The 55,653-nt window shown below is 62.7% G+C and carries 54 protein-coding genes and 2 pseudogenes (1 of these 56 only partly in view); 42 read left to right on the top strand and 14 right to left on the bottom strand.

What is annotated here, in order from left to right; genetic code table 11:
* Window positions 1–1,825, bottom strand: partial view of a catalase/peroxidase HPI gene (gene katG, locus AC5ZG5_RS22035; protein WP_456642700.1) — the 5' portion only. The gene continues 350 nt to the left of window position 1, outside the view; 1,825 of the gene's 2,175 nt are visible here — the first part of the coding sequence; the start codon lies at window positions 1,823–1,825; its stop codon lies beyond the left edge, outside the window.
* Window positions 1,826–1,951: 126 nt separating this feature from the next.
* Here katG and AC5ZG5_RS22030 point away from each other — a divergent pair, with 126 nt between their 5' ends.
* Window positions 1,952–2,899, top strand: a complete 948-nt coding sequence (locus AC5ZG5_RS22030) for a hydrogen peroxide-inducible genes activator (RefSeq protein ID WP_456642699.1) — start codon at window positions 1,952–1,954, stop codon at window positions 2,897–2,899.
* Here the strand turns inward: AC5ZG5_RS22030 and AC5ZG5_RS22025 are convergent.
* On the bottom strand, window positions 2,896–3,906 hold the full coding sequence (locus tag AC5ZG5_RS22025) for a LacI family DNA-binding transcriptional regulator (protein ID WP_456642698.1): 1,011 nt from the start codon (window positions 3,904–3,906) through the stop codon (window positions 2,896–2,898). The two genes, AC5ZG5_RS22030 and AC5ZG5_RS22025, sit on opposite strands and share 4 nt — an antisense overlap.
* A gap of 121 nt (window positions 3,907–4,027) precedes the next feature.
* On the opposite strand from AC5ZG5_RS22025, the gene AC5ZG5_RS22020 reads away from it, so the two are divergent.
* Window positions 4,028–4,900, top strand: coding sequence for a phytanoyl-CoA dioxygenase family protein (locus tag AC5ZG5_RS22020; RefSeq protein ID WP_456642697.1), 873 nt, complete (start codon window positions 4,028–4,030; stop codon window positions 4,898–4,900).
* An 88-nt stretch (window positions 4,901–4,988) separates the two neighbouring features.
* A complete protein-coding gene (locus tag AC5ZG5_RS22015) occupies window positions 4,989–6,338 on the top strand; it encodes an MFS transporter (protein ID WP_456642696.1) in 1,350 nt (449 codons plus the stop codon).
* A gap of 85 nt (window positions 6,339–6,423) precedes the next feature.
* Here AC5ZG5_RS22015 and AC5ZG5_RS22010 read toward each other — a convergent pair whose 3' ends face one another.
* Together AC5ZG5_RS22010 and AC5ZG5_RS22005 are read right to left on the bottom strand one after the other, a co-directional pair.
* Window positions 6,424–7,089 carry a VOC family protein gene (locus tag AC5ZG5_RS22010; RefSeq protein ID WP_456642695.1) on the bottom strand — a complete coding sequence of 222 codons (666 nt, stop codon included), beginning with the start codon at window positions 7,087–7,089 and terminating at the stop codon, window positions 6,424–6,426.
* Window positions 7,090–7,134: 45 nt separating this feature from the next.
* Window positions 7,135–8,559 (bottom strand): annotated as a pseudogene (locus AC5ZG5_RS22005) (epoxide hydrolase family protein).
* Window positions 8,560–8,731: 172 nt separating this feature from the next.
* Between AC5ZG5_RS22005 and AC5ZG5_RS22000 the strand changes: the two are divergent.
* From AC5ZG5_RS22000 to AC5ZG5_RS21975, 6 genes and pseudogenes are all read left to right on the top strand, one after another.
* On the top strand, window positions 8,732–8,878 hold the full coding sequence (locus AC5ZG5_RS22000) for a hypothetical protein (protein ID WP_165435076.1): 147 nt from the start codon (window positions 8,732–8,734) through the stop codon (window positions 8,876–8,878).
* Between the two features lie 368 nt (window positions 8,879–9,246).
* Complete coding sequence (locus tag AC5ZG5_RS21995; RefSeq protein WP_456642694.1) at window positions 9,247–9,684, top strand: hypothetical protein; 438 nt, start codon at window positions 9,247–9,249, stop codon at window positions 9,682–9,684.
* The gene (locus AC5ZG5_RS21990; protein ID WP_456642693.1) at window positions 9,681–10,538 is read left to right on the top strand and encodes an alpha/beta fold hydrolase; all 858 of its coding nucleotides are present in this window, start codon (window positions 9,681–9,683) and stop codon (window positions 10,536–10,538) included. Before AC5ZG5_RS21995 ends, AC5ZG5_RS21990 begins: the two co-directional genes overlap by 4 nt.
* 20 nt (window positions 10,539–10,558) lie before the next feature.
* The gene (locus AC5ZG5_RS21985) at window positions 10,559–11,755 is read left to right on the top strand and encodes an ABC transporter substrate-binding protein (protein WP_456642692.1); all 1,197 of its coding nucleotides are present in this window, start codon (window positions 10,559–10,561) and stop codon (window positions 11,753–11,755) included.
* 45 nt (window positions 11,756–11,800) lie between these two features.
* Window positions 11,801–12,691: pseudogene (locus AC5ZG5_RS21980) on the top strand (NAD(P)-dependent oxidoreductase); the annotation flags it as partial.
* 8 nt (window positions 12,692–12,699) lie between these two features.
* Complete coding sequence (locus AC5ZG5_RS21975) at window positions 12,700–13,455, top strand: IclR family transcriptional regulator (protein ID WP_456642690.1); 756 nt, start codon at window positions 12,700–12,702, stop codon at window positions 13,453–13,455.
* Between the two features lie 13 nt (window positions 13,456–13,468).
* Here AC5ZG5_RS21975 and AC5ZG5_RS21970 read toward each other — a convergent pair whose 3' ends face one another.
* Window positions 13,469–14,149: a GntR family transcriptional regulator gene (locus AC5ZG5_RS21970; RefSeq protein ID WP_456642689.1), complete on the bottom strand. Its 681-nt coding sequence runs from the start codon at window positions 14,147–14,149 to the stop codon at window positions 13,469–13,471.
* 141 nt (window positions 14,150–14,290) lie between these two features.
* On the opposite strand from AC5ZG5_RS21970, the gene tcuA reads away from it, so the two are divergent.
* From tcuA to AC5ZG5_RS21955, 3 genes are all read left to right on the top strand, one after another.
* The gene (gene tcuA / locus AC5ZG5_RS21965) at window positions 14,291–15,682 is read left to right on the top strand and encodes an FAD-dependent tricarballylate dehydrogenase TcuA (protein ID WP_456642688.1); all 1,392 of its coding nucleotides are present in this window, start codon (window positions 14,291–14,293) and stop codon (window positions 15,680–15,682) included.
* Complete coding sequence (gene tcuB / locus AC5ZG5_RS21960) at window positions 15,669–16,775, top strand: tricarballylate utilization 4Fe-4S protein TcuB (RefSeq protein WP_456642687.1); 1,107 nt, start codon at window positions 15,669–15,671, stop codon at window positions 16,773–16,775. Before tcuA ends, tcuB begins: the two co-directional genes overlap by 14 nt.
* Before the next feature lie 82 nt (window positions 16,776–16,857).
* A complete protein-coding gene (locus AC5ZG5_RS21955) occupies window positions 16,858–17,160 on the top strand; it encodes a putative quinol monooxygenase (protein ID WP_130224099.1) in 303 nt (100 codons plus the stop codon).
* 12 nt (window positions 17,161–17,172) lie between these two features.
* On the opposite strand, the gene AC5ZG5_RS21950 is transcribed toward AC5ZG5_RS21955, so the two are convergent.
* The gene (locus tag AC5ZG5_RS21950; protein ID WP_028162218.1) at window positions 17,173–17,760 is read right to left on the bottom strand and encodes an ANTAR domain-containing response regulator; all 588 of its coding nucleotides are present in this window, start codon (window positions 17,758–17,760) and stop codon (window positions 17,173–17,175) included.
* Window positions 17,757–18,932, bottom strand: coding sequence for a transporter substrate-binding domain-containing protein (locus AC5ZG5_RS21945; RefSeq protein WP_456642686.1), 1,176 nt, complete (start codon window positions 18,930–18,932; stop codon window positions 17,757–17,759). Before AC5ZG5_RS21945 ends, AC5ZG5_RS21950 begins: the two co-directional genes overlap by 4 nt.
* Before the next feature lie 422 nt (window positions 18,933–19,354).
* Here AC5ZG5_RS21945 and AC5ZG5_RS21940 point away from each other — a divergent pair, with 422 nt between their 5' ends.
* The 9 genes from AC5ZG5_RS21940 (at window position 19,355) to AC5ZG5_RS21900 (ending at window position 28,832) form a co-directional block, all read left to right on the top strand.
* Complete coding sequence (locus AC5ZG5_RS21940) at window positions 19,355–20,755, top strand: amidase (protein ID WP_456642685.1); 1,401 nt, start codon at window positions 19,355–19,357, stop codon at window positions 20,753–20,755.
* Between the two features lie 17 nt (window positions 20,756–20,772).
* A complete protein-coding gene (locus tag AC5ZG5_RS21935) occupies window positions 20,773–21,771 on the top strand; it encodes an acetamidase/formamidase family protein (RefSeq protein WP_130223970.1) in 999 nt (332 codons plus the stop codon).
* A gap of 33 nt (window positions 21,772–21,804) precedes the next feature.
* A complete protein-coding gene (locus AC5ZG5_RS21930; RefSeq protein WP_456642684.1) occupies window positions 21,805–23,043 on the top strand; it encodes an urea ABC transporter substrate-binding protein in 1,239 nt (412 codons plus the stop codon).
* An 82-nt stretch (window positions 23,044–23,125) separates the two neighbouring features.
* A complete protein-coding gene (locus AC5ZG5_RS21925) occupies window positions 23,126–23,992 on the top strand; it encodes an ABC transporter permease subunit (protein WP_028162223.1) in 867 nt (288 codons plus the stop codon).
* Between the two features lie 11 nt (window positions 23,993–24,003).
* On the top strand, window positions 24,004–25,077 hold the full coding sequence (locus AC5ZG5_RS21920) for a branched-chain amino acid ABC transporter permease (RefSeq protein WP_456642683.1): 1,074 nt from the start codon (window positions 24,004–24,006) through the stop codon (window positions 25,075–25,077).
* A 1-nt stretch (window position 25,078) separates the two neighbouring features.
* Window positions 25,079–25,798 (top strand): ATP-binding cassette domain-containing protein, encoded by a 720-nt coding sequence (locus AC5ZG5_RS21915; protein WP_456642682.1) that lies wholly within the window; start codon window positions 25,079–25,081, stop codon window positions 25,796–25,798.
* On the top strand, window positions 25,788–26,498 hold the full coding sequence (locus AC5ZG5_RS21910) for an ABC transporter ATP-binding protein (RefSeq protein ID WP_130223980.1): 711 nt from the start codon (window positions 25,788–25,790) through the stop codon (window positions 26,496–26,498). The genes AC5ZG5_RS21915 and AC5ZG5_RS21910 overlap by 11 nt, the downstream gene beginning before the upstream one ends.
* A 76-nt stretch (window positions 26,499–26,574) precedes the next feature.
* Window positions 26,575–27,336 carry an SDR family NAD(P)-dependent oxidoreductase gene (locus AC5ZG5_RS21905; RefSeq protein ID WP_456642681.1) on the top strand — a complete coding sequence of 254 codons (762 nt, stop codon included), beginning with the start codon at window positions 26,575–26,577 and terminating at the stop codon, window positions 27,334–27,336.
* Between the two features lie 92 nt (window positions 27,337–27,428).
* Window positions 27,429–28,832, top strand: coding sequence for an amidase (locus AC5ZG5_RS21900; RefSeq protein ID WP_456642680.1), 1,404 nt, complete (start codon window positions 27,429–27,431; stop codon window positions 28,830–28,832).
* Between the two features lie 15 nt (window positions 28,833–28,847).
* Here the strand turns inward: AC5ZG5_RS21900 and AC5ZG5_RS21895 are convergent, their stop codons facing one another.
* Window positions 28,848–29,003 (bottom strand): hypothetical protein, encoded by a 156-nt coding sequence (locus tag AC5ZG5_RS21895; protein ID WP_456642679.1) that lies wholly within the window; start codon window positions 29,001–29,003, stop codon window positions 28,848–28,850.
* Between the two features lie 219 nt (window positions 29,004–29,222).
* Here AC5ZG5_RS21895 and AC5ZG5_RS21890 point away from each other — a divergent pair, with 219 nt between their 5' ends.
* From AC5ZG5_RS21890 to AC5ZG5_RS21865, 6 genes are all read left to right on the top strand, one after another.
* Window positions 29,223–29,792 (top strand): cytochrome c oxidase subunit 3, encoded by a 570-nt coding sequence (locus AC5ZG5_RS21890; protein WP_456642678.1) that lies wholly within the window; start codon window positions 29,223–29,225, stop codon window positions 29,790–29,792.
* Complete coding sequence (locus AC5ZG5_RS21885) at window positions 29,793–30,059, top strand: cytochrome C oxidase subunit IV family protein (RefSeq protein WP_456642677.1); 267 nt, start codon at window positions 29,793–29,795, stop codon at window positions 30,057–30,059.
* 105 nt (window positions 30,060–30,164) lie between these two features.
* Window positions 30,165–30,617 (top strand): c-type cytochrome, encoded by a 453-nt coding sequence (locus AC5ZG5_RS21880; RefSeq protein WP_028162230.1) that lies wholly within the window; start codon window positions 30,165–30,167, stop codon window positions 30,615–30,617.
* A gap of 40 nt (window positions 30,618–30,657) precedes the next feature.
* On the top strand, window positions 30,658–32,004 hold the full coding sequence (locus tag AC5ZG5_RS21875; RefSeq protein WP_456642676.1) for a cbb3-type cytochrome c oxidase subunit I: 1,347 nt from the start codon (window positions 30,658–30,660) through the stop codon (window positions 32,002–32,004).
* A 60-nt stretch (window positions 32,005–32,064) separates the two neighbouring features.
* On the top strand, window positions 32,065–32,877 hold the full coding sequence (locus AC5ZG5_RS21870) for a CbbQ/NirQ/NorQ/GpvN family protein (RefSeq protein ID WP_456642675.1): 813 nt from the start codon (window positions 32,065–32,067) through the stop codon (window positions 32,875–32,877).
* A gap of 10 nt (window positions 32,878–32,887) precedes the next feature.
* Window positions 32,888–34,801, top strand: coding sequence for a nitric oxide reductase activation protein NorD (locus tag AC5ZG5_RS21865; RefSeq protein WP_456671152.1), 1,914 nt, complete (start codon window positions 32,888–32,890; stop codon window positions 34,799–34,801).
* Window positions 34,802–35,046: 245 nt separating this feature from the next.
* Here AC5ZG5_RS21865 and hemN read toward each other — a convergent pair whose 3' ends face one another.
* The 3 genes from hemN to nirK form a co-directional block, all read right to left on the bottom strand.
* The gene (hemN, locus tag AC5ZG5_RS21860; protein WP_456642673.1) at window positions 35,047–36,399 is read right to left on the bottom strand and encodes an oxygen-independent coproporphyrinogen III oxidase; all 1,353 of its coding nucleotides are present in this window, start codon (window positions 36,397–36,399) and stop codon (window positions 35,047–35,049) included.
* A gap of 146 nt (window positions 36,400–36,545) precedes the next feature.
* Entirely contained in the window at window positions 36,546–37,409 is an 864-nt protein-coding gene (locus AC5ZG5_RS21855; protein ID WP_456642672.1) for an SUMF1/EgtB/PvdO family nonheme iron enzyme, read from the bottom strand.
* Window positions 37,410–37,474: 65 nt separating this feature from the next.
* Window positions 37,475–38,596 (bottom strand): copper-containing nitrite reductase, encoded by a 1,122-nt coding sequence (gene nirK / locus AC5ZG5_RS21850; protein ID WP_456642671.1) that lies wholly within the window; start codon window positions 38,594–38,596, stop codon window positions 37,475–37,477.
* A 172-nt stretch (window positions 38,597–38,768) separates the two neighbouring features.
* Here nirK and AC5ZG5_RS21845 point away from each other — a divergent pair, with 172 nt between their 5' ends.
* On the top strand, window positions 38,769–38,981 hold the full coding sequence (locus AC5ZG5_RS21845) for a DUF1858 domain-containing protein (protein ID WP_130224002.1): 213 nt from the start codon (window positions 38,769–38,771) through the stop codon (window positions 38,979–38,981).
* Here the strand turns inward: AC5ZG5_RS21845 and AC5ZG5_RS21840 are convergent.
* Window positions 38,978–39,700, bottom strand: coding sequence for a Crp/Fnr family transcriptional regulator (locus tag AC5ZG5_RS21840; RefSeq protein WP_456642670.1), 723 nt, complete (start codon window positions 39,698–39,700; stop codon window positions 38,978–38,980). The genes AC5ZG5_RS21845 and AC5ZG5_RS21840 overlap by 4 nt on opposite strands.
* A 188-nt stretch (window positions 39,701–39,888) precedes the next feature.
* Between AC5ZG5_RS21840 and AC5ZG5_RS21835 the strand changes: the two genes are divergently transcribed.
* Entirely contained in the window at window positions 39,889–40,344 is a 456-nt protein-coding gene (locus AC5ZG5_RS21835) for a pseudoazurin (protein WP_130224006.1), read from the top strand.
* 198 nt (window positions 40,345–40,542) lie between these two features.
* On the opposite strand, the gene AC5ZG5_RS21830 is transcribed toward AC5ZG5_RS21835, so the two are convergent.
* Window positions 40,543–40,674, bottom strand: coding sequence for a hypothetical protein (locus AC5ZG5_RS21830; RefSeq protein WP_283806988.1), 132 nt, complete (start codon window positions 40,672–40,674; stop codon window positions 40,543–40,545).
* A gap of 253 nt (window positions 40,675–40,927) precedes the next feature.
* Here AC5ZG5_RS21830 and AC5ZG5_RS21825 point away from each other — a divergent pair, with 253 nt between their 5' ends.
* The 6 genes from AC5ZG5_RS21825 (at window position 40,928) to AC5ZG5_RS21800 (ending at window position 48,680) form a co-directional block, all read left to right on the top strand.
* Window positions 40,928–42,235: a hypothetical protein gene (locus tag AC5ZG5_RS21825; protein WP_456642669.1), complete on the top strand. Its 1,308-nt coding sequence runs from the start codon at window positions 40,928–40,930 to the stop codon at window positions 42,233–42,235.
* Between the two features lie 21 nt (window positions 42,236–42,256).
* On the top strand, window positions 42,257–42,763 hold the full coding sequence (locus AC5ZG5_RS21820) for a DUF2249 domain-containing protein (protein WP_456642668.1): 507 nt from the start codon (window positions 42,257–42,259) through the stop codon (window positions 42,761–42,763).
* Window positions 42,760–43,074, top strand: a complete 315-nt coding sequence (locus AC5ZG5_RS21815) for a metal-sulfur cluster assembly factor (protein WP_456642667.1) — start codon at window positions 42,760–42,762, stop codon at window positions 43,072–43,074. Before AC5ZG5_RS21820 ends, AC5ZG5_RS21815 begins: the two co-directional genes overlap by 4 nt.
* Window positions 43,075–43,308: 234 nt before the next feature.
* Window positions 43,309–45,168, top strand: coding sequence for a flagellar hook-basal body complex protein (locus AC5ZG5_RS21810; protein WP_130224012.1), 1,860 nt, complete (start codon window positions 43,309–43,311; stop codon window positions 45,166–45,168).
* Between the two features lie 43 nt (window positions 45,169–45,211).
* Window positions 45,212–47,104, top strand: a complete 1,893-nt coding sequence (gene flgK / locus AC5ZG5_RS21805; RefSeq protein ID WP_456642666.1) for a flagellar hook-associated protein FlgK — start codon at window positions 45,212–45,214, stop codon at window positions 47,102–47,104.
* Between the two features lie 7 nt (window positions 47,105–47,111).
* Window positions 47,112–48,680 carry a flagellar biosynthesis protein FlgL gene (locus AC5ZG5_RS21800; protein WP_456642665.1) on the top strand — a complete coding sequence of 523 codons (1,569 nt, stop codon included), beginning with the start codon at window positions 47,112–47,114 and terminating at the stop codon, window positions 48,678–48,680.
* On the opposite strand, the gene AC5ZG5_RS21795 is transcribed toward AC5ZG5_RS21800, so the two are convergent.
* On the bottom strand, window positions 48,677–49,450 hold the full coding sequence (locus AC5ZG5_RS21795; RefSeq protein WP_456642664.1) for an IclR family transcriptional regulator: 774 nt from the start codon (window positions 49,448–49,450) through the stop codon (window positions 48,677–48,679). The two genes, AC5ZG5_RS21800 and AC5ZG5_RS21795, sit on opposite strands and share 4 nt — an antisense overlap.
* A gap of 174 nt (window positions 49,451–49,624) precedes the next feature.
* Between AC5ZG5_RS21795 and AC5ZG5_RS21790 the strand changes: the two genes are divergently transcribed.
* From AC5ZG5_RS21790 to AC5ZG5_RS21760, 7 genes are read left to right on the top strand one after another with little or no spacing between them, the layout of a single operon-like run.
* Entirely contained in the window at window positions 49,625–50,590 is a 966-nt protein-coding gene (locus tag AC5ZG5_RS21790; protein WP_456642663.1) for a Bug family tripartite tricarboxylate transporter substrate binding protein, read from the top strand.
* A gap of 37 nt (window positions 50,591–50,627) precedes the next feature.
* Window positions 50,628–51,245, top strand: a complete 618-nt coding sequence (locus tag AC5ZG5_RS21785; protein ID WP_456642662.1) for a flavin reductase family protein — start codon at window positions 50,628–50,630, stop codon at window positions 51,243–51,245.
* A gap of 23 nt (window positions 51,246–51,268) precedes the next feature.
* The gene (locus tag AC5ZG5_RS21780) at window positions 51,269–52,591 is read left to right on the top strand and encodes an MFS transporter (protein ID WP_456642661.1); all 1,323 of its coding nucleotides are present in this window, start codon (window positions 51,269–51,271) and stop codon (window positions 52,589–52,591) included.
* A 25-nt stretch (window positions 52,592–52,616) separates the two neighbouring features.
* Complete coding sequence (locus AC5ZG5_RS21775) at window positions 52,617–53,477, top strand: fumarylacetoacetate hydrolase family protein (RefSeq protein ID WP_456642660.1); 861 nt, start codon at window positions 52,617–52,619, stop codon at window positions 53,475–53,477.
* Window positions 53,478–53,481: 4 nt separating this feature from the next.
* A complete protein-coding gene (gene hpaH / locus AC5ZG5_RS21770; RefSeq protein WP_456642659.1) occupies window positions 53,482–54,285 on the top strand; it encodes a 2-oxo-hept-4-ene-1,7-dioate hydratase in 804 nt (267 codons plus the stop codon).
* A gap of 23 nt (window positions 54,286–54,308) precedes the next feature.
* Window positions 54,309–54,701, top strand: coding sequence for a RidA family protein (locus AC5ZG5_RS21765; RefSeq protein WP_130224030.1), 393 nt, complete (start codon window positions 54,309–54,311; stop codon window positions 54,699–54,701).
* Between the two features lie 10 nt (window positions 54,702–54,711).
* On the top strand, window positions 54,712–55,581 hold the full coding sequence (locus AC5ZG5_RS21760; protein WP_456642658.1) for an amidohydrolase family protein: 870 nt from the start codon (window positions 54,712–54,714) through the stop codon (window positions 55,579–55,581).
* The last annotated feature ends 72 nt before the right edge of the window (window positions 55,582–55,653 follow it).

Here is a 55,653-nt window from a genome sequence, read left to right as displayed (position 1 = left end):
GGACCGTCATCTCCGGCGCGGTGAGCCGCAGCAGTTGCGCGCGGTCCACCAGGGCTTCCTCGGGCTGCATGAACTGATGCTTTTTGCCGATGTAGTTGCGGAAGCCATCGGCCCGCGGCTCGAGCGGGGCGAAGGAGGCGACATCGGTCTGCTCCTGCGAGGCGTCCATGCGTCCGGGCGCGAAGGGGACCTTCACGTCGGTGCCGCCGTCCTTGGCGGCCTTCTCCACCGCGGCGCTGCCGGCGAGCACGATCAGGTCGGCGAGCGAGACCTTCTTGCCGCCCTTCTGCGATCCGTTGAACTCGCTCTGGATGGCTTCGAGCTTCTGCAGCACGCTCTTGAGCTGCGCCGGCTCGTTCGCCTCCCAGTCCTTCTGCGGGCTCAAGCGCATGCGCGCGCCGTTGGCGCCGCCGCGCTTGTCCGAGCCGCGGAAAGTGGACGCCGAGGCCCATGCGGTCGAGACCAGCTGCTGCACCGACAGGCCGGAGGCGAGGATCTTCGCCTTCAGCGCTTCGACATCCTTGTCGTCGATCAGCGGATGATCCACGGCCGGGATCGGGTCCTGCCAGATCAACGTTTCCTTCGGCACCAGCGGGCCGAGATAGCGCACGATCGGACCCATGTCGCGGTGGGTGAGCTTGAACCAGGCGCGGGCGAAGGCGTCCGCGAACTGGTCGGGGTTCTCATAGAAGCGGCGTGAGATCTTCTCGTAGGCCGGATCCATGCGCAGCGACAGGTCGGTGGTCAGCATAGTCGGCAGACGCTTCTTCGACTTGTCGAAGGGATCTGGAATGATAGCTTCGGCTCCCTTTGCCTGCCACTGCCAGGCACCGGCCGGGCTTTTCACCAACTCCCATTCGTACTTGAACAGGTTCTCGAAGAAGTAGTTGCTCCACTGCACCGGGGTCTGGGACCAGATCACCTCGGGGCCGCCGGTGATCGCATCAGCGCCGATACCGGTGCCGAATTTGCTCTTCCAGCCGAGGCCTTGATCCTCCAGCGCACCAGCTTCCGGCTCCGAACCGACGAGCGACGGATCGCCGGCGCCGTGGGTCTTTCCGAAGGTGTGGCCACCGGCGATCAGCGCAACGGTTTCCTCGTCGTTCATCGCCATCCGGAAGAAGGTCTCGCGGATGTCGTGCGCCGCGGCGACCGGGTCCGGCTTGCCGTTCGGGCCTTCCGGATTGACGTAGATGAGGCCCATCTGCACCGCGCCGAGCGGCTCGGCCAGCTGGCGCTCGCCGCTGTAGCGTTCGTCGCCGAGCCAGGTACCTTCCGGACCCCAGTACAGTTCTTCCGGCTCCCAGACGTCGACGCGGCCACCCGCGAAGCCAAACGTCTTGAAGCCCATCGATTCCAGCGCGACGTTGCCGGCAAGAACCATCAGGTCGGCCCAGGAGATCTTGCGGCCGTATTTCTGCTTGATCGGCCAGAGCAGGCGGCGGGCCTTGTCGAGGTTGGCGTTATCCGGCCAGCTGTTGAGCGGGGCGAAACGCTGCTGACCGGCGCCGGCGCCGCCGCGGCCGTCTGTAATGCGGTAAGTGCCCGCGCTGTGCCAGGCCATGCGGATCATCAGGCCGCCGTAGTGGCCGAAGTCGGCGGGCCACCACTCCTGGGAGTCCGTCATCAGGGCGGTCAGGTCCTTAATGACCGCGTTCAGGTCGAGCGTCTTGAATTCCTTGGCATAGTCGAACTCCGCGTCCATCGGATCGGACAGGTCGGAATTCCGGTGCAGGACCTGGACGTCCAAGTGGCCTGGCCACCAGTCACGGTTGGTAAATCTGTGTTTTCCGCCCGCGACCGGGCATTTTGTCTTGTCATCCATCATCGCCTCCTTCGGCAGTTTCTGGTCGGGTCTGGTTGGCAGTTTCTGGTCGGTCTTGAACGACTCTAAACGACCGTTATCATCAGGTGAAATTGACTTTCGTGATTGTACCGATAAGATATCCTGATGATCCAGTTTACCCTGCGACAGCTTCGTTATTTTGACGCGCTGGCGCGTCACGGCCATTTCGGGCGTGCGGCGGAGGCATGCGCCATCACGCAGCCGGCGCTCTCGATGCAGATCAAGGAATTGGAAGAGGCGCTCGGCGGCGTGCTGCTCGAGCGCAGCGCCCGGCAGGTCGTGCTGACGAAGTTCGGCGAAGAACTCGCCCAGCGCGTCCGCGAAATCCTGCGTTCGGTCGATGAACTCGGGGACTTCGCGCGGGCGTCGCGGGACCAGCTCGTCGGGCGTTTGCGCATCGGCATGATTCCTACGATTGCTCCCTATCTGCTGCCCAAGGTGATCGGCAATCTCACGCAGATGCATCCTGAACTCGACATTCACGTCCGCGAAACGGTGACGCCGAAGCTGATCAAGGAGCTGGCGGAAGGCCGGCTCGACACGGCCATTGTCGCCCTGCCGGTGTCGGAACCTTCGTTGACCGAGGTCGCGCTGTTCACGGAAAATTTCCTGCTGGTGCGGCCGGACGAGGATGAGGGAACGCCGGTGCCGAGCAGCGAAGCGCTGCGCGAAATGAAGCTTCTCCTGCTGGAAGAAGGACATTGCTTTCGCGAACAGGCGCTGTCGTTCTGCAACATGAAATCATCGCCGCCACGCGAGGTGCTGGAAGCAAGCTCGCTGTCCACGCTCGTTCAAATGGTCGGCGCCGGCATCGGCGTCACCTTGATTCCGGAAATGGCCGTGGGGGTGGAGACGCGCTCGGCATCGGTATCGGTCGCCCGCTTCAAGGACCCGCAGCCGTCGCGAACCATCGGCATGGTCTGGCGCAAGACCAGTCCTTTGTCCAGGCAGCTCATGCAGATTTCCGAAGTGGTTTGTCTGTCAGCCGATGCGTTGCGCGAGCAGCGCATTCCAAAGTCTTCAGCGCGATCACGATCGCCGATCGCGCGCTAGCCGCTGTCGCGCAGCACGAGTTCGAAGCCGAGATCGATCCGGCGCTCGCCGCCGCGCTCGAGCGTCAGTGTCGCGGCGGTGCGGCCGATCGCATCGCCATGGACGCTGATGGTGCTCAGACTCGGCGAGATCAGCCGTCCCATCTCGAGATCGCCGAGGCCGACGACCGCGACCGGCTGCGCCGCGGCCGGGCCGTCGCGCAGCAGCCCGGCCTTGCGCAGGCCGGCCATGAAGCCGATGGCATGAGCGTCATTGGCTGCGAACACGGCATCGACACCAGGCAAGTTCGCATGCGCGGCGACACTGCCGGACGCGTTGCGTTCGAGGATCAGCCGGCGCGGCGGTTGTAACCCGTGCGCCAGTGCGTGGTCCTCGAAGCCGAGCCATCGCCGCGTGCCGCGCGGGTCGTCGCCGCCGATGAAGGCAAGATGCTGACGGCCCTGCGCGATGAAGTGCCGCGCGACCGCGACGCCGGCCTCGTAATTGTCGAAACCGGCAACGGCATCGATCGGATCGATCGGCAGCTCCCAGGTTTCGACGATCGGAATCCGCGCGTGACGCAGCAGGCGCTTGCCGTCCTCGGTCGCGGGCGAGCCGACCATGATGATCGCTTCCGGCCGCCGCGACAGCAGCGCCGCGAGCATGCGGTCCTCGCGCGCGGCGTCGTAGCGCGACTGCGCGAGGATCACGGAATAGCCGAGCGGTTCGAGCTTGTCGGAGAGGCCCTGCACGGTGTCGGCAAAGATCGAGTTGGCGATCGTCGGCACCAGGACGCCGACCGAATTGGTCTTCGCACTCGCAAGCGCTCCGGCGACCAGGTTGGGCACGTAGCCGAGTTCCCGCATCGCCTTCTCGACCCGGGCGCGGGTTTCCGGCGCGACCAGATCCGGCAATCGGACCACCCGGCTCACGGTGATCGATGAGACGCCGGCGCGTTTCGCCACCGCCGACAGCGTCGGGGCCGCCTCGTCGGAAATGATTTCGGTCTCGGTCAGGTTGGAACCCATGGTGGCGGTGAATCTGCACGATTCCGGATTGCGCATCTATAGTGACAGCGCTAGCATTGCATATGATAGCGCTAACATTCGGCCATGGTAGCGCTAGCATAACAAAAGGAGGAACCGCCGTATGATTTCAGACGAAGTGGTCCAGACCTACCGGCGCGATGGGGTGATCGTCGTCCCCGAGGTGCTCGATAAGGATACTCTGGCGCGGGTCCGCACCGTGCTGGCTGAACTGGTCGCCGGTGCCGCTGATGTCACCGAGCACACCGACGTCTATGACCTCGAACCCGGCCACACCCAAGAGAACCCGAGGGTCCGCCGCATCAAGGCGCCGCACAAGGTGCACCCGATCTTCGATCAGATCGTGCGCAGCGAGCCGGTCATCTCCATCCTTACCAAGCTGATCGGCCCTGGCCTGCGCCTGCATGGCTCCAAGCTCAACATGAAATCCGCGCAGTACGGCTCGCCGGTCGAGTGGCATCAGGACTGGGCGTTCTATCCCCACACCAATGACGACATCCTTGCGATCGGCGTGCTGCTCGACGACTGCGATCTGGAGAACGGTCCCATGCTGGTGACGCCCGGGTCGCATGTCGGCGACACCATGTGGGATCACCACGGCGAGGATGGCTGCTTCGCCGGCCTGATCGATCCGGACGCGATTCAGGGCGAGATCAAGCGTGCGGTGCCATGCATCGGCAAGGCCGGCAGCATGTCGTTCCATCACGTGCGCGCGCTGCACGGCTCGGCGACGAACACCTCAAACCGCCCGCGCAACCTTCTGCTCTATGAGGTCGCGGCAAGCGATGCCTGGCCGCTGGCCGGCGTGAAGGACTTTGCCGAGTTCGACAGCCGTCTGCTCGCCGGCGGCTCGGTGGTCGCGCCGCGCATGACCAGCGTTCCCGTGCGCGTGCCGCTGCCGCCGCCGAAGCGCCAAGGCTCGATCTACGAAACGCAGTCCGCGTCGAAAAAGAGCTACTTCACGCGCGCTGCCTGAAAGACGTCTGACGAAGCCCGCGGGGAGCAACTCCCGTGGGCTTCGCGCTTGCGAGGACCAAAAAACAAATCAACAGGGATGGAAACCAATGACCGAGCTCAAGGCCGGCGGCGCCGGCCAATCGCGTTTACGTGTGATCCTTGCTGCGAGCGTCGGCTCCGCGCTCGAATGGTATGACTTCTTCCTCTATGGCACGGCGGCTGCGCTGGTGTTCGGCGAGCTGTTCTTTCCCAAGAGCGATCCCGTCGTCGGAACGCTGCTGGCGTTCCTGACCTTCGGTGTCGGCTTCGTGGTGCGCCCGTTGGGCGGCATCATTTTCGGCATCATGGGTGATCGCTATGGCCGCAAGCCGGTGCTGGTCGCGACGCTGCTGATGATCGGCGTCGGCACTACCGCGATCGGGCTGCTGCCGACCTACAATCAGATCGGGATCTGGGCGCCATTGCTGCTGGTCGCAATGCGCGTGGTGCAGGGCCTCGGCGCCGGCGCTGAATATGGCGGGGCGGTGATCTATCTGGTGGAGAATGCGCCGGCGAGGCATCGCGGCTTCTGGGGCGGCTTCGCGCCGCTTGGCGTATCCGTCGGCAATCTGCTTGCCGCCGGCGCCTTTGCGCTGGTGACCATGCTGCCGCGCGAGGCGATGCTGAGCTGGGGCTGGCGCCTGCCGTTCCTGGCGAGCTTCCTGTTGATCCTGGTCGGCATCTTCGTGCGCCTGCGCGTGACGGAAACGCCTGTCTATACCGAGGCCGTCGTCGCGCGCGGCAAGATCGAGCGCAACCCGGCCATGGAGGCGCTGCGCCAGCATCCGCGCAACTTCCTGGTCGTGCTGGGCGCGCGGATGGCCGAGAACGGGCTCGGCTATTTCTTCCCGGTGTTCGGCCTCAGCTACGTCATCACCACGGTGGGCGTCCCGAAATCGGAGGCGCTGAGCGCGCTGATGCTCGCGTTCACCGTTGAACTGTTTGCGATCCTCGGCTTTGCGGCGCTGTCCGATCGCATCGGACGGCGGCCGGTCTACATGTTTGGCGCGCTCGCCGGCGTGGCGCTGGCGTTCCCGTTCTTCTGGATGGTCGGTACCAAGGAGTGGATCTGGATCGCGGTGGCCTTCATCCTGGCGAGGGCCGTGGTGACGGCCGCGATGTTCGGACCGCAAGCCGCTTACTTCGCCGAGCTATTCCCGCCGCAGCGGCGTTTTGCGGGATTCGCGTTTGCGCGCGAGCTCGGCTCGTTGCTTGCGGGCGGTCCGGCGCCGTTCGTCGCAACGGCGCTGGTCGCGGCCTATGGCAGTTGGTGGCCGGTCGCCTGCTACGCGATGTTCCTGTCGCTGTGTACGGTGATCGCGGTGTGGATCGGGCCCGAGACCTATCGGGAGGATATCGCCGCCGACGAGCCCGTGGTGCAGCACGACTTGCCCGTGGCGATGCCGCAGCGGGCCTGAGGGCAACGCAGCCGCTCCGCGTCCAGTCGCCGCTCTGCTTCATGGAGCGGCGACTGGCCGCCGCGCTGCCTCGGGTAAGCCGCCACTATGACGGCAGCGGTTTGCCGACCTGTTCATTGACGATGTACTCGGCGTACCAGTCAGGCCAGTTCTCATCGCGCTGGCCGCCATTCCGCTTCTCGTGCTCGCCATGTGCGGCCGCCGCACGCCGGAGCGCGCTCGCGAGATCGGTACGCGAGGCGAATGTCGTGCCGTCCGTGTCCACGCGTCCCGGCAAACGCGCGGTGATTTCCTGGACCAGCCAGCCGTTGCCATCAGGATCGCTGAAGGAGACAAACGACTGGTAGCTCCCACGCTCGGGATCGGGGCCGCTGACCCGCAGCCGGCCAAATAGATAGGGTTCGTCAGTGCCAGTGTGCACGTCGCCGCCGCCGTGGAAGGCCTCGCTGACCTTGACGCCGCGACTGAGCAGATCGTTGCGGGCGGCTTCGATGTCGGAGACGACCAGATAGAGGCCTTGCGCGGAGCCGGGCGCCGCCGCGGTGACGTTCTTGCCGAAGATGACTGAACAGGGCGAGCCAGGCGGCGTGAACTGGATCACGCGCCAGTCACCCGCGGCGAAGTCGGCATCGAGCCTCCAGCCAAGGTTCGCGTAGAACTGCTTCGCGCGGTCGACATCCGAAACGGGAATGACGAGGATCTCCAGCTTCATGTCGACCCGTACTCTCACGCCTTCGGTTGCACCGGTCATGGATATCTCCCTGATGTTGGTCGTCGGTTGGCGTGCCTGTTCATCTCACATCGATTGCCGCAGCGGCCTGAACGCGGCTCGGATCTCCGCGCTGAAGAGCTCCGGCTGCTCCCAGGCCGCGAAGTGGCCGCCCTTCTCGACCTCGTGGAAATAGACGAGGTTGCGATAGGCGCGTCGGGCCCAGGTCTCCGGGGCTTGATAGCTTTCCCCCGGAAATACCGTGATGGCAACCGGCAGCGAGATCTCGGAAGTCTTTTCTCCGGCCGCCAGCACAGGGCTGCGCCCACCGCCGTATTCCCAATAGATCCGCGCCGCCGACGTTGCGCTGTTCGTCAGCCAGTAAAGCGTGATGTCGTCGAGCACCTCGTCAGGCGACTTTTCTGGATCGCTGTTGTCGTAGGTCCAATTCGTGAAGCCGGGATGGCCGAGCATCCATGCTGCGAGACCTGTCGGAGAGTCCGCCAAGGCGTAGCCGATGGTCTGGGGCCGCGCGCCCATGATCACCGCGTACGACCTGTTGCCTTTTTTGGCTGCCGCGCTGAGCGCGTCGAACGCCGCGCGTTCCTTCTCGGACAGTCCCTCCGGCGCCGGCCCACCGGCGGCGATCACAGCGGCAATCTCCGATGGCACGACCGCCGGCAGGTTGATGTGGATGCCGAGCAGGCCTGCCGGCGCCAGGCGCGCCATCGCGCTCGACACGGGCGAGCCCCAGTCGCCGCCCTGCGCGACGTATTTCGTGTAGCCAAGGCGCTGCATCAGCTCCGCCCAGCTTCGCGCGATGCGGTCGGGACCCCACCCGGTGTCGGTCGGCTTGCCGGAGAAGCCGAAGCCCGGCATCGAAGGGATGACCACGTCGAAGGCGTCCTGCGCGCGTCCGCCGTGGGCAGTCGGATCCGTGAGCGGACCGATGACCTTGAGGTTCTCGAACACCGAGCCCGGCCAGCCATGGGTGATGATGACCGGTAGCGCATTGGGATGCTTGGAGCGGACGTGAATAAAATAAATATCGAGGCCGTCGATCTCGGTCATGAACTGGGGCAGAGAGTTCAGCTTCGCTTCCGCCTTTCGCCAGTCGTAGCCTTTGCCCCAATATTCGACGAGCGGCTTGAGCTTGCCGAGTTGGATGCCCTGCGACTGGTCATTGACCGTCTCGCGGTCGGGCCAGCGCGTCGCTACGATCCGCCGGCGAAGCTCAACGAGGTCTTCTTCGGGGGACGTTGACGCGGAACGGCCGGATCGCATCGCTTGTGTCAGCCGGCGCCGGATAGGCGGGAAACAGGCTGGCCGCGCTTGCGACAGCGATTCCCATCGCGGTGGCAGTCAGCAACTTGCGCCTGTCCTGGTTGACGATCTCGGGATTTGTTTGCTCCGCCGCGACTGCGACGGGTGTCTCGATGCGAGCGGTCATTGAACTGTCTCCTTTGAATCAGAAGTCGTCGACAAAGCAGCGACCAGTTCGGCGGTCGTCACCGTTTCGAGGAAATGGTCGGGGACCTTCGGTTCCTTCTCTCACGCGATTTCACGATCATTTTATGCCCGCATCGGGACAGATGGGATGCGGATCCACACAGGATTTACGATCTATTTGAAATGATAGTTGTCATCCAACGGGGAACTGCCCCAATCTGGCTTGGAGCCGCATATGGGTGAAGTCGTTCGATTTGTTCCAAAGTCTGAGCTCGAGCGGGCCCGGCTTATCCGGGAAGCGCGTGCGATCTACGACGCCATATTCCCGGCGGCGGATGAAGCCAGCTCACAGCAGGACGACGAAACGCCGCAACGCCGGTGATTTTACCGTAAGACGGCTGCCTTGGCGCGCATTGAGCGCTCCGGCCTCGATCGAAATATATCATTGGCGCCAGCAGCGGCGGTCGACGCGCTTGCATTCGACGTCTTCCCGCGATCAACCGCGCTGACATCCCCGCCTCATTACAGAGAATCTCCCCGGCGCGTTAGCCGGGCACGGATCATCCCGCCGCCATTGTGGTGATGCCCGCGCTCCCTCGGATCGCGCGGAGAAAATACCTTTAGCGCTGGCTCGACCGCCAACCGCGGCCGAACCCCCCTTGAGTTCAGCCAGGAAGTGCGTGTAAACGGGTGACAGAAAAATAGAACATCATTCTGCTCTGCAGAACGGGCGGCCCGGAGGAATCGAGCGTGAACCCTGATGCGGCATCGACCGACCGGCCATCTGTTGCGTTCGACAATCAGGTGGTCGATGCGTTCAAGACCATTCCAGAGTTGCTGTCGCGCGACGAGAAGCTGATCGGCCGCGGCCGGCTGCTTGACGTGGAGTGTCTGCTCGGACCCACGGTGCAGCCCTTTCATGTGACCATTTGCGGCGGGCGCATCCTCGATATGACTCCCGCGCCGGTGCTGATGCGGTCCTGGCGCTTCGCCTATCGCGCGACGCCGGCCGCGTATCGCGCCTATTGGCAGGCGGTGCCGCCGCCGGGCTGGCACGATCTGCTCGCGCTTACCAAGCGCGGGGAGGCGACACTGGAAGGCGATCTGCATCCCTTCATGTCGCACCTGCAGTACTTCAAGGATCTCCTGGCGCTGCCGCGTCGCAGCGGATTGCTGAGCGCGCCATGAGCGGCTTTGTCGAACCGATCGTCGGACGCTACGTCCATGTCGAGATCGATGGCGAGATCAACCGCATCTATTTCGAGGAGAATGGCACCGGTATTCCCCTGGTCTGCCTGCACACCGCCGGCTCCGATGCGCGGCAATGGCGCCATTTGCTGGTCGACGAAGAGTTCACGAAGCAGTTCCGCATCATCGCGTTCGACATGCCCTGGCACGGCAAATCGAACCCGCCGGACAGCCAGTATGGCAACGAGTACAGGCTGACGACCGCGACCTACACGGCCATCATCCGCGCCTTTTGCAGCGCGCTGAATCTCGATCGGCCGGTGGTGATGGGCTGCTCGATCGGCGGGCGTATCGTCCTCAATCTTGCGATATCGCATGCCAGCGAGTTTCGCGCGTTGATCGGCCTTGAGGCCGCCGATTTCCAGCAGCCCTGGTACGACACGGCATGGCTGAACCGGTCCGATGTGCATGGCGGCGAAGTTTGCGCGGCGCTGGTCTCGGGCCTGATCGCGCCGAACGGTCCAGTGGTCGCGCGCGACGAGACCCTTTGGGGCTACAAGCAGGGCGGTCCCGGCATCTTCAAGGGCGATCTCTATTTCTACCGAGTCGACGGCGATTTGCGCGGCCGCGTCGGCCAGATCGATGTGCGCCAGTGCCCGCTCTATCTCTTGACCGGCGAATACGATTTTTCCTGCACGCCGGAGGACACGCTGCGTACCGCCGCGAGCATTCCCGGCGCCAAGGCCACGATCATGGAGCGGCTCGGCCATTTCCCGATGAGCGAGAATCCAGCGCAATTCCGCGCCTACATCGCTCCAGTGCTGCAGGACATCCTGAACGGACAGAATACTTGAGTTAGGTAGGGAGCGTATTGATGAAGTTGCGTTTGATAATCGCGGCCGTGCTGGCCGCGCAGGTGAGTGTCGCGTCGGCAGCCGATAACGTCATTCGAATCGGCGTGCTCAACGACCAATCCGGTGTGTTCGCCGACAATGGCGGTCGCGGCTCGGTGGCCGCGGCGAAGCTCGCGGCGGAGGATTTCGGCAACGAAATCCTCGGCAAGAAGATCGAGATCATCACCGCCGATCACCAGAACAAGCCGGACATTGCCTCTGCGACCGCGCGCAAATGGTTCGACAACGAAGGCGTCGACATGATTGCCGATGGCGCCGCATCGTCCGCCGGATTTGCCATCCTCGAAATCGCGCGGCAGAAGAACAAGATTTTCGTGATCAGCGGCCCAGGCTCGTCCGACTTCACCGGAAAGTCCTGCTCGCCGATCAGCTTTCACTTCAACTACGATACCTATGCGCTGTCGAAGCTGACCAGCGATGCGATCACGCGCGCCGGCGGCAAGACCTGGTATTTCGTCACGGCAGACTATGCGTTCGGCCATGCTTTGCAGCGCGACGCCACCAAGTTCATCGAGGCCGCCGGCGGCAAGGTGATCGGTTCGGCCGCGCACCCGCTCGGCACGGCGGACTTCGCCTCGTTCCTGCTGCAGGCGCAAGGCTCGAAGGCCGATGTCGTCGGGCTTGCGACCTCGGGCGCGGACGTGCAGACCGCGATCAAGCAGGCCGGCGAGTTCGGCATCGTCGAAGGCGGGCAGAAGCTGGCGGGTCTCCTTGTCTTCATTACCGACGTCAACTCGCTCGGGCTGAAGGCGACGCAAGGCCTGCAGGTGACGACCTCCTTCTACTGGGACCTCAACGATGACACCCGTGCCTGGTCGAAGCGCTATGCGGCGTTGATGGATGGCAAGGTCGCCAGCATGGTCCAGGCCGGCGTCTATAGCGGCGTCCACCACTATCTCGCCGCGGTGACGGCGGCCGGAACGACGGATGCGACCGCCGTTGCCGCCAAGATGCACGAGATGAAGGTCAACGACATGTACAACAAGGATGTCGTGATTCGTCCTGATGGACGGGTGCTGCACACCATGTATCTCGTGCAGGTGAAGAAGCCGGAAGAATCGAAGTACAAGTACGACTACTACCGAATCGTCAGCTCGAGGCCTGGCGAAGAGGTGTTCCGGCCCATGAGCGAAGGCGGCTGTCCGCTGGTCAAGTGAAGTTATCGAGACGGGCGGGGTGCCGCCCCAAAGTGTGAGGAGAATGCCTGCATGACAGGGACAATCGGGTTCATCGGTCTTGGCGTCATGGGCGAGCCGATCTGCCGCAATCTGGTGCGCAAGAGCGGACAGAAGGTGCTGGCGTTCGACCTTTCGGCGGAGCCGCTGGCCCGGATCGTCGCCGATGGCGGTGTGGCCGCCGGGTCGACTGCCGATGTTGTCAGTGGCAGCGACGTCATCTTCATCTGCCTGCCGAGCGCGAAGCTTGTGTCCTCGGTCTTCGAGAGCGGCATTGCGCAGTCGATCCGAAACGGTCAGACCGTGATCGACCTCGGCACCTCCGAGGTCGGCATGACCCGCGAGTTTGCGCGGCGCCTGGCGGAAAAGCGCGCGCTGTGGATCGACGCGCCGATCGCCCGCACCCGCCAAGCGGCGCAGGATGGCACGCTCAGCGTGATGGTTGGCGCCACAGTCGATGCGTTTGCCAAGGTCGAGCCGCTGATCCGGCATTTCGCCACCGACGTCACGCTCTGCGGCGGCACCGGCGCCGGCCAGGTGACGAAGATCCTGAACAACATGGTGCTGTTCGAGACGGTCAATGCGCTGGCGGAAGCTGTTGCTGTTGCAAGCCACAGCGGCGTCGAACCGAAACTGCTGCTGGAAACCCTGTCCAAGGGGTCGGCGGACAGTTTTGCGCTCCGCAATCACGGCATGAAGGCGATCGTGGCGAAGGAATTCCCGCTGCGGGCATTCTCGACCGAATATGCACTGAAGGATCTGACCTATGCGCTTGAGCTGGGCGGCCACGCCGGCCTGAACCTGCGGGGCGCAGCGCTCCTGCGCAGCATTTTCGAGGAGACGATCGACAAGGGGATGGGGGATGCGTATTTTCCAGTCATCGCAAAGCTGATCGATCCCGCCGGCTTCTCCAAATAGGAAGCACCATGCGTTCGCCCGGCGTTGCCGCCGTCGACCGTGCGCTCACCATCCTAGGGGCGTTCGAGGAAAAGCCGGAGCCGATGAGTCTCGCCGAGCTGTCGCGGCACACCGGGATGTACAAGAGCACGCTGCTGCGGCTGATGAGCTCGCTGCAGGAATTCGGCTATCTCGTGCAGCTCACCGACGGCCGCTACCATCTCGGGCCGACGCCGTTCCGATTGGGCGCGATCTATCAGCGCGCCAATAATCTGCATGATCAGGTGATGCCGGTCCTGCGGCAACTGGTGGCCGCGGGCACGGAAAGTCCGTCGTTCCACGTCCGACATGACGGCAAGCGCCGCTTGTGCGTGTTTCGCATCGATTCCCAGCACTCGACGCTCGACCGCGTCGAGGCCGGCATGCTGCTGCCGCTCGACCGCGGCGCCGCAGGACGAGTCATCCTGGCGTTCGATGGCGAGAGCGGCGAGGCCTACGATCCCATCAGGAAGGGCGGCATTGCGGTTTCGTTCGGCGAGCGCGACCCGGACTGTGCCGGCATTGCCTGTCCCGTGTTCGGGCCGAACGGCAAGCTCGTCGGCGCGCTGTCGCTGTCCGGCCCCAAGCCGCGCTTCACCAAGGACAGTATCAAGACGATGTCATCGCTGCTGTCGCAAGCGGCGGCGCGGCTGACGCGCTCGCTCGGCGGTCCGACCGAGCTCCTGGACCGCGCCACCCCACCGCTCGAGGGGACGGCGCGTACGCAGCGGCGGGCAAGGAAATAGCGCGCAGCATGCGCTATTGCTTCTGCAGAAGTTTCAGGCGGCAGCGCAGCGCTTCCCGGATATGGGTGCGCGCCAGCTTCTCCGCCTTGTCGCTGTCGCGGGCCGCGATAGCGCTGATGATGGCGCGATGTTCCCTGCGGCTGGTCGACGGGCGGCCGGCCACGGCGAATGTGGTGGGGCCGAGCAGCGCAATCCAATCCTGCAGCTCCCTGGAAGCATTATCGAGATAGCGATTGCGGGCAGCGCGGCAGATCGCTTCATGGAAGGCGCGGTTGAGCTCTGCCATCTCGACTGGATCGTCCGGGTGTTCCGCAAAGGCCTGCTCGATGTCGGTCAGGGCATCGATCTCGGGCTGCGAGGCGTGTTCGGCGGCGAGCCGGGCGGCCGAGCCTTCCAGGATCTCGCGCATGGTATAAAGCTCGAGCACCTCGCCGATATCGAGGCTGCGGACGATCAGCCCCCGTCCGCCCGCCGGCGCCACGAAACCGCGCGCCGCAAGCCGACCCAGCGCTTCGCGTACCGGCGTGCGGCTGACCTTCAGCCGCTGTGCCACCTCTTCTTCCCGCAGCCGGTCTCCGGCCCGATAGGCTCCCGCCTTCAGCGCCTCGCACAATGAGCGGAACACGGCTTCCCCGAGCTGAACGCCGGAACCGCGCGAAATCGATCCGATCGCCTTGTTTGGCCGCTTTGCCATCCTGTCTCCGGTCGCAAAGCGCATCAATCCCATGCAAAGACGGCGCTTGCGGTGCTTATGTATATCTTTGTATACAGAAATGGACAATGGTGCAGGCATCCCGGAAAGCGCCGAAAATGGCCTTTCGGTCGGGCAGAGGGAATGAGCAGCAAATACGACGTGCTGGTGATCGGTGGCGGCAACGCGGCGCTGTGCGCGGCGATCAGCGCGCGGCGTGCGGGCGCTTCCGTGCTGGTGCTGGAGGGGGCGCCAAAGTTCTACCGCGGCGGCAATACGCGCCATACGCGCAACATGCGCTGCGCCCACGATGCCGCGACCGAGATCCTCACCGGCCCCTATACCGAGGAGGAATTCTGGGAGGATCTGTTGCGGGTGACCGGCGGGGAGACCGACGAGGACCTCGCCAGATTCATGATCCACGAGTCCAAGGATATCCTGAACTGGATCGTGGAACAGGGGGTGCGCTGGCAGCCCTCGCTCGGCGGCACGCTCAGCCTTGGCCGCACCAATTCATTCTTCCTCGGCGGCGGACGCGCGATGCTGAACGCGCTCTATCTCACCGCGGAACGGCTTGGCGTCGACATCCGCTATGATGCCGAAGTCGTCGATATCAAGGTCGAGGACGGCATGTTCCTCTCGGCCGAGCTGAGGCGGCCGATCAACAGCACGACCGAGGTGCACGCTGCGGCGCTGGTGGCCGCCGCCGGCGGTTTCGAGGCCAACATCGAATGGCTCAGGGAATATTGGGGCGAGGCCGCCGACAACTTCCTGATCCGCGGCACGCCCTACAATCGCGGCTCGATCCTGAAGATGCTACTGGCCAAGGGCGTGCAGGAGGTCGGCGATCCCACGCAGTGCCACGCGGTGGCGATCGACGCCCGCGCGCCGAAATTCGACGGCGGCATCATCACACGCCATGACTCCGTCGTGTTCGGCATCGTCGTCAACAAACACGCCGAGCGCTTCTACGACGAAGGCGAGGATATCTGGCCGAAGCGCTATGCGATCTGGGGCCGGCTGGTCGCCGCACAGCCCGACCAGATCGCCAACATCATTTTCGATTCGACCGTCGTGACCAGCTTCATGCCGACGCTGTTCCCGCCGATCGCGGGCGGTACGATCGCCGAGCTTGCCGGCAAGCTCGAGCTTGATCCGGCGGCGCTGGAAAAGACCATCATCGAGTTCAACGCCGCGGTGCGGCCCGGCACCTTCGATCACACCATCCTGGATGATTGCCGCACCGAAGGCATCGTGCCGCCGAAGACGCATTGGGCGCGCCGGATCGAGACGCCGCCTTATCTCGCCTATCCGGTGCGGCCCGGCATCACCTTCACCTATCTCGGCACGCGCGTGAACAAGCAGGCGCGGATGCTGATGAAGGATGGCAAACCTTCCGCCAACATGTTCGCCGCCGGCGAGATCATGGCCGGCAATGTGCTGGGACGCGGCTATGCCGCCGGCATCGGCATGACCATCGGTAGCGTGTTCGGCCGGATCGCAGGACGGGAAGCGGCAAAGAATGCACGGAACTAGGATCTTGCAGGAAGCCGATCGTCTGATGACGGTCTGCAATTCGTGTCGCTATTGCGAGGGGCTGTGCGCGGTTTTCCCCGCGATGGAGATGCGCCGGTCGTTCTCCGACGGCGACCTCAACTATCTCGCCAATCTCTGCCACGCCTGCGGCGCCTGCTATGTCGACTGCCAGTTCTCGCCGCCGCATGAATTCAACGTCAATGTGCCGAAGACGCTGGCGGTGGCGCGCGCCGAATCCTATGCCGCCTATGCCTGGCCGCGCGCGCTGTCCGGCGTGTTCGCACGCAATGGGCTCGTCATCAGCCTGATTGCCGCCTTCAGCATGGCCGCCTTCATCTTCGGCTTTGCCGCCTTCAACGGGCCGACGCTGCTCTTCGGCGTCCACACCGGCCCCGGCGCCTTCTACAAGCTGATGCCGCACAATGCGATGGCGGCGCTGTTCAGCGCGGCTTTTCTCTATGCGATCCTGGCCCTCGTCATGAGCGTGCGCGCATTCTGGCGCGATATTGGCGAGCCGATCGGTGCGCGCGCCGATGGCGGCTCGATCTTCCAGGCGATTCGCGATGCCGGTGAGCTGCGCTATCTCCATGGCGGCGGGGTCGGCTGCTACAATGAGGACGATCGGCCCACTGATCGGCGTAAGCTCTATCACCATCTCACCTTCTACGGCTTCCTGCTGTGCTTTGCTGCGACGTCGGTCGCCACGCTCTATCACTATCTTCTGGGACGCGAGGCGCCGTATGCGTGGTGGGACCTGCCGGTCGTGCTTGGCTCGCTCGGCGGCATCGGCCTGATCGTCGGGCCGATCGGGCTGCTCCTGGCGAAAGGACAGCGTGATCCCGCGCTGCTCGATGATACCAGCTATGGCATGGATGTCGGGTTCATCGCCATGCTGTTCCTGACGGGCATCACCGGAATGGCGCTGCTGCTGTTGCGCGAGACGCCGGCGATGGGACCGCTGCTCGCGCTGCATCTCGGCGCCGTGTTCGCGCTGTTCATCACCATGCCCTATGGCAAGTTCGTCCACGGCATCTACCGCTTCGCCGCGTTGGTGCGCTATGCACAGGAGCGGCGTCACGGCTTGAGCGATTAGGCGAACAGATGGCATGTTCGCGCTGCGCGAGCCGGACGATGATCTGGCGCCGCCGATCATCCGTGAGCCGGGGGAGGGCGACATGTTGACCATCACCGCGATTATCCGGGCCAAGAAGGGCCATGAGGCCGTCATGCGTCAGGCGCTGCTCGAAGTCGCAGCGAGCGTTCGCGCGAACGAAACGACGACTGTCGGCTATTACATATCGCAGGACACGATCGACCCGTGTGTGTTCACGACCTACGAGCGCTACGTCGATCGCGCAGCGATGGATATGCACAACAATTCCGACGCCGTCCTCCGCTTCTTCGGCGTCGCCAAGCCCATCATCGATGGCGAGGTGACGCTGGTGACCGGCACCGAAATTTCCAGGAAGAACGATTAGATCATCGCGAATCTATCCGGTCGCGCGGGGCAGGCTGCCGTTCGCGGCGATTTCGGCCGACATCTGCTCGATGGTTTTGCGCTGCTCCATGGCAGCTCGCCGGATCAGCGCAAAAGCGGCAGGTTCGGCAACGGAGTGCGTGTGCATCACCTGGAGGACGGCGGCCAATACGACGCGGCGCGAGCGCAGGCGTTCTTCCAGCTTGAGGACTTGTTGCTTCAATTCGTTGGTGCGCTCGGCCCGCTCGAACGCCATCACCAGTGCGGCGTAGATGCCGGCTGAGCGCAGCGGCTTGACCAGAAACGACGCCGGGTCGAGCTCGAGCACCAGCTTCAGCCGGCTTGGAGTCTCCGTGCCGAGCAGGGCGATGACAGGACATTGTCCAAGCAAGGCCCGCTGCGTCGGCGAGGTCAGCGGCAGGAATTCATCGTCGATCAGCGTCACATCCGACTGACACGCGAGAGCGCTTCCTTGCTCCCATGTCAGGACGTCGATTCCCAGACGTTCGAACTGGCGCCTGACGATCGACAGGTCGCGCTCGTCCTTGATGGCGACGAGGGCCTTGCGGCCGCGGAGGGAAAATGAAGACGGTTTGCTCATTTCACAACCCGCAAATGAAGCGCACTCGGCGACGTTCCGTCCCTTGACTTCTCACGCACGGGTCCGGCGGCGATGTCGAGCTGCGTCAAATAGGGATCCGGCTTAACCGGTGCGTCGGACTCCCAGAAGATGTCGAACTGTCCCTGCGCATTCGAGACGGCCAGACGCGGCGTAAGGACGCAATGGTTATTGGCACCATCGATCCAGACCGGTCCCTGCGGCGAATTGTAGCGATAGCCGGCGGCCGCGCGCCGCACCTCACCAATGTTAGACGTCCCGGCCCGATGCAGCGCGCGCGCCAAGAGATACACCGCGACATAGGTGGATTGTCCATCGACGGAGGGGCTGCTGGCTTCGCCATGACGCGCCTTCCAGCGCTGCACGAAGGCGAGGTTCTCGGGCAGGCGGATGCTCTCGAAATAGGCTGACGACGTGATGCATCCGGCGGATGCGGGTCCGACTATCTTGAGCTCCGGCTCGCAGAGGCTGCAACTCAGCATCGGAATGTCGAGACCGGCCGCCGTGGTAGCGGCATGAAAGGCGCGGATGAAATCGTAGCTCGAACTGCCGACGAGCGTATTGAAGACGACTGGCGGCTTGCGGCGGACGATTTCGTCGACGATGTGCCCGACTGCGCTTTCGCCCAGCTCGAGCAGCCGTTCGGCAAGGATGCTTCCCTGCGCCGCTGTTACCAGTTCGCGGGTGACGCGATTGGTCTCCCAGGTCCAGACATAGTTGGATCCGACGCAGAAGATGTGTCGTGATAAATTGTCGAGCACGTAGCGCACGAGCGGCAGGACATTGTGGTTTGGCGACGCGCCGACATAGATGACATTATCGGAACATTCGAACCCTTCGTAACGTGCGGGATACCAGAGCAGGCGATCGGTGCGCTCGACGATCGGCAGAACTTGCTTGCGCGAGGCCGAGGTGTAGCAGCCGATAATATGCTCGACGCCCACGTTGCGAATGAGGTCATCGCAAACCGTGTGGTATTCCGAAATGACGCCGCGGGGATCGCGGACATGCGCGGTGAACGTGAAATCAAAGTCAGGGTGATCGTTGATCTCGTCGACCGCCATCAGAGCGCTCTTCAATATCTCGCGCCCCATGGCCTGATAGGGCCCGGACTGCGAACATATGATGCCAACTGGAACCGACGGCTTTGTCATTGATGGCTTTCGACGAGACAGAGCCCTGAGGAAATCATCATCGCCGATATCGGTGCAAGAGGTCTTGCCGATTTACTGCGCATGACGCTTGCGAAATTTGTGCAACCTCCGTCGTTGACAATGCGCTAGGCACGAACCTAGAATTTTTGACTGCCGGGCTTACTGTCGAACCTTAATTTGCTTCGGTCAGGCCGATGACGTCCTGATCCCAGCGGCGACTGCTTCGTTCGATCTTGAGCCCATGCGATAGACCATAGCAGCGGCATTTGAGCCATTCGTCACCTCATTCCGGAGGGGCGGGTGGCTTTTTTCTTTTGCCGTACAAGAAACTGGCGAAACATGCGTGTCGCCAGGCCGATGGCGCGTGCGCGACGATCGGCCTGATACGCCTGGGAAGCGACGAGCGAGGAACAAAAAAGGCGATGCCGACGACAGATATTTGCTATCTCGGGTTGGTCGAGGTTGGGCAGCAGATACAGGCGAAGAAGCTGTCGCCTGTCGAAGTGACAAAGGCGATGCTTGAACGGATTGATCGGCTCGATCCCAAGCTCAAGAGTTACGCCTGTGTCATGGCTGATTCCGCGCTTGCGGAAGCGACGGCAGCAGAAAAGGAAATCTCCTCTGGCAAGGTCAAGGGGCCGCTGCACGGCGTGCCGGTTGCGATCAAGGATCTTTGCTGGGTCAAGGGCGCACCGGCCGCGCATGGAATGACCATCCATCGCGACTTCCGTCCGAGCGAGGATGCCACGGTCGTTGCGCGCCTGAAAGAGGCGGGCGCGATCATCCTTGGCAAGCTGCAGCAGACCGAAGGTGCCTACGCCGATCATCATCCGAAGATCGACCCACCGAAAAATCCATGGAACGTGGATTTGTGGTCGGGCGCGTCGTCGAGCGGTTCGGGTTCCGCCACCGCAGCCGGTCTCTGCTTCGGCTCGCTCGGCACCGACACCGGCGGCTCGATCCGCTTTCCGTCCGCAGCCAACGGCATCACCGGGCTGAAGCCGACCTGGGGGCGGGTCAGTCGCTATGGCGCGTTCGAACTCGCGGCGACGCTGGATCATATCGGGCCAATGACGCGCAGCGCGGTCGATTGCGGTGCCATGCTCGGCGCGATCGCGGGCGAGGACGCCAAGGACACCACCGCCGTGCCGCTGGCCGTGCCGGACTATCTTGCCGGCCTGTCCGGCAGTCTGCGGGGCGTTGCGATCGGTGTCGATCGGCGCTGGACCAGCGAAGGCACCGATGAGGCCGCAAGCAAGGTCCTCAGTGAAGCTTTGCGGGTCGCGGTGGACCTCGGCGCAGAAATCAGCGAGATCGCCTTTCCGGATACCAAGGCCATTGTCGACGACTGGTTTCCGCTTTGCGGCATCGAGGCAGCGGTTGCGCACGAGGCGACCTACCCGTCGCGCAAGGGCGAATACGGTCCCGCGCTTGCGGGGCTGCTCGATCTCGGCCTGCAGCAGTCCGCCACCGACTATCAGAAGATCGTGCTGCGGCGCGAAGCGTTTCGCGGCGCGGTGCGACGGTTGTTTGAGACGGTCGATCTCATCGCTGTGCCGGCCCAAGCCTTTGCCGCACCCACGCTCGCGACGATGGCAACGCTCGGCGAAGACGCTTCCCTGATCGCCGGATTGCTGCGCTTCACCTGTCCGTTCGACATGACCGGAAGCCCGACCATTACGCTTCCGGGCGGTTTCGCCCCGAACGGCGGCCCGGTCGCCTTTCAGTTTGTCGGCCGCCATTTCGATGAAGCGGGTCTTGTCCATGCGGGTGACGCGTTCCAGCGCGTCACCGATTGGCACAAGCATCATCCCGCTCTCTGATCCAAGGAGCCGTTCGCATGACAGCAGAAGACTGGTTGCAGAGTTCCATCATGTCGAAGCGCGGCCTCGCCAAGGGGGTGGCCGGCACGAAACGTAGTTTGACGATCGAGCAGCAGGGGGGCTTTCACTATGTCTACGGACCCTATGCGAAGCCGACGCTGTCGATCGATCCGGGAGAGGTCGTTGTCGTCGAGACCGAGGACGCGTTCGGCGGCGTGCTTACGAGCGAGAGCGACAGTCCGACGGCGAAACTGAACTTTCCCTACCTCAACCCGCAATGCGGGCCGATCGCGGTGAAGGGCGCCAAGAAGGGCGATTGCCTTGCCGTCTATATCCACGACGTTGAGACTCGCGGCGAGCAGCCGGCCGGAACGACCTGCATCATCCCTGAGTTCGGCGGGCTTGTTGGGACGAGCTCGACAGCGATGCTCAATCCACCGCTGCCTGAGCGCGTCCGCAAGCTGCATGTCGACAGGAACGGCGTGCGCTGGAACGACAAGATCACGCTGCCCTATGAGCCGTTCATCGGCACGATTGGTGTCTCGCCCGAGATCGAGGCAATCTCCTCGTTGCAGCCGGACTATCATGGCGGCAACATGGACCTGCCCGATGTCGCACCCGGGGCCGTTCTTTATTTGCCCGTGCATGCCGAGGGCGGGCTTCTTTACGTCGGCGACTGCCATGCAACACAGGGAGATGGCGAACTCTCCGGCGTTGCGCTCGAACAGCGTGCGACGGTCACGCTCCAGATCGATCTGATCAAGAACTGGAGCTTTGCCTGGCCCCGTCTGGAGACGCGCGATTTCATCATGACCATCGGCAGCGCACGCCCGCTCGAGGATGCGGCCCGCATCGCCTACCGCGAACTCACGCGATGGATGAGCGCCGACTACGGCTTCGACGAGATCGACGCGTACATGCTGCTCAGCCAGACCGGACGCATGCGGCTCGGCAACATGGTCGACCCGAAATACACGATGGGTGCATCGATCCTGAAAACCTACCTCAAGGCGTAAATTTCAGCCGCTTTTCAACAAGGGGACATTTCAATGAAATCAGGACATCTGCTCCGGACCGCTCTTCTTGGCGTCGTGCTGGGGACGGCGGCGTTCGGTGCCACGCAGGCAGCCGAGCCGCCGCTGAAGGTCGGTCTGCTCGAGGACGTCTCCGGCGATCTGGCATTCATGGGCATGCCGAAACTTCACGGCTCGCAGCTTGCGGTCGAGGAGATCAACAAGAGCGGCGGCATCCTCGGGCGGCAGATCGAGCTCATCCATCTCGATCCACAGGGCGACAATGCCCGCTATCAAGAGTTTGCGCGACGTCTGCTCAGTCGCGACAAGGTCGATGTGCTGATCGGAGGCATCACGTCCGCTTCGCGCGAGGCCGTCCGGCCGATCATCGATCGGACGACCACGCCGTATTTCTACACCAACCAGTACGAAGGCGGCGTCTGCGACGCGAGCATGATCAGCATGGGGGCGGTCCCCGAGCAGCAGTTCTCGACGCTGATCCCCTGGATGGTCGAGAAGTTCGGAAAGAAGGTCTACGTCATCGCTGCCGACTACAATTTCGGACAGATCTCGGCGGAGTGGAACCGCAAGATCATGAAGGATCTCGGCGGCGAGGTCGTCGGCGAGGAATTCATCCCGCTCGGCGTTTCGCAGTTCGCGCAGACGATCCAGAATATCCAGAAGGCGAAGCCGGATTGGCTCCTGACCATCAATGTCGGCGCCGCCCAGGACTCGTTCTTCGAGCAGGCCGCCGCGGCAAAGCTCAATTTGCCGATGGGCTCGTCGATCAAGGTCATGCTCGGCTTCGAGCACAAGCGGTTCAAGCCGCCGGCGCTCAACAACATGCATGCGACCGCGAACTGGTTCGAGGAGATCGATACGCCCGAAGCCAACGACTTCAAGAAGCGCTGGCACGCGAAGTTCCCCGATGAACTCTACATCAACGACATGGGCTACAACGCCTATAACGCGCTCTACATGTACAAGGCGCTGGTCGAGAAGGCGAAATCGACCAAGCTCGAGGACATGCGCAAGGTGATCGCAACTGGTGAGGCCTGCATCGATGCACCCGAAGGCAAGGTCTGCATCGACCCCAAGAGCCAGCACACTTCTCACCGCATGCGTCTGATCTCCGTCGGTCCTCAACATGAGGTGACCGTCGTGAAGGACTACGGAACGATCAAGCCGTACTGGCTTGGCGACATCGGCTGCGACCTCACCAAGAAGAATGACAAGGACCAGTACACGCCGAGTCATTTGCCCAACAAGTCGTGACGCCACTAATCGGATCATGACTTTGAATTGCGCGGACGGCGCATCGCTGCGGCGTCCATGACGAAGGAGCGGGAGACCGACGATGTCGGCTGAACTATTCTCGGTATTTTACCAATTCGCCGACGTCTTCGCGTTTCTGATCCTCTCGGCCGCAGGTCTTGCGATCGTGTTCGGCATGATGGGCGTCATCAACATGGCGCATGGCGAGTTCATCATGTGCGGGGCCTATGTGACGGTCGGACTTGTGAAGCTCGGCGTGCCGCTTGCCATTGCGCAGGGGCTTGCCGCGGTGACGGCTGGATTGATCGGGGTTGCCGTCGAATACCTCATTGTTCGTCGGCTATATAAGAGACCGCTGGATTCCTTGCTCGCCACCTGGGGACTCAGCCTGATCGTCACGCAATCGATGCTGCTGATCGTGGGATCGTCGGTCACGGGGATCGGCACGCCGGAGGGCAGCTTTGCGATCGGCGGCTACACATTCTCGACCTATCGACTCGTGCTGTTCGCGTGTGCGGTCGCTGTGCTGATCGGTCTCTACGTGATCTTCATGAAGACACGGTTCGGCGTAATGGCGCGCGCGACGATGCAGAATGCCGCGATGGCAAAGGCGTTGGGTGCGCGCACCGGGCGGATCTACGCAATCAGTTTCGGCATCGGCGCCGGGCTCGCCGGCCTTTGCGGTGCGCTTTACGCGCCGACGATGACGCTGATTCCGACGATGGGTGCTACGTTCGTGGTGGAGAGTTTCGTCACCGTCGTGGTCGGCGGGGCCAATGTCCTGCTTGGTACCGCGCCGGCCGCCGTGTTCCTGGCGATGATTCGAATGGCCCTGAATGCAAGCTATGGGCAGATCATCGGCCAGATCGGCATGTTGTTTGCAGTGATCCTGATCATCCGTGTCTTGCCCGAAGGCCTTTCCAGCGTGCTGGTCCGTCGCGGACGCTGAGCGGGGGTGTGATGTTCAAACTGCTTGATGGTCCGCAGACCTTGGGACGTGGATGGACGTTCTGGTCCTGCTTTCTCGCCGTGCTGGCAGCCGCGTTGATCTATCCGGTCTTCGCGGACTCCTACGATGTCGGCAACTTCTCCTACTTCCTGATCTGGGTTTTCATGGCGCTCGGCCTCTGCCTGATGTGGGGCTATGGCGGCATGCTGTCGTTCGGCCAGACATTCTTCTTCGGCATCTCCGGTTATGCCTATGGCGTATTGGCCATCAACATGGGCGGAGGTTCGACGACGATCGCAGCGCTGGTGCTGTCGGTGATCATCGCGATGATCGCGGCAGGAATCCTCGGTTATTTCATGATCTGGGGCGGCATCAGCGGCATCTTCTTCGGCATTGTGACGCTGTCGGCGACGCTGGTGCTGGCGTTCTTCCTTGGACAGACCGCCGGACCGGAATGGCACATCGGCACTGCGCGGCTGAACGGCTTCAACGGCATGAAGGGCATGGATCCGCTCACCGTCGGCGATTTCTACATCGAGGGATCCGCGCTGTACTACGTCATGGTCGCGCTGATCGTGATCGTCTACATCGCGCTGCGCATGCTGGTGAACTCGCGCATCGGCAACGTGATCGTTGCGACGCGCGAGAACCCGCAGCGCGCCGAGATGCTCGGCTACGACGTCCGCAAGTATCAATTGCTTACATTCGTCATCGGGAGCGGGCTCGCCGGCCTCAGCGGCGCCCTTTATACGTCCTGGGGGCAGTTCATCACCCCATCGAGCATCGGGTTGCCGGCCGCCGCCATGCCGATCGTGTGGGTCGCATTCTCCGGACGAAGCGATCTGACGGCGACGCTGGTTGGCTCGTTCCTGCTGCTGTTCGGCTTCCAGACCATCACTGTCTATAGCCAGCAGGCTGCGCTCGTGCTGATGGGTACGCTTCTGCTCGCCACCGTGATGCTGGCGCCGCAGGGTTTTGTGCTCGGTGTCGGCAAGCTCGTGGTCGATCGCTGGATCGGGCGCCGGCGGCGTGACGCAAATTCCACTCTGGCAGACACCGGCCGTCTGCAATCGGACGAGGCCTGATATGACGCTTGTCGATGTGAAGGGCGTGACCAAACGCTTTGGCGGATTGACGGCCGTCTCCGATGTCGATCTGAGTGTTAATGCCGGGGAAGTTCATTGCCTGATCGGCCCCAACGGTGCCGGCAAGAGCACGCTGTTCAAGCTGATCGTCGGCCTCTATCCGCCGACCAAAGGCAGCATCTTCTTCGACTCCATCGATATCACCGAGGAACGCCCCTTTGCGCGTGTGCAGCGGGGCATGAGCATCAAGATGCAGGCGCCGAGCGTGTTCAAGGAGCTGCCAGTCCGGCAGAATATCCAGATCGCGCTGCAGGGGCGCCTCTCGGGCGCGGAGCGCGACGTTGAGGAGGAGCGGCTGCTCACGCTTCTTGATCTTGCGTCGGACAGCGGCAAATTGGCCGGTGCTCTTTCGCACGGCCAGCAGCAGTGGCTCGAAATCGGCATGGCGCTGGCGCTGCAGCCGCAGCTATTATTGCTGGACGAGCCGACCGCCGGCATGTCGCCGGAGGAGACGTTCAAGACCGGGGAGCTCATCAAGTCGTTCAATGCCGAGGGCATGACGATTCTCGTCGTCGAGCACGACATGGCATTTGTGCGGCAGATTGCGCAACGCGTGACCGTGCTGCATCTCGGCAAGATCTTCGCGCGAGGCAGTCTCGAGACGATCATTCAGGACGAGAAAGTCGCTGAAATCTACCTTGGTAAGACGCATGCCCACTGATCGGATTCTGGACGTATCGGAACTCTGGGCGGGTTACGGCGCCACGCCGATCCTGCAGGGCGTGAGCATGTCGGTGTCCCGCGGCGAGATCGTCGGCGTGATCGGCCGGAACGGCGTCGGCAAGTCGACGCTGATGCGGTGCCTGATCGGGCTTCTGGAGACGTGGCGCGGCACGATCACCTTCTTAGGTGAGGATGTGACCCAGTTGCAGGCCGACGCCCGGGCGCGCGCCGGCTTCGGTTACATCCCGCAGGGACGGGATGTGTTTCCGCAGATGAGCGTCGAGGAAAACCTGCAGGTCGGCGAACTGATCGGCGGACCAGAGGGCAAGAAGCTGCCCGAGCTCGTCTATGAGTATTTTCCACGATTGAAGGAGCGGCGGCGGCAGGTTGCCGGCACCATGTCCGGAGGCGAGCAACAGCAACTTGCGATCGGCCGGGCTCTGATCGGAAATCCGACCTTGATGATCCTCGACGAGCCGTCCGAGGGTATCCAGCCGTCGATCGTGCAGCACATTTGCGACGCGCTGAAATCGTTCCGGGCTGAGCTGGGAACGACGATCGTTTTCGTCGAGCAGAACCTGGATACGATCCTGGAGATCGCCGAGCGCTGCTACATCATGGAAAAAGGTAAGATCACGCGATCGCTGGCCGGCGAGGACGTCAACGCAGACAATGTCCGCGCGCAACTGCTGTTATGAGCCTCACCTTTGCAGGAGCGCGCCTTGTTCATGAACGCGTCATTTGAAATCAAAATGATCAGGGAGGGAGACGAACATGGATTTAGGTCTTAAAGGAGCCAACGTTCTCGTCACGGGCAGCACCAAGGGCATCGGCAGGGCGATCGCCGAGACCTTCGCCAATGAGGGCGCCAATGTCGGAATTTGCGCGCGCAATCAGGCGGACGTGGACAGCACGGTCGCGGCGCTCAAGGCAAAGGGCGTTGCGGCGTTTGGCGGTTCGGTCGATGTATCCAATGGTGCGGCACTCAAGGCCTGGGTGAGCAACATGGCATCGAAGCTCGGCGGCATTGATGTCGTCGTCGCCAATGTCAGCGCCCTGTCCATAGGGCAGGACGAGGAAAGCTGGGAGAAGGAATTCTCCACCGACATGATGGGAACGGTCCGCCTGGTGAATGCCGGGATGCCATATCTGGAAAAGAGCGGCGCTCCTGCGATCGTGACGATCTCCAGCGTGTCGGGACGCGAGGTCGATTTTGCGAGCGGCCCCTACGGCACTTTCAAGGCGGCGATCATCCACTATACGCAGGGCCTGGCCTATCAGCTCGCCGCGAAGGGCATACGCGCCAATTCCGTGTCTCCGGGCAACACCTATTTCGAGGGCGGTGTCTGGAACATGATCAAGGACAGCAATCCCGAACTGTACAAGAGTGCGCTGGCGCTCAATCCGACAGGACGGATGGGCACGCCACAGGAGATGGCGAATGCCGTCGTGTTCCTTGCGAGCCGGGCGGCCAGCTTCATCACGGGAACTAACCTTGTCGTGGACGGTGCCTTGACACGAGGCGTGCAGTTCTAGGTAGGCGCGGCGGAATTCGAATGAAAGGTCCCGACGCCGGAGCGTCCGGTGCTGGCGCGCGAGCGCATTCCCGATGACAACAGGAACTCGACATGTCTGCGGATCAACTGCACTACAAGTCCATATCTGAACTGTCCGAATTGTTTCGCCGCAAGAAGGTGTTGCCTTCGGAGGTCACTGAAGCAACGTTGAACCGCATCGACAAGCTCGATGGAGGCTTGCACGGATATGCCGTCGTCCTCGCGGAGCGGGCCATGGCGCAGGCAAGGCAGCATGACAGCGAGATCGCCAAGGGCATTTGGCGCGGCCCGCTTCATGGCGTTCCGATCGGTCTGAAGGACCTGTGCTATACGACATTTGCGCCGACGGCGGGCGGCACGAAGGTTCATGCGAACTTCGTGCCGTCCTTCAATGCGACGATCGTTGATCGCCTCGAGCGCGCCGGCGCAGTCACGCTCGGAAAGCTCAAGATGACGGAAGGCGCCTATACGAGCCATCATCCTGATGATCAGGCCCCGCTCAATCCCTGGAATGCGGACTATTGGGTCGGCTCCTCATCGACCGGATCGGGCGTCGCCACCTCCGCCGGTCTCTGCTACGGATCGATCGGAAGCGACACCGGCGGTTCGATCAGATTTCCTTCGGCGACCTGCGGATTAACGGGGATCAAGCCGACATGGGGCCGGGTGAGCCGATACGGGATTTTCCCATTGGCGGACTCGCTCGATCATATCGGACCGATGTGCCGAAGTGCTGCGGACGCCGCAGCGATGCTGGGCGTCATCGCAGGCGCTGATGCCAACGACCCGACTGCTCTGCAGGCTCTCGTTCCGAATTATCTGGCCCGAATCGGCGATGGCGTACGCGGCCTCAGGATTGGTGTGGATCGCAAATACACGCAGGATGGAATCGACCCGCAGGTCGTGGCGGCCTTGCTGGAGGCCGAGCGCACGCTGGTGGAGCTCGGTGCCGAAATCCGTGAGGTTCGATTTCCCTTCTACGAGAAACTCGTCAGCCTATGGATCCCGATGTGCTCGGTCGAGACAGCCGAAGCGCATCTGGAGACCTATCCATCACGCAAATCGGAATACGGTCCGGACCTTGCGCAGTTGATCGAGCAGGGCAGGTCGGTCAGCGGTGTCGAGATCGCGGCCATTCATCATGAGCGCCTCAAGTTCTGCGGCAGCCTGGCAGCATTGTTTGGGGATATCGATCTTTTGCTCATTCCGACGATGCCGGTGCCGATTCCAACCCTTGCGAAAATGAGTGAATACGGCGCCGATCCGAACGTGCTCTTGAGCATCCTGCGCTTCACCGCGGTGTTCGACTTCAGCGGGAGTCCGACGATCACGCTTCCTATGGGGATGGCGTCGGATCGGATGCCGCTGAGCATGCAGCTGGTCGGCCCGCATCTCTCAGAGGATATGCTCGCGCGCGCAGCTCACGCGTTCCAGTCGGTCACGGACTGGCATACCCTCCGGCCGCCGATTGGATGACCGTTCGGAGACCGGCTACTGGGTCAAGGAAAGCAACGCGGCGATTGCGGCCGACAGCGCAATCGCTGAGACCGTTGCGGTGGTCGACAGGACGCCCATGGCTCGCAGCGCGCTGGCGAAGATCATGATCAGAGGCGTCGCGGTGATGAGGCCTACCTGCGCGTCGCTCATGGTTCCAACTCCGATCTCGTCTCTTTGTTTGGGCATGATCTTTTCGGAAAACCGGTTTCCACTTTTCCGCATCGTGCTCTAGCAACTCAATGCCGCCCGCCTTGTGCGACCGTGCTGACCGGACCCTACGCGGCGGGCTGCACCCGTCTTTGTCCGGCAACAAAGATCGGGGCTGTCATCCCCGATAGCGATCCGATGCACGACCCGTCCGGAGGATCCATGTCGGCTCAAGATTGCGAAGTGCAGGAAAGCGGCCTGCTGGCTGAACTCCCCGGCGACCCCATGATCTGGGTGCTGATCTTCAGCGAGCTTGCGGTCTTCGGCCTGCTGCTCGGCGCATTCGCCGTCGCCCGCGCCGTCAATCCTGCCATCTTCGCCTCCGGCCAGGCCGTTCTTGAGCCGGGCCTCGCGGCGCTCAACACCTTGGTTCTGGTGACCAGCGGGTGGGCCGCCGCACGTGGAGCGGCAGCCGCTCGCGCGCGTGCAGCGGTGGCGTGCCGTCGCTGGCTGGGGCTCGCGATCGCGCTTGGAGGCGTATTCGTCGCGATCAAGCTGCTCGAATACGATAGCGAGATCGCGGCCGGTGCGGGACTGGAGACCAGCACGTTCTTCACGCTGTATTTCCTGCTGACCGGCTTCCACCTGCTGCACGTCGTGCTCGGCATGGTGATCCTCGCAGTGGTTCAGCGCGGTGCGGAAGGGGGCGCGGTCGAGACCGGAACGTCGTTCTGGCACATGGTCGACCTGGTCTGGATCCTGATGTTTCCGATCATCTATTTGGTGCGCTGAATGATGGCCCGTCATCCGCTCGACACGACCCTGATCCTCCTGATCGGCCTCGCGATCGCGACGCTGATCGCCTCTCGAAGCGTGCCAGTTGCCTGGTTGGGCAACGTCGTCGTGCTCGCCCTCGCGGCCCTGAAAGGGCGATGGATCCTGCTCGACTTCCTCGGACTTCGCTCCGTGCCCGCGATCTGGCGCGGACTGATCACCGCTTGGGTGCTCGCCGTCGCATCGCTCGCCTGGGCGGCCTCCGTCGCCAGATTGCTGATCTGAGCCGCCGAATGTAGCGCTGGTTGCTCCAGCACAAAGAACCGACGGGAGTGCTGCGTAGATTGGCCGGGCGCTCGCACCATCAACAAGAACGGGAAAGGATAGGTGATGGCTGAACGCCTCACGAAAACGGCTGCCCGAAACGTCTTCTACGGGGGATCCGCCTTCTTCTTTGCGATCTTCCTCGGCCTGACGGCCCACAGCCACTACTACATGGTGAACACCTCGACCAACGCCTCGACGCTGACGGATTCGGTCGCGCGCGGCAAACATGTCTGGGAGAAGAACTCTTGCATCAACTGCCACACGCTGCTCGGCGAGGGCGCCTATTTCGCGCCTGAGGTCGGCAACGTGTGGGATCGCTGGGGCGGCAAGGAAGATCCGGCCGCGGCAAGGGACATCCTGAAGTCGTGGATGCAGTCGCAGCCGTCAGGCGCGCCCGGCCGGCGGCAGATGCCGCAATTCAACCTGACCGACCAGGAACTCAACGATCTCGCCGACTTCCTGCAATGGACCAGCACCATCAAGCGCCAGGACTGGCCGCCCAACAAGGCCGGATGAGCACCGCGTCCCGACAGCCCTTCAACAAGAGAGCTTTTCGATGAAGTACCAGACCCAGAAAGTCGCGATGCTGTATTTCTACGGCGCGCTGACGCTTTTCCTCGCCCAGGTCATCTTCGGCCTGCTTGCAGGCACGATCTACGTCCTGCCGAACACGCTTTCGGTCCTCCTGCCCTTCAATATCGTCAGGATGATACACACCAACGCCCTGATCGTGTGGTCGCTGATCGGCTTCATGGGCGCGACCTATTACCTGCTGCCGGAGGAGACCGAGACCGAGCTCTTCAGTCCGCTGCTCGCCAAGATCCAGTTCTGGATGTTCTTCGGCGCCGCGGGCGCCGCGGTCGTCGGCTATCTCTTCCACTACCATGAGGGGCGTGAATTCCTCGAGCAGCCCTTCATTATCAAGGTCGGCATCGTCGTCGTCTGCCTGATGTTCCTGTTCAACGTGACGATGACGGCGCTCAAGGGGCGCAAGACCACGGTGACGAACATCCTGTTGTTCGGCCTGTGGGGCGTTGCGATCTTCTTCCTGTTCGCGTTCTACAATCCGGCGAATCTCGCGGTCGACAAGATGTACTGGTGGTACATCGTGCACCTGTGGGTCGAGGGCGTCTGGGAGCTGATCATGGCCTCCGTGCTCGCCTTCCTGATGATCAAGCTCAACGGCATCGACCGCGAGGTGGTCGAGAAGTGGCTCTACGTCATCATCGGCCTGGCGCTGTTCTCGGGCATCCTCGGCACCGGCCACCACTTCTACTGGATCGGCGCGCCGGGATACTGGCAGTGGATCGGCTCGCTGTTCTCGACGCTGGAGGTCGCGCCCTTCTTCACCATGGTGATCTTCACCGTGCAGATGACCTGGAAGGCCGGACGCAAGCATCCGAACCGCGCGGCGCTGCTGTGGTCCGTCGGCTGCTCGGTGATGGCGTTCCTCGGCGCCGGCGTGTGGGGCTTCCTGCACACCCTGTCCTCGGTGAACTATTACACGCACGGCACCCAGGTGACCGCCGCACACGGGCATCTCGCGTTCTTCGGCGCCTATGTGATGCTGAACCTCGCGGTGATGGCCTATGCGATCCCGGAGATCCGCGGCCGCGCGCCCTACAACCAGTGGCTCAGCATGGCAAGCTGCTGGATCATGTGCACGGCGATGCTGACGATGACCTTCGCGCTGACCTTCGCCGGCGTCGTCCAGGTCCATCTGCAGCGCGTCCTCGGCCAGAGCTACATGGAAGTGCAGGACCAGCTCGCAATGTTCTACTGGGTCCGTCTCGGCTCCGGTGTGTTCGTCGCGATCTCCGCGCTGATGTTCGTCTGGGCCGTGCTGGTGCCCGGACGTGAGAAGCGGTCCTTCGCCGGCGGAGCGCTGCAGCCCGCCGAGTAAAGCAACGCGGCGGCCGCGCGCGTCGCGGCCGCCATTCCCTCGATGTCCCGGAGAACCATCATGAAATCCGTCTTTCAGGCTGTGGCAGGCCCCGCTTCGGAGATTCCGGCTTATGTGCCGAGCGGAAACGAGTGCGCGCTGTTCGAGCACGCGTGGCGTCACCGCCTGGCGGTGCTGCTGAAAGGCCCGACCGGCTGCGGCAAGACCCGCTTCGTGGCCCACATGGCCGCACGCCTCGGCATCCCCTTGCATACCGTCGCCTGCCACGATGACCTCACCGCGGCCGATCTCACCGGCCGCTACCTGCTCAAGGGCGGCGACACGGTCTGGACGGACGGTCCCCTGACCCGGGCGGTGCGCGAAGGCGGCATCTGTTATCTCGACGAGGTCGTGGAAGCCCGCAAGGACGTGACGGTGGTGCTGCATCCATTGACGGACGACCGCCGGATCCTTCCGCTGGAGCGCACCGGCGAGGAGCTTGTCGCGCCGCCGGGCTTCATGCTGGTCGTCTCCTACAATCCCGGCTACCAGAGTCTGCTGAAGGCATTGAAGCCGTCGACACGGCAACGCTTCGTTGCCATCGAGTTCGACTTTCTGCCGCCGGAGCAGGAGATCGCCGTCGTGTCGGCGGAAAGCGGGCTTCCGCCGGATCGCGTGCGGCCGCTGGTGCAGCTCGCCGGACGTCTGCGCGCGCTCAAGGGACATGACCTGGAGGAGGGTGTCTCGACGCGCCTCATCGTCTACTCCGCCACCCTCGTCGCGGCCGGTGTTTCCGTCACCGAGGCCGTCCTCGCCGGCATGATTGAGCCGTTGACTGATGATAACGACGTCAAGGCCGCGCTGGTGGAGGTCGCACGGGCCGTCATTGGATAGGTGAGCGTCGATGCTGGATTTTCTCGAGCTGGAGGAGACCGTCGGCCGTGCGTGGCATCGCCTGGTCGGCGCGACCGCGTCCTATCCGGTTCACGCCGATCACGCGGTCGCACTCTCCGAGATGCAGGGACAGATCGCCGTCATGTTCCGCGCGCTCGGCGGCGAGGCGGGCGTCGCGCTCGCCGGCGCGGGCGCCCGCAAATCCGGACACCGGCTCGCCTGGAGGCAGCGGATTGGCCTCGGTGACGAATCCCTTGCCCATCCCGGACGCGACGCGGCGACCGTCTTCCTGCCCGAGCGCATCGCTTTGTTTCCGGATCGCGCCCTGAACGCGGCTCTCTATCGTTGGCTCGCTGCCTGGTTTGCCACCGTGCCGCTGGAGGCGATAGACGAGACCGATCCGCTGCGGCGCGATCTCCTCATCCTACGTCGCGCCCGTGCCACGGCCGCCATGGTCGCCGCTCGATTTCCCGGACTCGCAGACTCCTACACACGACTGGCTGCGGCAGTGGTATCCGCCCGGCCGCAGCGGCCATTGCCTCGCGTGGAGCGCGAGGTCGAACAGATCGTGCTCGCGCTCCTTGGCGCCGCGGCTCCGCCACGAGGGGACCTGTGGTTTTCGCTGATCGGCGAGAACGCGTTGCCGGAACGCGCGCCGCCCGGATATCGCCCGGTGCTGCCGTGTCCGTTGTGGGGCGATTGCTGGACCCGCGACCTCGCCCAGATATCTCAAGATCAGGACGATGTCTCGCACGACGCCCAGGCGGACGCGCCGGACTCGCGAAAGCGCTTTGCGACCCGCGAGCGGGAGAACGAAGCCGACAAGAGGGATCCGTTCATCCTCAACCGGTTCGAGAAGATCCTGGCTATGGCGGAGATGGTGAACGTTGATCGCCCCTCCGACGACACCGAGGACGAGAATGCGCGCAAGGCGGCCGACGATCTGGAAGAACTGTCGATCGGGCGGCGCAGCGGAAAACCTGCGACGAAGCTGAAGTTCGATCTCGACCTGCCGCCGGAAGCGGTCGACCCCTCGCGGCTCGATGGCGAGCGGCTCTACCCGGAATGGGATTATCGCGGCCGCATCTATCTGCAGGACCACTGCCGCGTGTTGACGGCGCATGCGAGCCAGACCGGCGAAAGCTGGGCGGCGGACCAGGCCACGCGCCGCCGCATCCGCCAGGTGCGGCGCCAGTTCGAGGCGCTGCGGCCTCGCCACGAGCTCGCGCGGGCACAGCCCGATGGGCACGCTCTCGACATCGACGCGCTGGTCCGTGCGCGTTGCGATCTCCGTGCCGGCAGCGGCGCGCTCGATCGCGTTCACCTCGCGATGCGACCGCAAGGTCACGATCTGGCGGTGACGCTGCTCGTCGACGTATCGCTCTCGACCGACGCCTGGGTCGATGGGTACCGCGTCCTGGACGTGGAGAAGGAAGCGTTGCTTGTCCTGGCTCACGGACTGTCGGCCTGCGGCGATCACCACAGCATCCTGACCTTCACCTCGCGCCGTCGCTCCTGGGTGCGGCTCGAGACCGTCAAAGCGTTCGGAGAGCCGATGAGTGCGCAGGTCGAGCGGCGCATCGGGGCACTCAAGCCCGGATACTACACTCGCATCGGCGCGGCAGTGCGCCACGCCGCGTCGGAACTTGCGGCGCAGCCGCAGCGAAAGAAATTGCTGATCGTTCTCACCGACGGCAAGCCGAACGACGTCGACCATTATGAGGGGCGTTTCGCCATCGAAGACACCCGCAAGGCCGTCCAGGAGGCGCGCCGGCTCGGCGCCGCAGTCTTCGGCGTCACGATCGATGCGACCGCTCAGAGCTATTTTCCGACGCTGTTCGGGCGCAGCGGCTACGCAATCGTCGGCAACATCCGGCGCCTGCCAGCCGCCTTGCCGGCGCTCTACCGCCAGCTGACGCAATAGTTAGAGCGCGATGACCTTTGTTTGAATCGGGGTGATTGCGCTTGTTCACCTCTCCCATAGGGAGAGGTCGGCGCGCAGCGCCGGGTGAGGGGTTACGGTCCCTCGATTGAGCGCATCCCCCTCACCCGGATCGCATTTCGCTCCGCTGCATGCGATCCGACCTCTCCCCGATGGGGAGAGGTAAGACACTTCCGACGTGGCGCCCACTTAGCCTGATCTCAGTACGCCCTAACCTTCCGGCAGGTCTAGACAGCACGACTGTGTGTGGCCACGGATCGTGGAAGATGCGCGTCGAATGCCGAGGCGACGCTGCGGACCAGGAATTCGGCGCCATCGTTGACCGCGAGGCGGTCACCGAACATCGTCACAGCGCCATCGGCGATGAGGCTTTCGATCCGCGACCGATCGACGATAGCTGACTGTGGATCGCGGCCGTGCAGCCGCGATACCTTGGGGAGGTCAACCGCAAGATCGCACATGATCCGTTCGATGATGTCGGCGCGGAAGCGGTCTTCCTCGGTGAAGGCGTAGCCCTTGACCGTGGCGAGCCGGTCCTCGACGATGCGCGCAAGATAGTCGCGCGTCGGCACGGCGTTCTGCACGAAACCTTGCGGCATGCGGCCGATGGCGCTGGCGCCGAGGCCAATGAGGGTGTCGGCCGAATCGTCGGTGTAGCCCTGGAAATTCCTCCGCAACCTGCCTTCTTGTCTCGCCACGGCAAGATTGTCGGTGGGAAGGGCGAAGTGATCGAGGCCGATGCGCATGTAGCCCGCATCGAGCAACGCCTGCGCGATCGTTTCGGACTGAAGATGCCGCTCGATGCTGTCAGGCAAGGACTCTTCGGCAATCTTGCGCTGGTGCTTCTTGAAGGAGGGAATGTGCGCGTAGCCGAACACGGAGAAGCGATCCGGACGTAGCTCGACACATTTTGCAACCGTGTCCAGGCACGAATCCACCGTCTGCAGCGGCAGGCCGTAGAGCAGGTCGAAATTGAGCCTGCTGATGCCGGCCCGGCGCAGCCGCTCGACGGACGCGGCGGTCTGCTCATAGCTCTGGTGCCGATTGATGGCGCGCTGCACGGCCGGATCGAAGCTTTGGACGCCAAGGCTCGCGCGGTTGACGCCGCAATAGCCCAGCGCCTCCGCCATCGGCTCGGTCAGCGTGCGCGGATCGATCTCGACGGCGATCTCGGCTTCCGGCAGCACGAAGAACGAATAGCGCAAGGCACCGATGAGGTCCGCGAAGGTCTCCGGCGACATGATTGTCGGCGTGCCGCCACCGAAGTGGATATGGGAGAGCGGCAGCCTTTGCCCAATCGTCTCGGCGACAAGGAGTGCCTCCGTGCGCAGGCCCGACGCGTAGATCGCAATCGGCTCGTCACGCTTGCTTACGGATGTATGACATCCGCAGTACCAGCACATGGCTCGGCAGAACGGGACGTGGAGATAGAGTGACGCCGGCTGGCGAATGGGTATCGATTTGAGCCACTGCCGATAATCGACTTCGCCGATCGCAGGTGAAAAATGCGGGGCCGTCGGATAGCTGGTGTAGCGCGGCAGCCGGTCCTGCCCGTAGGATTGCGCCAAGTCGGATCGCATCTGCCTTCCTCCTTCGTCTCCGCATGATCTATCGGACCCGTGGTGGAATGACTTTGTTCTAGCTCAATCGCATATCAGGTTGAGAGGTGGCCCCGGTGAGGCGGCGCTCCCTCTTTCGCAAGCGGGAGAGGTGAAGATTCGGCCGCTCAGGTTCGCGGCAGCAGCGTCGCCACATTCCGGGAGATCGCAGCAGTGATCGAGCTGGAAGGCTCGACGACCAGCCTGAAGCCGAGATTGGTCGGCGGAATGCCGACGGCGCATCCGCCGGACTTGGGATCACGGATGAAGTCGGTCATGTAGGCGCGGTGGGCTCCCTCCACGACGCGGACCCCACAATTCGTGTTGGTGATCCGCTCGCCTCTGTCGTCGAGCGAGGCGCGAACGAAGCAGCTATCCGTCCACTCCCAAACATTGCCGGCCAGGTCGTCCAGTCCGTTGCTGTTCGTGCCGAACGTGCCCCCCGGCTGCGCGGCCTTTTCGGCGGGCTTGGAGCGGGCGGATTCGGCTTCATATCTGGCGATCCAGGCCTGCGCCGGATCCGCCGGGTCGACCAGCGGCAACGCTTCGTCGCGCGCCTTCTCGGCGGCCGCGAATGTCCACTCCTCGTCGGTCGGTAGACGATGGGTAATGCCGGTCCTGCGCGAAAGCCATGCGGCATAGGCCGAGGCGTCGTGCCAACTGACGCCGACGACGGGCACGTCCAGGGAGCCGTTGGGGACCGGCACCTTTGGACAGGCTCCGTCGTCGACGCAGCGCACGTACTCGGCGACCGTGACCTGCCGCTTCATGACAGTGAGTTCAGCAGGCAGGCGGAGTTTGCGCAGGGGCCCTTCGACCGGTCTGTCATCCCGCGAGAAATCGCCGGCAGCCCGATAGCTGAACGAAACAGGAGAGAGGCGCACAGCACCGTTGTCATCATGCGGAGGCGCGGGCGAGAACACGGTGGCCAGGATCGGCGCAGCCAGCGCGCCGGCGAGCATGGCCGTTTTCATTTTCATCAGGATGAGCATGATGTCGCCTCCACTTGGTGAAACGGCCCGCGGGTAGGGACCGCGGGCCGTTCCTTCAGCTCCACCTACCGGCTTAGGGTTACCGGGTCGGCGGCGCCGAGCTTGTCGGCCGGGATCGGGCCGGGAGGAGAGACCTGCTTCATGAGGTCATCGCTCCATTTGCCTTCCACCTTGATGTGCGCTGCGGCTCCGAGTTCGAAGGCCTCGATCAAGTTGTGGTTGAGGTAGGCGTACACGCCGGGCTGACGGAAGGTGTATATCGCGGCTGCCGCCGAACCGCCGCGCACCAGCCAGGTCTCGAGATCCTTCTCCGGCGGGTTGTTGAACTTGCCGGTCTCCCAGACATAGTCGCCGTGCCCGCCGATCAGGTGAGGACGGGTGTCGCGGTTGGCCTGCGAATGCACGATCATCACGGTCTCGCCGACCTTCGCAGTCAATGCATTCTTGCCGGTCAGCGCACCGACCCGTCCGTTGAAGACGACGTGCGTCGGGATCAGCTTGCGCATCACCTCCGTGGTATCAGCATAGGACTCGCCGACCGTATCGTAGGTCTTGTACTTGCCGTTCGCGTCCTTCGGTATGTAGAGGTCGTTTTCGCCGATGTAGAATATCTTGTCGTAGTGCAGCGGCTTGCCGTCACGGTCCTTCAATCCATCACGCGGCAGCACCATCACTGTGCCATGCATGCCGGAGACCACGTGCCATGGGACCATGCCCTCCGGAGCGCAGTGATAGACGAAGACGCCCGGACGGGTCGCCTTCCAGCGCAGTACCGCCTGTTCGCCCGGATTGACCTTGGTCAGCGCGCCACCGCCCAACGCTCCGGTCGACGAGTGAAGGTCGATGTTGTGCGGCATGGAATTGGTTGCGGGATTGACCAGCGTCAGCTCCATGTAGTCGCCTTCGTGCACCACCATCATCGGGCCCGGCATCGAGCCATTGAAGGTCATCGCATGAAACTTGGTGCCGGCGTCGTCGACCACGACTTCCTTCTCCTGGACCGTAAGCTTGAACTCCACGATCTTCGGTCCGGCCTTGGTCGCCTGTTCGTGCGGATGCACGAAGGGCGGCGCGACCAGCTCGACTCGTTCGCGCGGCAGCTTGAGGTCGTCGGCAGCCAACGCCGGCGCACTTATCATCAGCGCCGCGATCGCGGCTCCCATCAGGGCGGTCCTTCTCGTCAGCATGATGCACTCCATCGCTTCATTCGTCCTAATTCGATGCGTGCATCATGTGCGATCTGGTCGCCAAGCACGTTGCGCTGGAACAAGGAGATGTCGATTTGTTCGACGAAGCGATCTGCTTGAGAATTTGCGGATGATCAAAGAGAACTGAGGGCTGACACGTTAAGGTAGCGACATGAAATCGAACGCAGTGCCTACCGCGGATATGATGGTCGACGACGTGATGCGTCGATGGCCGCTCGCGATAGGTGTCTTTCTCGACTTCAGGATGCTCTGTGTCGGCTGTCCGATCGGCGCTTTCCACTCGATCGAAGAAGCATGCGGCGAACACGGCGTAGACACCGACGTCTTCGTGTCGAAGCTTATGGATACGGCGAGAGCGGCTTAAGGCGCGCGCTTGTTTGCCCGAACGGCTTCTTCGCCTTCGGCGAGACTATGCAGCCGATGTGTGTCGCGCAGAACGATGCGCTGCCTGCCACCCTCGACCAGGCCCTGCTGCTCCCACGCGCTGAGAATCCGGCTGACGGTATGCAGCGTCGTTCCGGTCATCTCGGCGACGTCCTGCCGGCTGATCGGGAAGTCGATCTCGACACCGGCATCGACTTTCTTGCCGGCCTGTTTGGCGAGGCGCAGCAGCGCATGGGCGACGCGCTGCTCGACCTGCTCGCTCGACATCTCCATGACGCGTGCCTGCGTATCTTGAAGACGGCTGCCCACAGTCTGAAGCGCGGTGCTGGCGAGGCTTGGATATTTGACGATCAGGCGGTGCCAGGAAGAGGAAGGCCAGGCGAGCGCGATGCTGTCCACGGCGGCGACGGCGGTTGCCGGATAGTGCGTCAGGTTCATGGCCTGTGCGACGCCGAAGAGCTCGCCGGCCGAGACGTAGCGGACCACAGACTGCTGCCCCTGCGATGTGGTCTTCTCGACGCGAAGATGTCCATGAAGCAAAACGAAGAAGCGATCCGCTTCCGCACCCTGGTCGAACACCGCGGCTCCCTTCGGGTATCGGATCGAGCGCGCCTCGCGCAGCAGTTCGTCCTGTTCGGTCGGCGTAAGCCCGGCGAACATCGGCAGGTTCGCGACCAGCGAGCGGTCGACTGCAGCCATGGATATCCTCGTTCCAATATGCCGCGGGGACTGTCCGCGGCCGATGCAAGCCTCAACGGCTCGTCAGGTTCTTAGTCCAGGATTCTACGACCAAGTTGAGCTGGCGCAACCTGGGCCGGGCGAGGCGGGGATATCTGACACGCGGGAGCCCGGTGGAGTTCGGGCGCAAGTTTCAGGAAATGGAAAGCATGAGACAAATTGCGATATTGGCGGGCGCTGCGGCGGTTCTAATCTTGGCCGGAAGCGCCCAGGCGGCGGACGTGGAAGTCAAGCTCCTGAACAGGGGGACCGAAGGTGTGATGGTATTCGAGCCGTCCTTCGTGAAGATCGCACCCGGCGACACCGTGAAGTTCCTGTCCACCGACAAGGGTCACAACGCCGAGTCCATCAAGGGCATGCTTCCCGACGGCGCAACGCCCTTCGTCGGCAAGAACGGCGAAGATATCGCCGTCAAGTTCGACAAGGAGGGTGTCTACGGCGTGAAATGTCTGCCTCACTACGGCATGGGCATGGTCGCCATGATCGTGGTCGGAACGCCCGGCAACGTCGATCAGGCCAAGGCGGTCCCACAGAGCGGCAAGGCAAAGCAGGTGTTTGCGACGCTCTTCGACAAACTCGAAGCCGGCAAGACTGCGTCCAAGTGACGGTTGACCGGTCCCAGCTTCGCTTCTGAGCCGGATGGACGAGTACAGCCTCGTCCATCCAAACGTCGTAACAGACGCCCGAGTCGCCGGCACGAGAAACGCAGCGCCAGAAACCCGTCCGTGCGTGCACGGTCGGGTTCAAGATCGCAATCCTCATTGCGAAAGGCCTCAGGCGCATTGATATAGCGCAAACCGGACCTACTGACGCACCTTCTCTTCGACCGGACAGCAGGCAGCCTTGCTCTCGGGGAAAATCAGGATCGACGTTCGGTCCTCGAGCTTCCGTAGAATATCGTCGGTGATGGCCTCGAAAAGTTTGCGTTCGATCACGCGATCTCTTCGGCTGCGTCGTCGCAATCTTTCGAAAATCCGCATCGCGTCCTCCGTTGATGACGCTTCCAATATTGCAGATCAGGGGCGTTGCCATCTTTGTCGGGGATCAAACACCTACGTGAAGGACACTGCAATTTGTGCTCCGACAAAGAGCCTGTGATCGCGGCGACCTACGGTTACCGCCATCAAGCGACGATGCAGAGAAAGTTCTGAGATCACTATGATCGGCGCCAGCATATCACGATGGACGATGAGCTACTTCGCGATGGCGATCGCCTGGCTGTTCGTCGCGCTGGCGCTGATGGTTGCGGGCGTCGGCTTTCCCGCGGCCGATCTTGCATCGCCGGACACGCTCGTCCTCGTGCACGTGGTCTGCATCGGATGGCTGAGCCTCGCAATGTGCGGCGCGCTGTTCCAGTTCGTGCCTGTGCTCGTGGCGAAGCCGCTGTTCTCGGAGAAGTGGGCTTTGCCTGCTCTGGGCCTTCTGACCGCCGGTCTCGCCTCGCTGCTCGCGGGCTTCCTGGCATTGGGTGGTCGGCTGCCGGCCTGGCTGTGGCTGCTTCCGCTCGGCGCAGTCCTGCTGGTCGCTGGATTCGGGCTGATCGTCGTCGATCTCGGGCTGACCGCATGGCTGCGGCCGGTGGGGCCGGCTCGCTTTGTCCTCGTTGGCTTGGCCTCGCTCTGTGTCACCGTCGTCTTCGGCGCGATGTTCGCGTTCGCGCTGGCGGGGTGGGCGGGATCGGCCGGGCAATACATTCTGGCTGGCGGCGTGCCGCTGCACGCGATCGCCGGTCTTGGCGGCTGGCTGACGATGACGGCGATGGGCGTCAGTTACCGACTGTTGTCCATGTTCATGCTTTCGCCTGACGTCGACGACCGGAAAAGCGGCACGACGCTATTGGCCGGCGGGCTCGCGATCGCCGTCACAGTGGTCGGTGGTGTGCTCGCGATCGAGGTCTTTGCCGGACTGAATGTCGCGCTATCGATAGCTGCCGTCCTTGGCCTCGTGACTGCGGCCCTATACGGGCGCGACGTGTTCGCAATCTTCCGCGCTCGCAAGCGGCGCCAGCTCGAGCTCAACACGCGGATGGCGACGCTGTCTTTCGCGAGCCTGGCGGCAACCGCGCTTCTGGGGGCTGCGCTTGTCTTGACCGGCGACTTTGCAGCGCATGTCGGCGCGTTCGCCTTCCTTGCCGTCTTCGGCTGGCTGTCGGGCCTGGTCCTCGCCAAACTCTACAAGATCGTAGCTTTCCTGACCTGGCTCGAGACCTATGGTCCGGTGATGGGACGAACTCCGACTCCCCGCGTTCAGGACCTCGTCGCAGAGCGGAGGGCATCGAAGTGGTTCGTGATCTACTACGCGGCCGTCTGGACCGGAACGCTGATGCTGCTGGTCGACCAACCGTCGGGATTCCAAGCGGCTGCGATGGCGATGACGGCCGGAGTTATCGGCATCGTTCGCGAAGTGATCCGGACACGGCAGCTCGCTGATGTCGCGAACCCGCTGCGCTTTCCGGGCGGCGCCCGCGCGCCCCATCTGCTGTTTGCAAGGAACTAAAACGAAACGGAGGGAAGAAGCATGACCGAATACATCGACGTAGATGTCCGTCCGATCCTGCGCACCGGAGGCGAGCCGTTCTCGGTCATCATGGCCGCAATCGAACGCCTGGAGCCAGGGCAGGGGCTCCGCCTTTACGTCACGTTCAAGCCGATCCCGCTATTCGCCGTGATGGCAGAGAGAGGGTTCATGCATTCCGAGCGCGCGCTCGACGGCGGCGAATGGGAAGTTCTGTTCACGCCGGCGGAGGCGACGGAGAACACGGCCACTCCGAGCGGAACGCCGAGCTTCGACAATTGGCCGGAGCCTGTCGTGAAGCTCGACAATCGCGATCTCGATCCTCCTGAGCCTATGGTCCGGATCCTTGCGGCTGCCGAGAAACTGGGTCCCGGCGAGACTCTTTCCGCGCTGCTGCGCCGCGAGCCCGTCTTTCTGCTCCCGCAGCTCGAGAAGCGTGGATATCGCTGGCTCGGCGGGTTCACGCCTGACGGCGCGACCTACGAACTGACGGTGAGGGCTCCGTCATGACAAGCGAACTCGCCAGCCGGATTCGGGACGCGCTGCGTGTCGTGATCGATCCCGAGCTCGGTCACAACATCGTCGATCTCGGCTTCGTCTATGACATCTCGGTCGTCGCAGACGCCGTCCGCATCACAATGACGGCGACCGCCCCGGGATGCCCCGCGACCGGTTTCCTGCAAGAAGGCGTGACGAGCTGTGTCGCGGAGGTGCCGGGCGTCGGCTCGGTCGATGTCGAGATGACGTTCGATCCGCCGTGGACGCCAGAGCGCATTGAGCCGGCCGTCCGCGACTCGCTCGGCTTCGCTACAGTCAATTGACCTCGGGAATACGACATCCCCGGCAAGGGACGTCGCATTCACGACACGCGAACAGGTCGGCAAAAGTTGCTCGGTCCGGCAATTTTGATCCGGCTTCGCCGGTATCTCGCAGATCTATCTATCTGACTTCATTGTGCTTTTTCGTTGGCAGGCGGCTTGCAACGATCGCAGCGGTTGCGGCCATGACACCCAAAACATCCCGGCGGCCGCCCGGATCCAATTGGAGATGATGTAATGGGTATCTTCGGCGCCCTGACCACGTCCGTCGCCGGACTGCGGGCAAACTCGTACGCGCTGGAAAACATTTCCGGTAACATCGCGAACTCGCAGACGACCGGCTTCAAGCGGATTGACACCAGCTTCCTTGATCTCATTCCAGACACTGGCACGAACGCACAGCTCGCGGGCAGCGTGGTGGCAAACTCGCGCAGCACCAACACGATTGCCGGCTCGGTTCAGTCGGCTTCGGTCTCCACCTACATGGCGATCAACGGCGACGGCTTCTTCGCCGTGCAAAAGCCGGGCAGCATGTCCGACAACCAGCCGATATTCGACGGCGTCAACCGGTACACAAGGCGCGGCGACTTTACGCTGGACCAAAACGGATACCTCGTTAACGGTGCAGGCTATTATCTCGAGGGCGTGAAGATTGATCCGACGACCGGAAATCCCGCCGGAAGTACGCCGGAAGTCCTGAGGTTCCAGAACGATTTCCTGCCGTCGCAAGCAACCACCAAGATCGACTATCGCGCCAATCTCGCCAGCACCCCGCTGACAGCCAAGCGCCAAGCGTCAGTGCCAGGCTCGGAATTGCTGAGGCCTGCCGATTTCATATCCAATCCACGAACCCTTGGAACGGCCGCGACGCCGTTTGCCAATACACCCGTGACCGGTAATGCGCGGAACAACCTCGAGACGATCGCGAAACCTATTTCCGCAGCAACGTCCCTCGTGAGTGCGGCGGGCACGGATTCGCTCACGGCGGGCTTTGCCAGCGGTGACACTCTGGTGCTGAAGACCACCACGGGCGGTGTCACGACAACCAACACGATCTCATTCTATACTGGAGCCGCGCCCGCGCCTGTCGCTGGCACTACCTTTGTCGATCTCTCCACCGCGACGGTTGGAAGCCTTTTAACCACAATTGACGGTCTCACAGGCAATGCTTCGCCATCACCGGCGTCCAGCGTGTCGAGCACCGGTGCAATCACCTTGAATACGGGTACGGCAAATGACTTCAGCCTGGCCGCAGGTTCATCCGCATCGGCTGTCGCAGCGTTTCAAGCGTTGGGCTTCTCGGGCACCGTTGTCGGGATGCGCGCCGGCGGCGGGACAGCCGGCACCGGCGTCGTCATTGGCAGCGACAAGCAAGCCTTTCTGGATGAGTCGATCAGCGGGGGCGCGAGGACCGTGTATGACGGCAATGGCGCTCCGGTGAACCTGCAGTTCCGATGGGCCAAAGTCGAATCGTCCACCATGGGTGGGACAGACACCTGGAATCTCTTCTACCAGGTCAATTCCAACGCGACCGGAAACACCGTTGCCTGGCAGAACGTCGGAACGGACTTCAAGTTTGGTCCGAACGGACAGATGCAGCCGGTGGTCAGTCAGATCACGCTGTCCGGGCTTACCGTGGATGGGACCAGCCTCGGTAACGTCACAATGGCATTTGGCACCGGCGGACTAACGTCGTTTGCGGACACCAATGGCAACGTGCAGGTGAACCAACTGCAGCAGGACGGTTACGCCGCGGGTCAACTGCAAAGCGTGTCGGTCAGCGACGAGGGACGTGTCGTCGGCACCTACTCGAACGGCCGCACCATCGATCTTGCGGAGGTCTCCATTGCTACCTTCAACGGCGCCAACTTCCTGAAGCGTGTCGACGGCGGCGCCTTTGAAGTGACCAACGAATCCGGAGACGCGCTCTATGGGAAAGGCGGGAGCATTTCGGGCTCGTCGCTGGAATCGTCGAACACGGATATCGCCGACGAATTCACGAAATTGATCGTGACGCAGCAGGCCTATTCGGCGAACACCAAGGTGATCACGACAACGAACACGATGGTCCAGGATCTCCTCAACGTGATGCGGTAATTGACACCGGGCGCGCACGTAACCGCTTGAGAGCAGTCTTGTCATGAGTCTGAATGACGCCCTCGCCATCGCCATGTCCGGCCTTCGCGCCAATCAGGCGGCGATTTCGCTGGTCTCGTCGAACGTCGCCAATGCGGAAACGCCCGGCTACGTTCGCAAGACGGTCGACCAGGTCACGTCCTATGCCGGTGCGCATGGCAGCAACGTTGTCGTCGCCGGGATCAATCGTGAACTGGATCAATATATCCAGGCGCAGTTGCGCACGGAAACGTCGGGCGCGTCGTACGCCTCGCTTCGCTCGAACGTTCTGCAGCAACTGCAAAGCCTCTATGGAGATCCGGGTTCAATCGGAACGCTGGAGAGCGCATTTAACAACCTCACGACAGCGCTGCAGGCGCTCAATACCAGCGCTGACAGCCAGTCGGCCCGAATAGGCGTTCTCAACGCGGCGTCGACGCTGACGCAACAACTGAACTCGATGACGCAAGGTATTCAAACCTTGCGCGGGACCGCAGAGACCGGCATCAAGGACTCGGTCACGACGGCGAACAATCTGCTCAAGCAGATAGCGTCAATCAACAACAAATTGATGGCTAATCCATCCGGCGGCACGTCTACCGATGCGTCGACCGCCGCATTGCTCGATCAACGCGATCAATATGTGAATCAGCTTTCAGAGCTGATGGACATCCGTGTCACGACCAATAGCGTCAACCAGGTCACGGTTTTTACCGGCTCCGGCATCCAGCTCGTGGGCAACGAAGCCGCGACCCTGTCGTTCAATGCTCAGGCCACCGTTGGTGCAAATACGACGTGGAGCAGCGATCCCAATCAGAGCCAGCTTGGCTCCGTCGTACTTGAGTTTCCGGGCAGCGGCGCATCGATCGATCTCACGGCTACCGGTGCGATCAAATCGGGCAAGATCGCGGCTTATACCGAGCTACGAGACAAGACGTTAGTCACGGCACAGAACCAGCTCGACCAGTTTGCTGCGTCGCTGTCGAGCGCGTTGTCCGATCAGACAACAGCGGGCACGCCGATAACGGGTTCGCCAGTCCCGGCCGGAACGCCTTCGGGGTTTGCGCTCGATATCTCGGGCATGAAATCCGGCAACGTCATTCATCTCACTTACACTGATGCGGCGACCAATCAGCAGCGCGAAATCTCCTTCGTGCGCGTTGATGACCCCCGCGTGCTGCCGTTGTCGAACGATGCGACCGCGAATCCGAATGATCAGGTGATCGGGATCGATTTCTCCGGATCGTTCTCGTCGGTGCTCGATCAGCTCAATGCTGCACTGGGCGGCAGCGTCACATTCAGCGGAACAAGCACATCGCTGAGCGTTCTGAGCAATCCCGCTTTCGCCCGGATCGATAGCGCTTCGGTTACGGTCACCAAGAACCCGAATGCGTTGAACGATGGCAGCCCGCAGATCGCCCTCTTCACTGACAGCGGGGCACCTTACAGCGGTGCGATCAGCGCGTCCGGATCTCAGATAACGGGTCTTGCCGGACGCCTGACGGTCAACAGCGCGCTGATCAATGATCCTGCCAAGCTCGTGACGTACGGGAGTTCGACGCCCGCAGGAGACACCACACGGCCCTCGTTCATCCTCAATCAGCTAAGCAACGCGAGTTACACGTTCGGTGCGCAGAGCGGGGTTGGTAGTGCGAGCGCACCGTTCAAGGGCACGCTGCTCAGCTTCATGCGGCAATTCACCAGTCAGCAGGGGGCGGACGCCGACGCGGCGAAGCAGCTTGCCGATGGTCAGAACGTCGTGCTCAGTACGCTCCAGCAGAAGATGTCGACGTCCTCGGGCGTGAACATGGATGAAGAAATGGCGCATCTCTTGTCGTTACAGAATGCTTATTCGGCAAACGCGCGCGTGATGTCGGCAGTCAACGACATGTACAAAACCCTGATGCAGGTATTGTGAGGCAGCAATGACGATATCCGGGGTTAGTCAACGCACATCCTACATCGGCTCGGGCATTCTCGATTTGCGCAGTCAGCTTGATACGCTGACGCAGCAACTCGCGTCCGGCAAGATCTCCAATACTTACGCGGGGCAGGGTAGTGGTCGCAGCCTTGCGATCGCGCTACGCGCGCAGATCACAGGGATAGGAGCCTATTCCGATACTGCGACCAATCTGAACACGCGCATTGGTGTCACTAACCTTTCACTGCAGCAGTTGGTGAAGATCGGGTCGGAAGTGAAGGGCGCCGCCGTCAGCGCAAGCTCGGATCTCGACGATGCGGGTCATACCTCGGGGCAGAAGACCGCATTGCTCGACTTCACCGATTCAGTCGACATGCTCAACGCGAAGTCAGGCGATCGCTATCTGTTTTCCGGCCGTGCTACGGATACCGCCCCTGTGGCATCGGCCGATGAGATCATGAACGGTCGTGGCGCGCAGGTCGCCGGACTGAAGCAGGTCATCACCGAGCGAAAGATCGCTGATCTCGGTGTCAATCAGAACGGTCGCGTCGGCAGTGCCGTCGGTACGCCGGCAACTTCAGTTGTTCTCACCGAGGAGGATGCAACACCGGCGCCTCCGCAGCAGGCGCAGCCGTTCGGGATCAAGCTCACCGGCGTATCTACAAATATAACGGGCGCTACTGTCACCCAGCCCGTCGACCTGCCCGCGACTGTTCCGCCGGCGCCGCCGGCGACACCGGTGCAGAAGTCCATGTCGGTCGATCTTGGCGCGACCAATCCGAAGCCGGGTGACCAGGTCAAGTTCACCTTCACCATGCCTGATGGCACCAAGGAAGATATCGTCATGACGGCATCGAACACCACGCCGCTTGCCGCCAACAGCTTCCTGATTGGTGCCGATACCACCGCGACCGCGGCCAATCTGAACACGGCGCTCGGGACCTCGATGAAGAATCTGGCGAACGGTCCGATGGTGGCGGCGTCGGCGATGGAAGCCGGTGAGAACTTTTTCGATCAACCTCCGCTGCGCGTCGGGACGACGCCGCTTGCGTCGGGCACCACGCTTGTGGCCGGCACTCCCGACAACACCGTGATCTGGTACAACGGCGAACAGAATACTGCGGCGAACGGACCGGCGCGCGGATCGGCAGTAGCCCAGATCGATACATCCATCACGGTGCAGTATGGCGCCAGAGCCGACGAACCGGCATTGCGGTCGCAACTGCAGACGGTGGCAGTGTTCGCGGCCGTAACGACGTCGGCAACGGATCCCTATGCCAATGCCCAAGTTACTGCGCTCAACCAGCGCGTCGCAAACAGTTTGGCGACGGTGCCGGGGACCCAGACGATTGAAAATATCCAGGCCGACTTCGCCGGCGCGCAGGGCTCGATCAAAGCGGCCACCGATCGGCAGGTTCAGACCAAGGCGATGGCGCAAACGATGCTGGATTCTATCGAAGGCATCAATGACGACGAAGTCGCGACCAAAATCCTGGCACTGCAGACTGCACTGCAGGCGTCTTATCAAACGACATCGATGCTTTACCAGATGAGTCTGGTCAAGTTCCTCTAAGGGAGAGACTCAATCTTCTTCTCGATCGCGAGTGCCGCCTCCAGCAAAATCTCGGCGACCTCTTGCTCTCGGCGCGGTCCGAGTCTCGTGCGAACTGCTGATACGGTGATCGCCGCGGCCGGCTGGCGATCGGGGGTCTTGATCCAGGTGGACAGCGATTTCGTTCCCTGCACCAGACCGGCCTCGCGCAGATTATAGCCTCTGCGCTTGGCCAAGGCGATTTGTGAAAGCACCGTCGCCACGCTGGTGCGATACCCGGCAAACCGCACTTCATTGGCAGTCACGATCTTGCGGGCGTCGGGCGTCGGCATCGCGGCAAGAATCGCAACACCTGCACTGCTGACGCCGAGCGGACGTCTGGCGCCGACTTCGATCGACAGCACCTGGATCGGATAGAAGCCGATCCTGCGATCGACGCATAGCGTATCATTGCCGGTACGTACCGTCAGGAACAATGTGTCGCCGACCCGCTGCGAGGTTCGCGCCAGGATATCGTCCGCTGCGGCAAGCAGGGGTGAACGCGAGGGGCGCGCCAGCGCCAATTCCGGCACCTGTCCGCCGATCGCATAGCGGCCGGTCTTCTCGTGCCGTTCGACGATGCCTTCCTCGATCAGCACGTGAACGATCCGGTGCACCGTCGGCCGCGTCAGCCCGGTCGCCTGCACCACTTCGGTAAGCGGTACTCCGCTCTCCCTGCCAGCGGCGAGGATGCGCAGCACCATCAGCGCTCGTCGGATCGCCTGGGCACCTTGCCTCGGTTCCGTGATCATGGCTTGCCGTCCATAATGTGGACAGAATTGGCGCAAAGCCGTCGACAAGTAAAGCCCGCTCGCCGAATGATCTCGCATCGCATCGCATCGAGGCGTCGGCTAGACGATGCCGATCGGACACTCAACAAGAACAGGGTGGAGACCTCATCCGCCGCGGCTTTGGGAGGATGTCACATGAGGTTTCTCGCTGTTGCGGTCGCTGCCATCGCGGCGATAGTCGCTGGACCGGTCGCAGCCCAGACATGGCCGGAGCGCAATGTCCGCCTGATCGTGCCATATCTTGCCGGCGGCAATGTCGACAGCGCTGCCCGCATCGTAGCTGACAAGCTGCAGCAACGGCTCGGGCAGGCATTCATCGTGGAAAACAAGTCCGGCGCCGGTGGCCTGATCGCGGGCGAGGCGTTCGCGAAATCGGCGAAGGATGGATACACGCTGTTCATTGGCGCCAACGGCCCGGTGCTGTTCGCCCCCGAGATCAACAAGCGCGAGGCCTATGTCTGGAAACGGGATTTCCTCCCGATCACGACCATCTCGATGACGCCCTTGGTGCTCGAGGTTCATCCCTCCGTTCAGGCAAAGACGTTGAAGGAGTTTCTGGACCTGGCGCGCCGCGAGCCGGGCAAGCTCACGATGGCGTCCCCGGGAGCGGGGACGACCAATCATTTGCTCAGCGAACTGGCGCAATCGGAGCTCGGCCTGCAATGGGTCACAGTGCATTACCGTGGCAACGCGCCGGCGACCAATGACTTGATCGGCGGGCAGGTGCAGTTTGCGTTCGACCAGGTTTCCGTCGCGCTGCCCTTCGTCAAGAGCGGCGCGGTCCGTGTGCTTGCAGTCACCAGCGCACATCGCCTCGCCTCGATGCCCGACGTGCCGACCTTCGCCGAACTCGGCTACAAGGATTTCGACGCGCAGACCTTCACCGGCCTGTTCGCACCGGCCGGTACGCCGGACGCGATCGTAACGAAGCTGCACGACACCATGGCGGAGATCCTGAAGGATCCCGCGGTCGTCGAGAAATTCGACAAGCTCGGCGCCGAGGCCGTCGCCATGTCACCTGCGGAGTTCACGGCCTATTTGACACGCGAAGACGCCAAGTGGATTCCCATCGTCCGCAAGGCGAACATCCGGGCCGATTGAGGCCGGCGCGCATACGCCAGTCAAGCTTCGAGGCAGCATGCAGATTGACCCCTCAGAACTCGGCGCGGAACGCATCTACCGGCTGATGACCGGCATCGTCGTGCCGCGGCCGATCGCCTGGGTGACCAGCATGTCGCGCAAAGGTGTGCTCAATCTCGCCCCCTTCAGCGCCTTCACCTTTGTCTCGCAGAAGCCGCCGATGCTCGCCATCAGCATCGGCCGCAAGGCCGGCGTCTACAAGGACACCGCGCATAATATTCTCGATACCGAAGAATACGTCATTCACATCGCCGACACGCCGCTGATGACGGCGTTGCATGAGAGTTCGGTCGAGCATCCGCCCGAGGTGAGCGAAGTCGAATTGCTCAAGCTCGAGACCGTGCCGAGCGAACGCATCAAGGTGCCGCGGCTCGCCGCGCCGCCGGTCGCCATGGAATGCCGGTTTCACCAATGTCTCGAATTCGGCGAGGCTCGCAGCCGGCTGATTGTCGGCGAGGTCCTGATGTTCCATCTCCGGGATGGGCTCGTGAACAACGGCAAGGTGGAAACCGAGGCGCTTGATCCGATCGCGCGTATCGCAGGCCCACGTTATGCCCGGCTCGGAGAGATCGTCACCCTGCGCGCCGTGTTCCAGGCACCGAAGTCGACCGATTGAGATCGTATACCAGTAAGACAGATATGACCGAACAATCCTCGCTTTCCGCAATCGGCAGCTACACGACCGGCGAGCGCGCCGCGATCATCTTCTCCTGCATGCTGGGCTTTGCGCTCGATCTCTACGACGTGCTCATCATGCCGTTCCTGATGAGCTCGATACAGTCGTCGCTAGGAATTTCGCTGACTCAGGTCGCGAGCGTGACGAGCCTGACCTTGATCGGGTCGGTGATCGGCGGCGCGCTATTCGGCTGGCTCGGCGACCGCATTGGCCGCAAGCAGGCACTGCAGCTCACGCTCGGCGTGTTCGCCGCCGGGTCGATCGCATCGGCGTTCGCCTGGGACTATTGGAGCCTGGCATTGCTCCGCTTCATCACCGGCATCGGGCTCGGCGGCGAATGGGGCGCCGGCATGGTGCTGTTCAATGAGGCCTGGAACAAGGATCGGCGCGGTATCGGCAGCGCCTTCATCCAGGGCAGCGCGGTCGTCGCGAGCGCCGGCGCCTCGATCATCGGGGTCTGGGCCACCACGTCGTTCAGCGTGGAATGGGGATGGCGCATTGCGCTCCTGACCGGTGGCTCGCCGATCCTGCGGATGATCTTCATCCGCTTCTTCATGCCGGAATCCAAGGCGTGGCTGCAGTTCGGTCGCGCGCGCAAGAGCGGCTTGGTCGAGCGCAAGGTCAAGACCACCAATACGATGCTGCTGATGTTCCAGGGCCGGTTGCTGCCGATCTCGCTGATGTGCCTGGCGTGGATGATGGCCTACATGTTCTGCTACTACGGGATCGTCGTCTTCATGCCGACACTGATGCAGAAGTCGCTCGGTGCGCCGCCTGAAGTCGTGCGCAACATCTCGGTGATCGCCTCCGTCGTCGGCGGCTGCTCGTATATCAGCATGGGCCTGCTCAACGACGCCTTCGGCCGGCGGTTCGGCGCGCTGTTGCCGGGTCTTGCGTGGGGCGCGATGGCCTGCGGCCTCTATGTCTTTGCGCATGACAGGTTCGCCGGCAGTCTGTTTGGCTTCCCGATGTTCTGGGTTTACATCGCCTTCGTGATCGGCAACTCGGCGCTCGGCGTGGTCGGCACCTGGCTGTCGGAAATCTATCCGATCGAAGTGCGCTCGACCGCGGTATCCTTCATCTACATGGCGGGCCGCGGCATCGGCAGCTTTGCGCCGATCGTCGTTCCGCTGGCGGCCGGTTGGTTCGGTGGCCAGCTTGCGCTCGGCATGATGATCGTCGTGCCCGCCATCATCATCTTCCTGGCGATGACCCTGTCCCTGCCCGAGACGCGCGGGCGCGAACTGGCGGCCGCCGGTGCCCAGCGTAGCGGCCAGACTGCGTGAAACTCTCGCCGAAGGAAAGCATGCGATGCGACTATTGAGCTATCTCGTGAATGGCCAGCCACATTATGGTGTGGCTGATGACAATGGGGTCGTCGATCTGACGGTACGGATCGGCGCAGAATTTCCCGATCTGAAGACGCTGATCGCACGCGATGGCCTTTCGTCGGCCCGGCAGGCTTCGGCCGGCCAGCGTCCCGATCATGCGCTGGACGAATTGACGCTGCTGCCGCCAGTATTGGCGCCGGAAAAGTTCTGGTGCATTGGCGTGAACTACAAGGACCGCAACGCCGAATACAAGGACAACTCGGACCTGCCGAAATATCCGAGCCTGTTCGTACGCAATTCCTCGTCGGTGGTCGGATCGGGGCAGGGGATCGAGAAGCCGAAAGTCTCCGACCAGCTCGACTATGAGGGCGAACTGGTCATCGTGATCGGCAGGCAGGGTCGGCACATCGCGCGTGAAGACGCCTTCTCGCATATCTTCGGCATGACGCTGTGCAACGAGGGCAGTGTGCGAGACTGGCTGCATCATGGCAAGTTCAACGTCACGCAGGGCAAGAATTTCGATCGCTCCGGCAGCATCGGCCCCTGGATTGTGACGTCGGATGAATGCGATCCGCGAGGACCGCACGACATTATCACCCGCGTCAATGGCGAGGTCAGGCAGCAGGACAGTACCGAGCGGCTGATGTTCCCGTTCGATTTCCTGATCGCCTATCTCTCCACATTTGCGACCCTGAAGCCCGGCGACATGATCGCGACCGGTACGCCGACCGGCGCCGGCGCCCGGTTCGATCCGCCGCGTTGGCTCAAACCCGGTGATGTGGTCGAGGTGGAGTCGTCGCGGATCGGCGTGCTGCGCAACGCGGTGGTTGCGGAGCAATAGCGCCATGCTCGATCCCTCCATCATCCGGCACCTCGCAGAGCGGCTTGACGAGGCCGAACGGACCAAGACACTCATCACCATGTTCACGCGCGAGCATCCCGATCTCACGATCGAGGATGCCTATGCGATCCAGCGCGCCTGGACGCGTCTGCAGCTCGATCGTGGCCGCGTCATCAAGGGCCACAAGATCGGCCTGACCTCGAAAGCGATGCAGAACGCGGTCGGCATCGCCGAGCCCGATTATGGCGTTCTGTTCGCCGACATGTTCTATCCGGATGCGAGCGCGATCCCGTTCGATCGCTTCCATGCGCCGCGGATCGAGGTCGAGCTTGCCTTCGTGCTGAAGGCGCCGCTGCGTGGCCCGGACTGCTCCATCTTCGACGTACTCAACGCCACCGATTACGTGACGCCCGCGCTCGAAATCCTCGAGACCCGCATGCATCGCGTCGATCCCGAGACCGGCCAGACCCGTAAGGTCATGGACACGATTTCGGACAATGCCGCCAATGCCGCTCTCGTGCTCGGCGGCCGTCCGTTCCGGCCGCTCGAGGCGGATCTACGCTGGATCGGCGCGCTGCTGTTCCGCAATGGACAGGTCGAGGAGACCGGGCTTGCCGCCGGCGTGCTCAACCATCCGGCCAACGGCGTCGCCTGGCTCGCCAATCGCCTGGCGCCGCATGACGAGCAACTGGCCGCAGGTGAGGTCGTGCTCGCCGGATCGTTTACGCGACCGGTCGATATCCGCCGCGGCGATACCTTCCACGCCGACTACGGACCGTTCGGCTCGGTGTCCTGTCAATTTACCTGAACCAGACCAGCAGAGGGAAAGCGATGACCGGCCAAGCACGGCGCAGAAGCATCCACATCGGCGGATTCAAACACGCCAATCCGATCCCGAACGCCTCTCGCATCGGCAATCTCGTGATGTCCGGCGTCATCCTCGGCCGCGATCCCGCGACCGGAGCGATGCCGGAGAGCCTGGAAGCGCAATGCGCCAACATGTTCGCGCATATGAAGGCGACCGTCGAGGCTGCCGGTGGCAGCACCGACGACATCATCAAGATGACGGTCTGGCTCAAGGACCGTTCGCAGCGCGGGCCTGTCAATGCCGAGTGGCTGAAGATGTTTCCCGACGAACACTCACGCCCGGCGCGTCATGCGCTGCCGATGGACATGGAAGGCGGCGCGCTGGTGCAGTGCGATTTCACCGCCGTGATTGACTAAGGAGTTTGCCGTGCCGACCTACTTGCCCTTCGATCCAAATCCGCGCCGGCCTTCGAAACTGCCGCCGCCAAAGACTGTCGACAGCCAGTTTCACGTGCTGGGGCCGCTGGAGAAATATCCGGTACGTCCGGGCGCTGCCTATCAGATGCCGACCGCAACCTGGGAGGCGGCGCTGCGGATGCACAAGGCGCTCGGGATCGAGCGCGGCGTGATCGTGCAGACCACGACCTATGGCGCGGACCACACGGTCGTGCTCGATGGTCTGGCGGCAATGGGGCCGAACTATCGCGGCTGTGCCAACGCGCTGGTGTTCGCCGAAGCTGATGATGCCTACCTCGCCAAGCTGCATGAGGCAGGGGTCCGCGGCGCGCGCTTCAGTTTCCGGCAGGAACTTGGGGCTGTGCTGTCGGACAAGGATTTTGCGCGGGCGATCGCGCGCATCCGCGAGCTCGGCTGGTACGTCAAGATCCAGCCGGAGAAGGACGGCATCATCTCCAGCGTCGAGAAGTACCAATCCCTCGACGTGCCGGTGCTGATCGATCACATGGCGCGTCCCGACCCGACCCACGGCAAGAACGATCCGAATCTACAGAAGATGCTTGAGCTGCTGTCGAAGGGCAATTTCTGGGTCATGCTGTCGCTCGGGGAAAAGACCTCGAAGGCCGGTCCGCCCTGGGAAGATGTCATCCCCATCGCGCGCACCTATATCGAAGCGGCGCCGGACCGCTGCATCTGGGCCACCGACTGGCCGCATCCGGTTTCGGTCGTGCAGCCGCCCAACGACGCCGATCTGCTCGAACTCATGTACAAGCATGCGCCTGACGAGACGACCTTGGAAAAGATCCTTGTTCACAATCCGGCAAAACTATTCGGATTCTAGGCTGTGTGGACTCTTGGGATTCTCAAATCAGACGGAACGTGATTCAAGGCTTTCTTTTAGGAGGAAGCCTTG

Source organism: Bradyrhizobium sp. Ses1 (genome assembly GCF_059512365.1).
Note: the sequence above shows the minus strand (reverse complement) of the source record. Positions and strands in the feature narration are given on the sequence as shown.

Excerpts from the sequence above, each read along its gene's own strand:
- AC5ZG5_RS21895 (WP_456642679.1), bottom strand. The coding sequence starts at position 29,003 with ATGAGCGACGCGCAGGTAGGCCTCATCACCGCGACGCCTCTGATCATG.
- hemN (WP_456642673.1), bottom strand. The coding sequence starts at position 36,399 with ATGCGATCCGACTTGGCGCAATCCTACGGGCAGGACCGGCTGCCGCGC.
- AC5ZG5_RS22000 (WP_165435076.1), top strand. The coding sequence starts at position 8,732 with ATGGGTGAAGTCGTTCGATTTGTTCCAAAGTCTGAGCTCGAGCGGGCC.
- AC5ZG5_RS21900 (WP_456642680.1), top strand. The coding sequence starts at position 27,429 with ATGTCTGCGGATCAACTGCACTACAAGTCCATATCTGAACTGTCCGAA.
- AC5ZG5_RS21815 (WP_456642667.1), top strand. The coding sequence starts at position 42,760 with ATGACAAGCGAACTCGCCAGCCGGATTCGGGACGCGCTGCGTGTCGTG.
- hpaH (WP_456642659.1), top strand. The coding sequence starts at position 53,482 with ATGCTCGATCCCTCCATCATCCGGCACCTCGCAGAGCGGCTTGACGAG.
- AC5ZG5_RS21950 (WP_028162218.1), bottom strand. The coding sequence starts at position 17,760 with ATGAGCAAACCGTCTTCATTTTCCCTCCGCGGCCGCAAGGCCCTCGTC.
- AC5ZG5_RS21885 (WP_456642677.1), top strand. The coding sequence starts at position 29,793 with ATGATGGCCCGTCATCCGCTCGACACGACCCTGATCCTCCTGATCGGC.
- AC5ZG5_RS21985 (WP_456642692.1), top strand. The coding sequence starts at position 10,559 with ATGAAGTTGCGTTTGATAATCGCGGCCGTGCTGGCCGCGCAGGTGAGT.
- AC5ZG5_RS21955 (WP_130224099.1), top strand. The coding sequence starts at position 16,858 with ATGTTGACCATCACCGCGATTATCCGGGCCAAGAAGGGCCATGAGGCC.
- AC5ZG5_RS21795 (WP_456642664.1), bottom strand. The coding sequence starts at position 49,450 with ATGATCACGGAACCGAGGCAAGGTGCCCAGGCGATCCGACGAGCGCTG.
- AC5ZG5_RS21835 (WP_130224006.1), top strand. The coding sequence starts at position 39,889 with ATGAGACAAATTGCGATATTGGCGGGCGCTGCGGCGGTTCTAATCTTG.
- AC5ZG5_RS21870 (WP_456642675.1), top strand. The coding sequence starts at position 32,065 with ATGAAATCCGTCTTTCAGGCTGTGGCAGGCCCCGCTTCGGAGATTCCG.
- AC5ZG5_RS21920 (WP_456642683.1), top strand. The coding sequence starts at position 24,004 with ATGTTCAAACTGCTTGATGGTCCGCAGACCTTGGGACGTGGATGGACG.
- AC5ZG5_RS21865 (WP_456671152.1), top strand. The coding sequence starts at position 32,888 with ATGCTGGATTTTCTCGAGCTGGAGGAGACCGTCGGCCGTGCGTGGCAT.
- AC5ZG5_RS21880 (WP_028162230.1), top strand. The coding sequence starts at position 30,165 with ATGGCTGAACGCCTCACGAAAACGGCTGCCCGAAACGTCTTCTACGGG.
- AC5ZG5_RS21945 (WP_456642686.1), bottom strand. The coding sequence starts at position 18,932 with ATGACAAAGCCGTCGGTTCCAGTTGGCATCATATGTTCGCAGTCCGGG.
- nirK (WP_456642671.1), bottom strand. The coding sequence starts at position 38,596 with ATGCTGACGAGAAGGACCGCCCTGATGGGAGCCGCGATCGCGGCGCTG.
- AC5ZG5_RS21765 (WP_130224030.1), top strand. The coding sequence starts at position 54,309 with ATGACCGGCCAAGCACGGCGCAGAAGCATCCACATCGGCGGATTCAAA.
- AC5ZG5_RS21825 (WP_456642669.1), top strand. The coding sequence starts at position 40,928 with ATGAGCTACTTCGCGATGGCGATCGCCTGGCTGTTCGTCGCGCTGGCG.
- AC5ZG5_RS21930 (WP_456642684.1), top strand. The coding sequence starts at position 21,805 with ATGAAATCAGGACATCTGCTCCGGACCGCTCTTCTTGGCGTCGTGCTG.
- AC5ZG5_RS21775 (WP_456642660.1), top strand. The coding sequence starts at position 52,617 with ATGCGACTATTGAGCTATCTCGTGAATGGCCAGCCACATTATGGTGTG.
- AC5ZG5_RS21905 (WP_456642681.1), top strand. The coding sequence starts at position 26,575 with ATGGATTTAGGTCTTAAAGGAGCCAACGTTCTCGTCACGGGCAGCACC.
- AC5ZG5_RS22015 (WP_456642696.1), top strand. The coding sequence starts at position 4,989 with ATGACCGAGCTCAAGGCCGGCGGCGCCGGCCAATCGCGTTTACGTGTG.
- AC5ZG5_RS21780 (WP_456642661.1), top strand. The coding sequence starts at position 51,269 with ATGACCGAACAATCCTCGCTTTCCGCAATCGGCAGCTACACGACCGGC.
- AC5ZG5_RS21940 (WP_456642685.1), top strand. The coding sequence starts at position 19,355 with ATGCCGACGACAGATATTTGCTATCTCGGGTTGGTCGAGGTTGGGCAG.
- AC5ZG5_RS21970 (WP_456642689.1), bottom strand. The coding sequence starts at position 14,149 with ATGGCAAAGCGGCCAAACAAGGCGATCGGATCGATTTCGCGCGGTTCC.
- AC5ZG5_RS21840 (WP_456642670.1), bottom strand. The coding sequence starts at position 39,700 with ATGGCTGCAGTCGACCGCTCGCTGGTCGCGAACCTGCCGATGTTCGCC.
- tcuA (WP_456642688.1), top strand. The coding sequence starts at position 14,291 with ATGAGCAGCAAATACGACGTGCTGGTGATCGGTGGCGGCAACGCGGCG.
- AC5ZG5_RS21935 (WP_130223970.1), top strand. The coding sequence starts at position 20,773 with ATGACAGCAGAAGACTGGTTGCAGAGTTCCATCATGTCGAAGCGCGGC.
- AC5ZG5_RS21820 (WP_456642668.1), top strand. The coding sequence starts at position 42,257 with ATGACCGAATACATCGACGTAGATGTCCGTCCGATCCTGCGCACCGGA.
- AC5ZG5_RS21925 (WP_028162223.1), top strand. The coding sequence starts at position 23,126 with ATGTCGGCTGAACTATTCTCGGTATTTTACCAATTCGCCGACGTCTTC.
- AC5ZG5_RS21910 (WP_130223980.1), top strand. The coding sequence starts at position 25,788 with ATGCCCACTGATCGGATTCTGGACGTATCGGAACTCTGGGCGGGTTAC.
- AC5ZG5_RS22025 (WP_456642698.1), bottom strand. The coding sequence starts at position 3,906 with ATGGGTTCCAACCTGACCGAGACCGAAATCATTTCCGACGAGGCGGCC.
- AC5ZG5_RS21990 (WP_456642693.1), top strand. The coding sequence starts at position 9,681 with ATGAGCGGCTTTGTCGAACCGATCGTCGGACGCTACGTCCATGTCGAG.
- AC5ZG5_RS22030 (WP_456642699.1), top strand. The coding sequence starts at position 1,952 with ATGATCCAGTTTACCCTGCGACAGCTTCGTTATTTTGACGCGCTGGCG.
- AC5ZG5_RS21890 (WP_456642678.1), top strand. The coding sequence starts at position 29,223 with ATGTCGGCTCAAGATTGCGAAGTGCAGGAAAGCGGCCTGCTGGCTGAA.
- AC5ZG5_RS22010 (WP_456642695.1), bottom strand. The coding sequence starts at position 7,089 with ATGACCGGTGCAACCGAAGGCGTGAGAGTACGGGTCGACATGAAGCTG.
- AC5ZG5_RS21790 (WP_456642663.1), top strand. The coding sequence starts at position 49,625 with ATGAGGTTTCTCGCTGTTGCGGTCGCTGCCATCGCGGCGATAGTCGCT.
- AC5ZG5_RS21875 (WP_456642676.1), top strand. The coding sequence starts at position 30,658 with ATGAAGTACCAGACCCAGAAAGTCGCGATGCTGTATTTCTACGGCGCG.
- AC5ZG5_RS21800 (WP_456642665.1), top strand. The coding sequence starts at position 47,112 with ATGACGATATCCGGGGTTAGTCAACGCACATCCTACATCGGCTCGGGC.
- AC5ZG5_RS21810 (WP_130224012.1), top strand. The coding sequence starts at position 43,309 with ATGGGTATCTTCGGCGCCCTGACCACGTCCGTCGCCGGACTGCGGGCA.
- AC5ZG5_RS21975 (WP_456642690.1), top strand. The coding sequence starts at position 12,700 with ATGCGTTCGCCCGGCGTTGCCGCCGTCGACCGTGCGCTCACCATCCTA.
- tcuB (WP_456642687.1), top strand. The coding sequence starts at position 15,669 with ATGCACGGAACTAGGATCTTGCAGGAAGCCGATCGTCTGATGACGGTC.
- AC5ZG5_RS21915 (WP_456642682.1), top strand. The coding sequence starts at position 25,079 with ATGACGCTTGTCGATGTGAAGGGCGTGACCAAACGCTTTGGCGGATTG.
- flgK (WP_456642666.1), top strand. The coding sequence starts at position 45,212 with ATGAGTCTGAATGACGCCCTCGCCATCGCCATGTCCGGCCTTCGCGCC.
- AC5ZG5_RS21855 (WP_456642672.1), bottom strand. The coding sequence starts at position 37,409 with ATGCTCATCCTGATGAAAATGAAAACGGCCATGCTCGCCGGCGCGCTG.
- AC5ZG5_RS22020 (WP_456642697.1), top strand. The coding sequence starts at position 4,028 with ATGATTTCAGACGAAGTGGTCCAGACCTACCGGCGCGATGGGGTGATC.
- AC5ZG5_RS21845 (WP_130224002.1), top strand. The coding sequence starts at position 38,769 with ATGAAATCGAACGCAGTGCCTACCGCGGATATGATGGTCGACGACGTG.
- AC5ZG5_RS21785 (WP_456642662.1), top strand. The coding sequence starts at position 50,628 with ATGCAGATTGACCCCTCAGAACTCGGCGCGGAACGCATCTACCGGCTG.